Annotated in this window: 56 protein-coding genes (2 of these 56 only partly in view); 20 read left to right on the forward strand and 36 right to left on the reverse strand. The window is 63.8% G+C overall.

Annotated features, from left to right (window positions below):
* Positions 1 to 346 carry the beginning of a sialidase family protein gene (locus tag SPO_RS11205; protein WP_011047932.1) on the reverse strand. It extends 1,805 nt beyond the left edge of the window, so 346 of the gene's 2,151 nt are visible here — the first part of the coding sequence; its start codon is at positions 344 to 346; its stop codon lies off the left edge, out of view.
* Between the two features lie 411 nt (positions 347 to 757).
* On the opposite strand from SPO_RS11205, the gene SPO_RS11210 reads away from it, so the two are divergent.
* The 4 genes from SPO_RS11210 (at position 758) to SPO_RS11225 (ending at position 4,398) form a co-directional block, all read left to right on the forward strand.
* Positions 758 to 1,900, forward strand: coding sequence for an acyl-CoA dehydrogenase family protein (locus tag SPO_RS11210; protein ID WP_011047933.1), 1,143 nt, complete (start codon positions 758 to 760; stop codon positions 1,898 to 1,900).
* Between the two features lie 7 nt (positions 1,901 to 1,907).
* Positions 1,908 to 2,954: an enoyl-CoA hydratase/isomerase family protein gene (locus SPO_RS11215; RefSeq protein WP_011047934.1), complete on the forward strand. Its 1,047-nt coding sequence runs from the start codon at positions 1,908 to 1,910 to the stop codon at positions 2,952 to 2,954.
* Positions 2,951 to 3,823 (forward strand): 3-hydroxyisobutyrate dehydrogenase, encoded by an 873-nt coding sequence (gene mmsB, locus SPO_RS11220; protein WP_011047935.1) that lies wholly within the window; start codon positions 2,951 to 2,953, stop codon positions 3,821 to 3,823. Before SPO_RS11215 ends, mmsB begins: the two co-directional genes overlap by 4 nt.
* A 182-nt stretch (positions 3,824 to 4,005) precedes the next feature.
* A complete protein-coding gene (locus SPO_RS11225) occupies positions 4,006 to 4,398 on the forward strand; it encodes a hypothetical protein (RefSeq protein WP_030003219.1) in 393 nt (130 codons plus the stop codon).
* A 3-nt stretch (positions 4,399 to 4,401) separates the two neighbouring features.
* Here the strand turns inward: SPO_RS11225 and SPO_RS11230 are convergent, their stop codons facing one another.
* The 3 genes from SPO_RS11230 to SPO_RS11240 form a co-directional block, all read right to left on the reverse strand.
* Entirely contained in the window at positions 4,402 to 5,868 is a 1,467-nt protein-coding gene (locus SPO_RS11230; RefSeq protein ID WP_158454169.1) for a sulfatase-like hydrolase/transferase, read from the reverse strand.
* Between the two features lie 92 nt (positions 5,869 to 5,960).
* A complete protein-coding gene (locus SPO_RS11235) occupies positions 5,961 to 6,542 on the reverse strand; it encodes a VOC family protein (protein WP_011047937.1) in 582 nt (193 codons plus the stop codon).
* A 51-nt stretch (positions 6,543 to 6,593) separates the two neighbouring features.
* Positions 6,594 to 7,379 (reverse strand): helix-turn-helix transcriptional regulator, encoded by a 786-nt coding sequence (locus SPO_RS11240; RefSeq protein WP_011047938.1) that lies wholly within the window; start codon positions 7,377 to 7,379, stop codon positions 6,594 to 6,596.
* Between the two features lie 126 nt (positions 7,380 to 7,505).
* Between SPO_RS11240 and SPO_RS11245 the strand changes: the two genes are divergently transcribed.
* Positions 7,506 to 7,940 carry a hypothetical protein gene (locus SPO_RS11245; protein ID WP_030003220.1) on the forward strand — a complete coding sequence of 145 codons (435 nt, stop codon included), beginning with the start codon at positions 7,506 to 7,508 and terminating at the stop codon, positions 7,938 to 7,940.
* A 21-nt stretch (positions 7,941 to 7,961) separates the two neighbouring features.
* Here the strand turns inward: SPO_RS11245 and uvrA are convergent, their stop codons facing one another.
* On the reverse strand, positions 7,962 to 10,877 hold the full coding sequence (gene uvrA, locus SPO_RS11250; RefSeq protein ID WP_011047940.1) for an excinuclease ABC subunit UvrA: 2,916 nt from the start codon (positions 10,875 to 10,877) through the stop codon (positions 7,962 to 7,964).
* A 169-nt stretch (positions 10,878 to 11,046) separates the two neighbouring features.
* Between uvrA and SPO_RS11255 the strand changes: the two genes are divergently transcribed.
* A complete protein-coding gene (locus tag SPO_RS11255; RefSeq protein ID WP_011047941.1) occupies positions 11,047 to 11,406 on the forward strand; it encodes a rhodanese-like domain-containing protein in 360 nt (119 codons plus the stop codon).
* Positions 11,407 to 11,412: 6 nt separating this feature from the next.
* Here SPO_RS11255 and SPO_RS11260 read toward each other — a convergent pair whose 3' ends face one another.
* The gene (locus tag SPO_RS11260; protein ID WP_044028322.1) at positions 11,413 to 11,973 is read right to left on the reverse strand and encodes a methyltransferase domain-containing protein; all 561 of its coding nucleotides are present in this window, start codon (positions 11,971 to 11,973) and stop codon (positions 11,413 to 11,415) included.
* A gap of 189 nt (positions 11,974 to 12,162) precedes the next feature.
* Here SPO_RS11260 and SPO_RS11265 point away from each other — a divergent pair, with 189 nt between their 5' ends.
* A complete protein-coding gene (locus SPO_RS11265; protein WP_011047943.1) occupies positions 12,163 to 13,860 on the forward strand; it encodes a vWA domain-containing protein in 1,698 nt (565 codons plus the stop codon).
* Positions 13,861 to 13,919: 59 nt separating this feature from the next.
* On the opposite strand, the gene lpdA is transcribed toward SPO_RS11265, so the two are convergent.
* Positions 13,920 to 15,314, reverse strand: a complete 1,395-nt coding sequence (gene lpdA / locus SPO_RS11270) for a dihydrolipoyl dehydrogenase (protein ID WP_011047944.1) — start codon at positions 15,312 to 15,314, stop codon at positions 13,920 to 13,922.
* Between the two features lie 175 nt (positions 15,315 to 15,489).
* Here lpdA and SPO_RS11275 point away from each other — a divergent pair, with 175 nt between their 5' ends.
* A complete protein-coding gene (locus SPO_RS11275) occupies positions 15,490 to 15,921 on the forward strand; it encodes a hypothetical protein (RefSeq protein ID WP_011047945.1) in 432 nt (143 codons plus the stop codon).
* 10 nt (positions 15,922 to 15,931) lie between these two features.
* On the opposite strand, the gene SPO_RS11280 is transcribed toward SPO_RS11275, so the two are convergent.
* From SPO_RS11280 to SPO_RS11295, 4 genes are all read right to left on the reverse strand, one after another.
* Positions 15,932 to 16,513, reverse strand: a complete 582-nt coding sequence (locus SPO_RS11280; protein WP_011047946.1) for a DUF924 family protein — start codon at positions 16,511 to 16,513, stop codon at positions 15,932 to 15,934.
* Between the two features lie 115 nt (positions 16,514 to 16,628).
* A complete protein-coding gene (locus SPO_RS11285) occupies positions 16,629 to 17,891 on the reverse strand; it encodes an MFS transporter (protein WP_011047947.1) in 1,263 nt (420 codons plus the stop codon).
* Positions 17,892 to 17,992: 101 nt separating this feature from the next.
* Complete coding sequence (queA, locus tag SPO_RS11290; protein WP_011047948.1) at positions 17,993 to 19,042, reverse strand: tRNA preQ1(34) S-adenosylmethionine ribosyltransferase-isomerase QueA; 1,050 nt, start codon at positions 19,040 to 19,042, stop codon at positions 17,993 to 17,995.
* 69 nt (positions 19,043 to 19,111) lie between these two features.
* Positions 19,112 to 22,534: an AsmA family protein gene (locus SPO_RS11295; protein ID WP_011047949.1), complete on the reverse strand. Its 3,423-nt coding sequence runs from the start codon at positions 22,532 to 22,534 to the stop codon at positions 19,112 to 19,114.
* 61 nt (positions 22,535 to 22,595) lie between these two features.
* Here SPO_RS11295 and SPO_RS11300 point away from each other — a divergent pair, with 61 nt between their 5' ends.
* The 4 genes from SPO_RS11300 to SPO_RS11315 all read left to right on the forward strand — a co-directional run bounded on the left by SPO_RS11300 (position 22,596) and on the right by SPO_RS11315 (position 25,912).
* Positions 22,596 to 23,057 (forward strand): peroxiredoxin, encoded by a 462-nt coding sequence (locus SPO_RS11300; RefSeq protein ID WP_011047950.1) that lies wholly within the window; start codon positions 22,596 to 22,598, stop codon positions 23,055 to 23,057.
* A 17-nt stretch (positions 23,058 to 23,074) separates the two neighbouring features.
* Entirely contained in the window at positions 23,075 to 23,890 is an 816-nt protein-coding gene (locus tag SPO_RS11305; protein ID WP_044029236.1) for a ferritin-like domain-containing protein, read from the forward strand.
* A 188-nt stretch (positions 23,891 to 24,078) separates the two neighbouring features.
* Positions 24,079 to 25,407: a M23 family metallopeptidase gene (locus SPO_RS11310; protein ID WP_044028323.1), complete on the forward strand. Its 1,329-nt coding sequence runs from the start codon at positions 24,079 to 24,081 to the stop codon at positions 25,405 to 25,407.
* Positions 25,397 to 25,912, forward strand: a complete 516-nt coding sequence (locus SPO_RS11315; protein WP_011047953.1) for a bactofilin family protein — start codon at positions 25,397 to 25,399, stop codon at positions 25,910 to 25,912. The genes SPO_RS11310 and SPO_RS11315 overlap by 11 nt, the downstream gene beginning before the upstream one ends.
* 134 nt (positions 25,913 to 26,046) lie before the next feature.
* Here the strand turns inward: SPO_RS11315 and SPO_RS11320 are convergent, their stop codons facing one another.
* The 3 genes from SPO_RS11320 to SPO_RS11330 all read right to left on the reverse strand — a co-directional run bounded on the left by SPO_RS11320 (position 26,047) and on the right by SPO_RS11330 (position 28,178).
* The gene (locus tag SPO_RS11320) at positions 26,047 to 27,012 is read right to left on the reverse strand and encodes a DUF3179 domain-containing protein (RefSeq protein WP_044028325.1); all 966 of its coding nucleotides are present in this window, start codon (positions 27,010 to 27,012) and stop codon (positions 26,047 to 26,049) included.
* Between the two features lie 121 nt (positions 27,013 to 27,133).
* Complete coding sequence (locus SPO_RS11325; protein ID WP_011047955.1) at positions 27,134 to 27,679, reverse strand: peptidylprolyl isomerase; 546 nt, start codon at positions 27,677 to 27,679, stop codon at positions 27,134 to 27,136.
* On the reverse strand, positions 27,672 to 28,178 hold the full coding sequence (locus SPO_RS11330; protein WP_011047956.1) for a peptidylprolyl isomerase: 507 nt from the start codon (positions 28,176 to 28,178) through the stop codon (positions 27,672 to 27,674). Before SPO_RS11330 ends, SPO_RS11325 begins: the two co-directional genes overlap by 8 nt.
* Before the next feature lie 132 nt (positions 28,179 to 28,310).
* Between SPO_RS11330 and SPO_RS11335 the strand changes: the two genes are divergently transcribed.
* Complete coding sequence (locus tag SPO_RS11335) at positions 28,311 to 29,507, forward strand: phosphoglycerate kinase (protein ID WP_011047957.1); 1,197 nt, start codon at positions 28,311 to 28,313, stop codon at positions 29,505 to 29,507.
* Between the two features lie 12 nt (positions 29,508 to 29,519).
* On the opposite strand, the gene SPO_RS23095 is transcribed toward SPO_RS11335, so the two are convergent.
* On the reverse strand, positions 29,520 to 29,684 hold the full coding sequence (locus tag SPO_RS23095; RefSeq protein ID WP_158454170.1) for a hypothetical protein: 165 nt from the start codon (positions 29,682 to 29,684) through the stop codon (positions 29,520 to 29,522).
* On the reverse strand, positions 29,684 to 29,944 hold the full coding sequence (locus SPO_RS11340) for a YdcH family protein (protein ID WP_011047959.1): 261 nt from the start codon (positions 29,942 to 29,944) through the stop codon (positions 29,684 to 29,686). Before SPO_RS11340 ends, SPO_RS23095 begins: the two co-directional genes overlap by 1 nt.
* Positions 29,945 to 30,076: 132 nt before the next feature.
* Here SPO_RS11340 and SPO_RS11345 point away from each other — a divergent pair, with 132 nt between their 5' ends.
* From SPO_RS11345 to SPO_RS11365, 5 genes are all read left to right on the forward strand, one after another.
* Positions 30,077 to 31,009 (forward strand): hydrogen peroxide-inducible genes activator, encoded by a 933-nt coding sequence (locus SPO_RS11345; RefSeq protein WP_011047960.1) that lies wholly within the window; start codon positions 30,077 to 30,079, stop codon positions 31,007 to 31,009.
* Between the two features lie 124 nt (positions 31,010 to 31,133).
* Positions 31,134 to 31,433 (forward strand): FtsB family cell division protein, encoded by a 300-nt coding sequence (locus SPO_RS11350; RefSeq protein WP_011047961.1) that lies wholly within the window; start codon positions 31,134 to 31,136, stop codon positions 31,431 to 31,433.
* Positions 31,434 to 31,608: 175 nt separating this feature from the next.
* Positions 31,609 to 32,601, forward strand: a complete 993-nt coding sequence (gene pdhA / locus SPO_RS11355; RefSeq protein WP_011047962.1) for a pyruvate dehydrogenase (acetyl-transferring) E1 component subunit alpha — start codon at positions 31,609 to 31,611, stop codon at positions 32,599 to 32,601.
* A gap of 14 nt (positions 32,602 to 32,615) precedes the next feature.
* On the forward strand, positions 32,616 to 33,995 hold the full coding sequence (locus tag SPO_RS11360) for a pyruvate dehydrogenase complex E1 component subunit beta (protein WP_011047963.1): 1,380 nt from the start codon (positions 32,616 to 32,618) through the stop codon (positions 33,993 to 33,995).
* 12 nt (positions 33,996 to 34,007) lie between these two features.
* Positions 34,008 to 35,321 carry a pyruvate dehydrogenase complex dihydrolipoamide acetyltransferase gene (locus tag SPO_RS11365; RefSeq protein WP_011047964.1) on the forward strand — a complete coding sequence of 438 codons (1,314 nt, stop codon included), beginning with the start codon at positions 34,008 to 34,010 and terminating at the stop codon, positions 35,319 to 35,321.
* A gap of 146 nt (positions 35,322 to 35,467) precedes the next feature.
* On the opposite strand, the gene SPO_RS11370 is transcribed toward SPO_RS11365, so the two are convergent.
* Both SPO_RS11370 and SPO_RS22530 read right to left on the reverse strand, forming a co-directional pair.
* Positions 35,468 to 36,943, reverse strand: a complete 1,476-nt coding sequence (locus SPO_RS11370) for a hypothetical protein (protein WP_144083994.1) — start codon at positions 36,941 to 36,943, stop codon at positions 35,468 to 35,470.
* Between the two features lie 61 nt (positions 36,944 to 37,004).
* Entirely contained in the window at positions 37,005 to 39,062 is a 2,058-nt protein-coding gene (locus SPO_RS22530; RefSeq protein ID WP_011047966.1) for a hypothetical protein, read from the reverse strand.
* Between the two features lie 738 nt (positions 39,063 to 39,800).
* Between SPO_RS22530 and SPO_RS11390 the strand changes: the two genes are divergently transcribed.
* Positions 39,801 to 40,802, forward strand: coding sequence for a methyltransferase domain-containing protein (locus SPO_RS11390; RefSeq protein ID WP_202807071.1), 1,002 nt, complete (start codon positions 39,801 to 39,803; stop codon positions 40,800 to 40,802).
* Positions 40,803 to 41,060: 258 nt separating this feature from the next.
* On the opposite strand, the gene SPO_RS11395 is transcribed toward SPO_RS11390, so the two are convergent.
* Together SPO_RS11395 and cysE are read right to left on the reverse strand one after the other, a co-directional pair.
* Entirely contained in the window at positions 41,061 to 42,125 is a 1,065-nt protein-coding gene (locus tag SPO_RS11395) for a PLP-dependent cysteine synthase family protein (protein WP_011047968.1), read from the reverse strand.
* Between the two features lie 279 nt (positions 42,126 to 42,404).
* Positions 42,405 to 43,217 carry a serine O-acetyltransferase gene (gene cysE / locus SPO_RS11400; protein ID WP_011047969.1) on the reverse strand — a complete coding sequence of 271 codons (813 nt, stop codon included), beginning with the start codon at positions 43,215 to 43,217 and terminating at the stop codon, positions 42,405 to 42,407.
* A 66-nt stretch (positions 43,218 to 43,283) separates the two neighbouring features.
* Here cysE and SPO_RS11405 point away from each other — a divergent pair, with 66 nt between their 5' ends.
* Positions 43,284 to 43,640, forward strand: coding sequence for a TraR/DksA family transcriptional regulator (locus tag SPO_RS11405; protein ID WP_044028332.1), 357 nt, complete (start codon positions 43,284 to 43,286; stop codon positions 43,638 to 43,640).
* Here SPO_RS11405 and SPO_RS11410 read toward each other — a convergent pair.
* The 16 genes from SPO_RS11410 to SPO_RS11485 form a co-directional block, all read right to left on the reverse strand.
* Positions 43,621 to 43,917 (reverse strand): hypothetical protein, encoded by a 297-nt coding sequence (locus SPO_RS11410; RefSeq protein WP_011047971.1) that lies wholly within the window; start codon positions 43,915 to 43,917, stop codon positions 43,621 to 43,623. The two genes, SPO_RS11405 and SPO_RS11410, sit on opposite strands and share 20 nt — an antisense overlap.
* 3 nt (positions 43,918 to 43,920) lie before the next feature.
* Positions 43,921 to 47,847, reverse strand: coding sequence for a baseplate multidomain protein megatron (locus tag SPO_RS11415; protein WP_011047972.1), 3,927 nt, complete (start codon positions 47,845 to 47,847; stop codon positions 43,921 to 43,923).
* A complete protein-coding gene (locus SPO_RS11420; protein WP_011047973.1) occupies positions 47,847 to 48,293 on the reverse strand; it encodes a peptidase in 447 nt (148 codons plus the stop codon). Before SPO_RS11420 ends, SPO_RS11415 begins: the two co-directional genes overlap by 1 nt.
* Positions 48,290 to 49,177, reverse strand: coding sequence for a DUF2163 domain-containing protein (locus SPO_RS11425; protein ID WP_011047974.1), 888 nt, complete (start codon positions 49,175 to 49,177; stop codon positions 48,290 to 48,292). Before SPO_RS11425 ends, SPO_RS11420 begins: the two co-directional genes overlap by 4 nt.
* Entirely contained in the window at positions 49,177 to 49,809 is a 633-nt protein-coding gene (locus SPO_RS11430) for a DUF2460 domain-containing protein (protein WP_011047975.1), read from the reverse strand. Before SPO_RS11430 ends, SPO_RS11425 begins: the two co-directional genes overlap by 1 nt.
* 15 nt (positions 49,810 to 49,824) lie before the next feature.
* Positions 49,825 to 50,487: a phage tail tape measure protein gene (locus SPO_RS11435; protein ID WP_044028333.1), complete on the reverse strand. Its 663-nt coding sequence runs from the start codon at positions 50,485 to 50,487 to the stop codon at positions 49,825 to 49,827.
* Positions 50,474 to 50,683: a rcc01693 family protein gene (locus SPO_RS11440; RefSeq protein ID WP_011047976.1), complete on the reverse strand. Its 210-nt coding sequence runs from the start codon at positions 50,681 to 50,683 to the stop codon at positions 50,474 to 50,476. The genes SPO_RS11435 and SPO_RS11440 overlap by 14 nt, the downstream gene beginning before the upstream one ends.
* Positions 50,680 to 51,000 (reverse strand): gene transfer agent family protein, encoded by a 321-nt coding sequence (locus SPO_RS11445; RefSeq protein WP_011047977.1) that lies wholly within the window; start codon positions 50,998 to 51,000, stop codon positions 50,680 to 50,682. The genes SPO_RS11440 and SPO_RS11445 overlap by 4 nt, the downstream gene beginning before the upstream one ends.
* Before the next feature lie 2 nt (positions 51,001 to 51,002).
* Positions 51,003 to 51,416 (reverse strand): phage major tail protein, TP901-1 family, encoded by a 414-nt coding sequence (locus SPO_RS11450; RefSeq protein ID WP_011047978.1) that lies wholly within the window; start codon positions 51,414 to 51,416, stop codon positions 51,003 to 51,005.
* A gap of 24 nt (positions 51,417 to 51,440) precedes the next feature.
* Complete coding sequence (locus tag SPO_RS11455) at positions 51,441 to 51,854, reverse strand: DUF3168 domain-containing protein (protein WP_011047979.1); 414 nt, start codon at positions 51,852 to 51,854, stop codon at positions 51,441 to 51,443.
* Entirely contained in the window at positions 51,851 to 52,189 is a 339-nt protein-coding gene (locus SPO_RS11460) for a phage head closure protein (RefSeq protein ID WP_011047980.1), read from the reverse strand. Before SPO_RS11460 ends, SPO_RS11455 begins: the two co-directional genes overlap by 4 nt.
* Positions 52,186 to 52,785, reverse strand: coding sequence for a head-tail connector protein (locus tag SPO_RS11465; RefSeq protein ID WP_044028335.1), 600 nt, complete (start codon positions 52,783 to 52,785; stop codon positions 52,186 to 52,188). Before SPO_RS11465 ends, SPO_RS11460 begins: the two co-directional genes overlap by 4 nt.
* Before the next feature lie 164 nt (positions 52,786 to 52,949).
* Positions 52,950 to 54,128, reverse strand: coding sequence for a phage major capsid protein (locus tag SPO_RS11470; RefSeq protein WP_011047982.1), 1,179 nt, complete (start codon positions 54,126 to 54,128; stop codon positions 52,950 to 52,952).
* A 33-nt stretch (positions 54,129 to 54,161) separates the two neighbouring features.
* Positions 54,162 to 54,719, reverse strand: a complete 558-nt coding sequence (locus tag SPO_RS11475; protein WP_011047983.1) for an HK97 family phage prohead protease — start codon at positions 54,717 to 54,719, stop codon at positions 54,162 to 54,164.
* Positions 54,720 to 54,747: 28 nt separating this feature from the next.
* Complete coding sequence (locus SPO_RS11480; RefSeq protein ID WP_044029238.1) at positions 54,748 to 54,972, reverse strand: GTA head formation protein, RCAP_rcc01685 family; 225 nt, start codon at positions 54,970 to 54,972, stop codon at positions 54,748 to 54,750.
* Positions 54,965 to 55,865 carry the 3' portion of a phage portal protein gene (locus SPO_RS11485; protein ID WP_011047985.1) on the reverse strand. It continues 272 nt past the right edge of the window, so only the last 901 of its 1,173 coding nucleotides appear in the window; the start codon falls outside the window, past its right edge; it ends in the stop codon at positions 54,965 to 54,967. Before SPO_RS11485 ends, SPO_RS11480 begins: the two co-directional genes overlap by 8 nt.

The following is a 55,865-nucleotide window of genomic DNA, read 5'->3' on the forward strand; positions in this document are numbered from 1 at the left end:
GGCTGCGTTGGTTCGACGCGTTCTCGGTGTTCACGATCACCATCAGGCGGCCGTTCAGGTAGATGCCGCTGGTGGCCAGAATCTTGAGGTTCTGATCGCCCGGAAAAATCGTTCGCCGACCTTGCCAGCTGCAACCGCTATCGTCGGAGAACTCTGCCGTCACACTCATCCCGAAACTCGGTTGATGCGATCGCGCCTCCGAAAAAACGCGCCATAGCCGCTCTTCGCTGGGATCATAGAGCAAGGGCCCCGGATGAACATCAATCGTTACCGGATCATATGATTTGACAATCGATCCTTGCAGCGGGTGGAAACGGGGTTCGGTATCAGCATGTAGAACAGACATGAATGACCTCTGAAAGCATAATATTTAGGTTGACTTGGACAAGTATTTTTATCGCTTAGGTTGATAGGATAAGCAACGAAATATTCAAGCTAAGCGAGCAGCCGGACACCAGCCGAGGTCATCAATCGCAGCCGGGCCGCAAACCGGCCCAACAATCTATCTTTGTCACGCACATTGTGACGATCCAAACCCAGCCCCCTGGCTTTGCGATAGGGCAAAGTGCAATCCAGCTTGCGTCGTTGAGGTTGACGATTTTCATCAACGGTCCACTGCTCTGCCGGCCGCAAGCACAGGTCGTGCTTTGCATTTCTGCAAGGGGTGTTTGCGGCATTGGCGCTTGATCGGACAGGGGCGCGGCGGTAAGAAATAAACAACTGTTCATTTCTGCTGTCCGCCGATGGAGGAGACGTCATGGATTTTGCACTGACCGAGGAACAGACCGCGATTTTCGACATGGCCCACGCATTCGGCCAGGACAATATCGCGCCTTATGCCCGGCAATGGGAGGCCGAGGGCACCATTCCCAAGGACCTGTGGCCGCAGGTGGGCGAGCTGGGTTTTGGCGGGCTTTACGTGTCCGAGGAGGCCGGCGGCGCGGGCCTGAGCCGGCTGGATGCCACCCTGGTATTCGAGGCGCTGAGCATGGCCTGCCCTTCGGTCGCGGCCTTCCTGTCGATCCACAACATGTGCGCCAAGATGCTGGACAATTTCGCCAGCGACGAGCTGAAGACGCGGGTGATGCCCGATGTGCTGTCGCTCAATACGGTGCTGAGCTATTGCCTGACCGAACCCGGCTCGGGCTCGGACGCGGCGGCACTGAAGACGCGGGCAGAGAAGAGCAACGAGGGCTATGTGCTCAACGGCACCAAGGCGTTCATCTCGGGCGGTGGCTATTCCGATGCCTATGTCTGCATGGTGCGCACCGGCGAGGACGGGCCCAAGGGCATCTCGACCGTCTATGTCGAGGACGGCACGCCGGGCCTGAGCTTTGGCGCGCTGGAGGACAAGATGGGCTGGAAGAGCCAGCCCACCGCGCAGGTGCAATTCGACGATTGCAAGGTGCCCGCGGGCAACCTGGTCGGTGTCGAGGGCGACGGGTTCAAATACGCGATGATGGGGCTGGACGGCGGGCGGCTCAACATCGCCTCGTGCAGCCTGGGCGCGGCGCAGACGGCGCTGAACATGACGTTGCAATACATGGGCGAGCGCAAGGCGTTCGGCAAATCCATCGACCAGTTCCAGGCGCTGCAATTCCGGCTGGCGGATATGGAGATCGAATTGCAGGCGGCGCGCACCTTCCTGCGCCAGGCGGCGTGGAAGCTGGACAACAAGACGCCCGATGCCACCAAGTTCTGCGCCATGGCCAAGAAATTCGTGACCGAGACCGGTTCCAAAGTGGTGGATCAGTGTCTGCAACTGCATGGCGGCTACGGCTATCTTGCCGATTACGGCATCGAAAAGCTGGTCCGCGATCTGCGGGTGCACCAGATCCTGGAAGGCACCAACGAGATCATGCGGGTGATTGTCGCCCGTCACATGCTGGCCAACCGCTGAGGATCAGATGGCAGATATCGACATCCGGGTCACGGGGCGCGCCGGGCGGATCACCCTGACCCGCCCGCAGGCGCTGAACGCGATGAGCTATGACATGTGCATGGCGATCGACGCGGCGCTGAGGAACTGGCGCGAGGACGACGACGTTGCGCTGGTGATCATCGACGCGGAGGGCGACAAGGCGTTCTGTGCCGGCGGCGATATCGCCGAGCTGTATGACACCGGCACCAAGGGCAATTACGACTACGGGCGCACCTTTTGGCGCGACGAATATCGCATGAATGCGATGATCTTCGAGTATCCCAAGCCGGTGGTCAGCTTCATGCAGGGGTTCACCATGGGCGGCGGTGTCGGCATCGGCTGTCACGGCTCGCACCGGGTGGTGGGCGAAAGCAGCAAGATTGCGATGCCCGAATGCGGCATCGGGCTGGTTCCGGATGTGGGCGGCACGCTGATGCTGGCGCTGGCGCCGGGGCGGCTGGGCGAATACCTGGGCACCACCGCCGGGCGGATGGGGCCGGATGACGCCATTTTTGCCGGTTTTGCGGATATCTATATCCCGCAAGGTGACTGGGCCGGGCTGATCGAGATGTTGGAGGCCTCGGGCGATCCGGCGCTGCTGGCGCCGCATGCACAGACCCCGCCGCCGGGCGAGTTGCGTGCCATGCAGGCTGAGATCGACCGCCATTTCGGCGGCGAGACGCTGGGGGATATCCTGACATCGCTCAAGGGCGATGGCGGAGAATTTTCGTCGAAAATTCTCGCGAGCCTCAGGCGGAATTCGCCACTTTCGATGGCCTGCACGGTGGAGATGCTGCATCGGCTGCGCGGTGCGACGCTCAGCATCCGCAAGGCGCTGGAGCTGGAATACCGCTTCACCTATCGTGCGATGGACAAGGGCGATTTCCTGGAAGGGATCCGCGCCCAGATCATCGACAAGGACCGCAATCCGCGCTGGCAATATGCCGATCTGACGGTGCCCGCAGTGGCGGTATCGGCCATGTTGCAGCCGCTGGGCGCCGAGGCGCTGACATTCGAGGAGGAAGAGGCATGAAAATCGGGTTCATCGGTCTGGGCAATATGGGGGCGCCGATGGCGTCCAACCTGGCCAAGGCCGGTCACGAGGTGACCGGCTTTGACATGGCACCGGTCGAGGTGGCGGGCGTGACCCGCGCGGCCAGCGCGGCAGAGGCCGCGCGTGGCGCCGATGTGGTGGTGACCATGTTGCCCAACGGCCAGATCCTGCGCGCCGTTGCGGCCGAGGTGATCCCGGCGATGACGGCTGGCGCGGCGCTGGTCGATTGTTCGACCGTCGATGTGGACAGCGCCCGCGCGGTGGCGGCGGATGCCGAGGCGGCCGGGCTGCTGGCGGTCGACGCGCCGGTCTCGGGCGGGATCGGTGGCGCGGCAGCCGGCACGCTGACCTTCATGGCGGGCGGCTCGGACGCGGCGTTCGAGAAGGCCAAGCCGCTTTTCGACATCATGGGCCAGAAGGCCGTGCATTGCGGCGCTGCGGGCGCCGGACAGGCGGCAAAGATCTGCAACAACATGATCCTGGGCGTCACCATGATCGCCACTTGTGAGGCCTTTGCGCTGGCCGACAAGCTGGGGCTGGACCGGCAGAAGATGTTCGACGTGGTCTCGACCTCGTCGGGCTATAGCTGGACGATGAACGCCTATTGCCCGGCGCCGGGTGTGGGGCCGCAATCGCCCGCCGACAACGGATACAAGCCCGGGTTCGCCGCCGAACTGATGCTGAAGGATCTGCGGCTGAGCCAGCAGGCCGCCGGCAGCGCCGATGCGGATACGCCGATGGGCCAGCTGGCCGAGGCGCTTTATGCCCAATTCGTCGAAAACGAGGGGGGCAAGGGCATGGATTTCAGCGCCATGCTGCCCCGGTTCGAGAAACGCACACGGGGATAAGGGGCGCCGCCCCTCTTGGCCTGCGGCCAATTCACCCCGGGAGTATTTCTCACCAGAAAGAAGCCGGACCCGTCGGCACCCCTGCCGGCGGGTTTTCGCGTATCGATTTGCACAAAACCTGTTTTGACCTCATCTATTTCCCAGATCCGGCCAGTCGCCGGACGCAATCGGAAGGTAAGCGCATGAAACGGATACTCCCGGGATTGCTTGTCCTGAGCCTGGCCCTGTCAGCCGCACCGGTGCTGGCCGGGAATGGCAATGGGAACGGCAAGGGCGCCCAGAAGGGCGAGAACAAGGTCAAGGTGACCCGCTCGGCCAACCCGGCCAACGCGGTGCACTGTCCGCCGGGCCTGGCCAAGAAGGCGGTGCCCTGTGTGCCGCCCGGACAGGTGAAGGCGCGCTATGGCATCGGCGACCGTATCGAACGCGACTATTTCTGGATCGACGATCCCTATCGCTATGGGTTGAAGCAGACCGGCTATTACGTGCGGGCGGGCGATTATGTCTATCAGGTCGACCGCGACACCCATAAGGTGCTGAACCTGATCGGCGCGGTGGCCGACATCCTGAACTGAGTTTCACGAGCGTATATAGGCCCGACCCGAATCCGGGTCGGGACGATAATCCCAGGCGGTGCCATTGCGCTGCATGGCGGCGTTGACCACCTGTTTGAGGGGCAGACGCTCCCAGACCTCGCGCGCGATCCGCTCCAGATCGAAACTGCCGCCGGTGATCACCCGGTCAAGCCGCGCCTCGGTTTCGGCAAGGTCCGGCTCTCCGGCCCGGTTGTGCCATTCCCCCGGATCCCGGGCCAGATTGTAGAGCTGCGGCGCCGAACCGTGGCAGTAGTGATATTTCCAGTCCCCCAGCCGCACCATGAAACTGGGCCGCATGATGCCCTCGCCATGGTATTCCGAGACGATGGGCACGGTGTCCAGCTCCTGCCCCCGCACCGCGCCCAGCAAGGACCGCCCCTCTAGCGGTGCCACCGGTGTCTGACCGGACAATTCGATCAGTGTGGCGGGCAGGTCCAGCAGCGACACCGGCGTGTCGACCCGGCCGGGCGCGGCGCCCGGCAGGTCGATGATCAGCGGGATGCGCGCCGACCATTCATAGAGGCTGCGTTTCTGGATCAGCCCCTTTTCGCCCAGCATCTCGCCATGATCCGAGGTTACGATGATCACCGTCTCGTCGCGCTGGCCGGTCTCGTCGAGAACCTCGAGCAGCGCACCGATCTTGTCATCGACATAATGGGCCAGCGCCGCAAAGCCGCGTCGCATGGCGATCAGGTTCCGGGGGTCGCGGACCTCGTGGCCGCGCTGATGCAGGCCATGCCAGCGCCGCAGCGCGTGATCGAACTCGGAATAGCGCGCGTCCATGTCAGCGGGATAGTCCGGCAGCGGGATATCGGCGTCCTTGTACATCTCCCAATAAGGGCGCGGCACCACGTAGGGTGGATGCGGGTTGGTAAAGGACACGGTCAGCATCCAGGGCGTGTCCGGGGCGTGGCGCAGGTATTCCAGCGCCCGAAACTGGGTTTCCTCGTCGTATTGCAGCTCTTTCGACCAGCCGGGGCCGATATTCTCGGCCAGGTATTGCGGCGTGAAGTCAAAGGCCTGGAACGAGGCGTCCCCGTCAGGCGGCAGCGGATAGGACCACAGGAACCCCGAGGGGTAGATATCGGGATTGAGACGCCGCTGAAAACCGTGCAACTGGTCGGCGCCGATGAAATGCATCTTGCCCGACAGCACCGTTTCATAGCCCGCATTGGTCAGGTAATGGGCAAAGGTGGGAAGGAAACTGTGATAGGGATCGCCGTTGTCGTAGCAACCGGTGGTCGAAGTATACAGCCCGGTCATGAAACAGGATCGGGCCGGCACACAGATCGGGCTGGGCGTATAGGCGTTGGTGAACTGCACCGCGCGCCCGGCCAGCCGGGTCAGATGGCGGGTGCGGGCACCGGTGCCACCGCAGGCCTCGAGCATGAAGGGCGTCATCTGATCGGCCATGATCAGCAGGATGTTGGGACGTGTCCGTACTGCCATCGGGCGCCCTTTCACATCGGGAATGCGCATAACCGGAATGGTGCACCACGGGGGGCGGCGTCAGCAAGGAGATTTGCAGACCGCTCCGCTGCTTACCAGGGGTTCTTGGGCCCGCGATCCTCGGACAGGCTGTCCTGGTGGGCGGTGACAAGATCCTCGATCGCGTCGGCCAGGTGGATGCGGTCGATATTGTAATCACCCCGCGCCACCCGGATGCGATGGGCGCGCAACAGCACATCGGCATGGGTGCAGCCCACCGGCGGCTCGAACCGATAGCTCGCCAGTTCGATCAACAGGCCCAGCGGATCCTTGAAATAGATCGAATCCATGAAGCCCCGGTCGCGCGGGCCGGAATGGTCGATGCCGCGCTCGTCCAGCCGCTCGACCGCCTGCCAGAAGGTCGCCTGTGACACGTTGAAGGCGATGTGATGCACGCAGCCCGGATCGGTGGGCGTGCGGTCAGGCGTGCCCTTGCGGGTTTCGTTGGTGAACACGGTGATCAAGCGCCCGTCGCCCGGGTCGAAATAGACATGCCCCTCGTCCGGGTTGTCGAGATTGGGCTGGTCAAAGACAAAGGGCATGCCCAGCACCCCCTCCCAGAAGTCGATGGTGCTCTGCCGGTCGGCGCCGGTCAGGGTGATGTGATGCACGCCCTGGGTCTGCAACTTGCGCATGTCTCTCCTCCTCTGATCCCCGATCACAGCATAGCGCGATGGCGGCCTGTCTCAATTGCCGGGCGTTGCGTTTCCCCAAAGTGCCTCGACCATCTGCCGGGTGGCGTCGTCGGCGGGAAAGAACATCTCGATCCTGAGTTCGGACATGGCGATATCGCCGGTGGCGCCGAACTGGGTGATGGTGGTGAAGAAGGACAGCACCGCCTCGCCCAGCCGGTAGCGGGCCGGGATTACGGCGGGCATCGGGGCATCGGCGGCGCCCGGCTGCCGCGCGACCCGTTCCGCCAACCGGGCCACCGCCTGTTCCAGCACCGGGTCGCGGCCGAAATGGGCCAGTTCGGTGCGCAGGCGCGTCAGGCTCAGCCGCTCGACCTCGTCCCGGTTTTCCAGCGCCGCCGCCAGTGCCGGATTGTCCAGCAGTGCGTCGATCAGGCCGTCCCCCGCCCCCAGCCCGGTGGCGGCGAACATCGCCCGGGCGGGGCGGTTCATCGTCTTGAGGCGCCAGTGCCGGTCGACCGCCATTGCCGGATAGGGCGCGTGCCGGGAGAGCATCCAGTCGACTGCCTGTGTCAGCGGCGCCATTTCGGGCGCATCCCCGTTCCGGCTGTGATAGGCAGGCGCCAGCCCCGCCGAGGTGAGCCAGCGGTTGCGGGCGCCGCCGGGCACCTCCAACTCGTCACAGAGCCGCAGCACCATGCCCCGGCTGGGCAGAGCACGGCCGCTTTCCAGAAATGAGATATGGCGGGGCGAGACCCCTGCGGAGAGGCCCAGATCCATCTGGCTCATCCGGCGCAGCTGGCGCCATTCCCGCAGCACATCCCCGAACCTATCCACCATCCCTGCCCTCCGCTTGCCAGGTACAGCATAGGGGAAAGAGCGTGAATTTCACTTACCCCTCAGGTAATTGTTTTGCCGCACCGTGCAGTGGCAGGCTGGCCCCAGCATCAGAAATGGAGAGTTCAGATGACCCATGATCGCGCCACCCGCCTGCTATCGCTTGCCGCTGTTGTCAGCGCGCTGTTCGGGCTGGCCATGTTCGCCACCATCGCGCTGGATCAGCGCGCGCCCTTGGAATTCTTCCTGGACCTTGCGATCCTGCCGCTGGACGGGGCGGACCGATTGGACAGCGCCGCCGTTCGGCTGATGACCGCGATCAGCGGCGGTTTGCTGGTCGGGCTGGGCGTGATGATCTGGCAGGTGGTGCGCGACGTCTATGCCCGCGACCCCGAGACCGGCGCGCGGATCATCCTGCGCGGGGTGCTGGCCTGGTTCGTGATCGACAGCGCCGGATCGGTTCTGGCCGGGGCCGCGTTCAACGTGGTGATGAACAGCGGGTTTCTGGCGCTGTTCCTGCTGCCGCTGCTTTTGGCGCGGCAGGCGCGGGCGCATCCTGCCTGAGTGCACCCGGGGTAGCGGCGGTCACTCCGCCGCCACCCGTTCGGGGTTCAGCATCGGTTTCAGGTAGCGCCCGGTATGGCTGCGCTCGCTTGCGGCCACATCCTCGGGCGTGCCCTCGGCCACGATCATGCCGCCACCATCGCCGCCTTCGGGGCCGATGTCGATGATCCAGTCGGCGGTTTTCACCACGTCCAGATTGTGTTCGATCACCACCACCGTGTTGCCCTGTTCGACCAGCTCATGCAGCACTTCGAGCAGTTTGCGCACATCCTCGAAATGCAGGCCTGTGGTGGGTTCATCGAGAATATAGAGCGTGCGGCCCGTCGAGCGGCGGCTGAGTTCCTTGCTGAGCTTCACCCGCTGCGCCTCGCCGCCCGAAAGCGTCGTGGCCTGCTGGCCGACCTTGATATAGCCGAGACCGACGCGCGACAGCGCATCCATCTTTTCACGGATCGACGGCACCGCCTTGAAGAACTCCTGCGCGTCTTCCACAGTCATATCAAGCACATCGGCGATGCTCTTCCCTTTGAACTTCACCTCCAGCGTCTCGCGGTTATAGCGCGCGCCCTTGCAGGTTTCGCAGGTGACATAGACGTCGGGCAGAAAATGCATCTCGATCTTGATGACACCGTCGCCCTGGCAGGCCTCGCAACGGCCACCCTTGACGTTGAAGCTGAACCGTCCCGGCTTGTAGCCGCGCGTCTTGGCCTCGGGCAAGCCCGCAAACCAGTCGCGGATCGGGGTGAACGCGCCGGTATAGGTGGCGGGGTTTGACCGCGGGGTGCGCCCGATCGGGCGCTGGTCGATATCGATCACCTTGTCGAGGAATTCCAGCCCCTTGATCGTCTCGCAGGGTGCGGGCGTCTGGCGGGCGCCGTTGAGGCGCATGCTGGCGGTCTTGAACAGGGTTTCGATGGTCAGCGTCGACTTGCCGCCGCCCGACACACCGGTGACGCAGACGAATTTGCCCAGCGGGAAATCGGCGGTGACCTCGCGCAGGTTGTTGCCGGTGGCCTTGACCACCGTCAGCTTTTTGCCATTGCCGTGGCGGCGTTCGGCAGGGACTGAAATCTCGCGACTGCCTGACAGGTATTGCCCGGTGACCGAGGCCGCATCGGCGGCGATCTGGGCGGGCGTGCCGTGGCTGACCACCTGCCCGCCATGGACACCCGCACCGGGGCCGATATCAAAGACGTAATCCGCCTCGCGGATCGCTTCCTCGTCATGTTCGACCACGATCACCGTGTTGCCCTGATCGCGCAGGTTCTTGAGCGTGGTCAGCAGGCGGTCGTTGTCGCGCTGGTGCAAGCCGATCGAGGGTTCGTCGAGCACATAGAGCACGCCGGTCAGGCCCGAGCCGATCTGACTGGCCAGGCGGATGCGCTGGCTTTCGCCGCCCGACAGCGTTCCACTTGAACGTGAGAGCGTAAGATATTCCAATCCCACGTTATTCAGGAAACCCAACCGCTCGCGGATTTCCTTGAAGATGGCCTGGGCGATCTCGGTTTTCTGTTTGCTCAGCGAAGCTGGTGCGGCCTCGGCCCAGGCCAGCGCCTCGCGGATCGACATCTGTACCACCTGACCCACATGCAGGCCCGCGATCTTGACCGCCAGCGCCTCGGGCTTCAGCCGGAACCCGCCACAGGCCCCGCAGGGGCGGTTGTTCTGATACTGCTCGAACTCCTCGCGGATCCAGTTGCTGTCGGTCTCGCGATAGCGGCGTTCCATGTTGGGGATGACGCCTTCGAAACTGCGGGTGACCTGATAGACGCGGCCACCCTCGTCATAGCGGAACGGGATTTCCTCGTCGCCCGAACCGCGCAGGAACACCTGTTGCACCTTCTCGGGCAGATCCTTCCACGGGGTGTTCTTGTCGAACTGGTAATGGCGGGCGATCGCCTCAATGGTTTGCAGGAAATAGGGCGACTTGCCCTTGCGCCAGGGTGCAAGGGCACCGTCATAGACCTTGAGGCTCTGATCGGGGACCACGAGGCGTTCGTCAAAAAACAGCTCGACCCCCAGGCCGTCGCATTTCGGGCAGGCGCCATAGGGGGCGTTGAACGAGAAGAGGCGCGGTTCGATCTCGGGGATGGTGAAGCCCGAGACCGGACAGGCAAAGTTTTCCGAAAATGTGATGCGCAACGGCTCTTCGGTCTCTTGCGAGCCCTCCTCGCCGGGCGAAGAGGCCCCGCCCGGGGCCGAGGAGCCGTCCCGTGGCGCGGTCTCCAGGATCGCGATGCCCGAGGCCAGATCCAAAGCGGTGCGCAGGCTGTCGGCCAACCGGGTTTCAAGCCCCTCGCGCACCACGATGCGGTCCACCACCACGTCGATGTCATGGCGAAACTTCTTGTCGAGCGTCGGCGGCTCGTCCAGTTCATAGAACTGGCCATCCACCTTGACCCGCTGAAAGCCCTGCTTGCGCAGCTCCAGGAATTCCTTGCGGTATTCGCCCTTGCGGTCGCGCACGATGGGGGCCAGCAGATAGCCGCGCGTGCCCTCCTCCATCGCCATGATCCGGTCGACCATGTCCTGCACCTGCTGCGCCTCGATGGGCTGGCCGGTGGCCGGGCTATAGGGCGTGCCCGCGCGCGCGAACAACAGCCGCATATAGTCATAGATCTCGGTCACCGTACCAACGGTCGAGCGCGGGTTCTTGCTGGTGGTCTTCTGCTCGATGGAAATCGCTGGGGAAAGACCGCTGATATGGTCCACATCCGGCTTTTCCATCATGTCCAGGAACTGGCGGGCATAGGCGCTGAGGCTTTCAACATAGCGCCGCTGCCCTTCGGCATAGATCGTGTCAAAGGCCAGGCTCGACTTGCCCGAGCCGGAAAGGCCGGTGATCACCACCAGCTGATCGCGCGGAATATCCACGTCGATCCCCTTGAGATTATGCTCGCGCGCGCCGCGTACCTCGATGAACTTCTGCTCAGCCATGAACTGCCCTCGGACCCAATGCCACAGAGATAGGCGAACCGCCGTGAGTCTCCAACCCGATTAATAGAACGTAAAGAGAACAAATGCAGGATGCAAAGGTTTTGGCATTGCATTCAATTCATTGAATGTTAAATTGGCGAAAACCCGCAGACACTCCGACAGGTCCGATATGTTCTTTTTCCGCAAACCCTCCCTGCCCGGCCTGAGCATCACCGAGGCGGTTGACGCCGCCGCACGCGGCGACCTGCTGGTGATCGACGTGCGCGAGGCGGGGGAACTGGCGGCCACCGGCAAGGCCGCCGGTGCCCTGCATGTCCCGCTGATGCAGCTGAGCGCGCGCGCTGACCGAAACCATCCCGAATTCGAGCCGCTGCTGGAGGGCGCCAGTCGGATCGCGGTCTATTGCGCCTCGGGCGGGCGCTCGGCCCGGGCGCGCAAGCTGCTGCTGGGCCTGGGTTACCCCGAGGTTCACAACCTGGGCGGCCTGGGCCACTGGGCCCGTGCTGGCGGCCGGATCGAACGCGCCTGACCCGCCTCAGGTCTTGCGCGCGATGGCCCAGGCGCAGATCGGAAAATCGGGATCGTTGTCCAGAGGATCGGTCTCGGGGTCATAGACCGGCGGCCAGGGCCGTTCGAGATTGCGCAGGGCCGCGTGCCGGTTGCCCCATTGCTCGGCCCGGATCTCCTCCTCGGCAAAGCCGCATTCGATCAGGAAATTCCGCAGACCCCGCGCCGACCAGCGCGAATTGTCCATCGGGGCCGCGTGAAACGGCACAAAGAACGGCACCGCCAGCCAGAAATGTCCGCCGGTCCGCAGCATTTCGAGCACGTTCAGCGTCGCCTCATAAGGCCGGTCCAGATGTTCCCAGACCTGATTGGCCAGTATCAGGTCGAATTGCTCGATCTCTCCGGCCGCGTCGCAATAGGGTCCGGCGCAGATATCGTATTCGGGATAGATAAATCGGCGATAGCTGCGGAACGGGAATTGTTGCCCCCATTTGCCCGAGATCTCGGCCACCTCCAGCCCCTCGGGGCCCAGGTCCTTGATCATCCGGCGGCTTGATCGTGCCATTGCGATCCGGTTCAGACTGGCCACGCGTCTCTCCTTGTGTCCGGGACAGGTAATCAGCCCTTGGCCACCCCGTCCAGACGCGATCGGTGGGGCCATTTGCAAAACCACCCGCAAACGACGAAATTTCCCCTTTCGGTATACGCTCCAGATCGTAATCTGCGGCCACGCGACAAGATTTTGCGTGTTATTTTCGCTTTGTAGACGAGGTTTTGAATGAAACGAATTGGACTGGCCGCATTGGCGCTATGCCTGCCCGCAACACTGGCTGCGCAGGATCAGCCCTCGGCCATATTGGTGCTGGATGGCTCTGGCTCGATGTGGGGTCAGATCGAGGGCAAGGCCAAGATCGAGATCGCCCGCGAGGTGGTGACCGGCCTGCTGGCCGACCTGCCACAGGATCAGCCGCTGGGCCTGACGGTCTATGGCCACCGGCGCAAGGGCGATTGCACCGATATCGAAACGCTGGTGGCGCCCGCGCCCGGTAACCGCGCGGCCATCGCCAGCGCGGTGGCCGGGCTGAAACCCAAGGGCAAGACACCGATGCTGGAGGCCGTGCGCCAGGCCGCCGAGGCGCTGCGCTATACCGAGGAGAAGGCCACCGTGATCCTGGTCTCGGACGGGGTCGAGACCTGTGACGCCGATCCATGCGCCACTGCTGCCGCGCTCGAGGCGGCGGGGGTCGATTTCACCGCCCATGTGGTGGGATTCGATATCGACGACCCGCAGGCACTGGCGCAGATGCAATGCCTTGCCGACCAGACCGGCGGCACATTCCGCAGCGCCGCCAACGCTGACGAGCTGGGCGCGGCGCTGGCCGCCGCCGCCACGGTAAAGCCCGACCCGGCCCCCGGCCCCGCCCGGCTGCTCTTTGCCGCGACCGAGGCCTTTGGCAGCACCTTCCGCGAGGTCGAGGTGGTCTGGGAGGTGTTCACCGAGGATGGCGCGCAGGCGATGGATGCGACCCAGGTGATGAGCGGCGAGACCCAGCTGCCCCCCGGCACCTTTCTGGTGCGCGCCCTGCGCCTGTCCGATGAGACGGTGGAAGAGCGCCGGGTCACCCTGCAACCGGGCGGGCGTGAGGTGGTCGAGATCGCCTTTGATGAACCCCTGCCCGCCGCCACCCTGTCGGCGCCCGCCAGCGGCACCGCGGGCGGAATGGTCGAGGTCAGCTGGACCGGCCCGGATGGCGAGGGCGATTATCTGGCTGCCGGTCCCGTGGGCGCCAATGACGCCAGCTATCTGACCTTTGAATATACCGCCAAGGGCAACCCGCTGCCGCTGCGCCTGCCGGTCGAGCCGGGCGCGTATGAGATCCGTTATGTGCTGGCGGATGGAATTCAGACCCTTGCCCGCCTGCCGATCACGGTGAGCGAGCGCAGTTTCGCGCTGGACGCGCCGGGTAGCGCACCGGTGGGCAGTCTGGTGCAGGTGGAATGGTCGGGCGGCGGCTTTGACGAGGATTTCCTGACCGTGGCCAAGCTGGACGCCAGCAGCGACGGCAACGATTACCTGACCTATGCCTATGTGCGCGACGGCAACCCCGTGGGGCTGCGGATGCCATTGGCGCCGGGCCAGTACCAGCTGCGCTATGTGGTGGGTCAGGACAGTTCGGTTGCGATCAGCCAGCCCATCACGGTGAGCGACCTGAGCGTGACGCTGGAAGCGCCCGATCGGGTGGCAGCAGGCAGCATGGTCGCGGTGAGCCATACCGGCCCCGCCTATGACGGCGACTATGTCACCTTTGTCACCCCGGATGCGGGCGTGCTGGACTATCTTGGCTATGCCTATACCAGCGATGGCGCGACCGTGCAGGTACAGGCGCCCGACATGCCCGGAAGCTATGAATTGCGCTATGTTTCGACCATCTCGGGCGAGCGAATATTTGCCCGCCGCGCGGTGGTGGTGGAGTAAGAAAAACCCTCGCCCGGGGCGCCGGGCGAGGGTCAGCTTTACGTCAGAAGCAGTTGTTCTTACATGTGAATGACGCGCCCGTATGCGTCCAGAACGCTTTCGTGCATCATCTCGCTCAGCGTCGGATGCGGGAAGACCGTGTGCATCAGGTCCTCTTCGGTGGTCTCAAGCTGGCGGCCCACCACATAGCCCTGGATCATCTCGGTCACCTCGGCGCCGACCATATGGGCGCCCAGCAGCTCGCCCGTCTTGGCGTCGAAGATGGTCTTGATCATGCCCTCCACCTCGCCCAGTGCAATCGCCTTGCCGTTGCCGATGAAGGGGAAGCGGCCGACCTTGATGTCGTACCCCAGTTCCTTGGCCTTGGCCTCGGTATAGCCGACCGACGCCACCTGCGGATGACAATAGGTGCAGCCTGCGATGCTTTCGGGTTTGACCGGGTGGGCATGCTTGCCCGCGATCAGCTCGGCCACCATGACTCCCTCGTGGGAGGCCTTGTGCGCCAGCCAGGGCGCGCCGGCGATATCGCCGATGGCATACAGCCCCTCAACCCCGGTCCGGCAATAGGCATCGGTCACCACATGCGTGCGGTCGATCTTGACCCCCAGCGCCTCGAGCCCGAGGTTTTCCACGTTGCCGACGATACCGACAGCAGAGATTACGGTGTCGAATTCCAGTTTCTCGACCTTGCCGCCGGTCTCGATATGGGCAGTGACCTTTCCCTTGGCGCGGTCCAGTTGCTTGACCATGGATTTCTCCATGATCTTCATGCCTTGCTTGACAAAGCTCTTCTTGGCGAAGGCGCTGATCTCGGCATCTTCGACCGGCAGAACGCGGTCCATCACCTCGACCACGGTCGTGTCGGCGCCCAGCGTGTTGTAGAAGCTGGCGAATTCGATGCCGATGGCGCCCGAGCCGATGACCAGCAGTTTCTTGGGCATCCGCACCGGTTGCAGCGCATGCTTGTAGGTCCAGACCAGATCGCCGTCAGCCTCGAGCCCCGGCAATTCGCGCGCGCGCGCACCGGTGGCGAGGATGATGTTCTTGGCGGTCAGTTCCTGGGTGCCCTTGTCGGTCTTGACCGAAACCTTGCCCTTGGCCGGGATCGTCGCCTCGCCCATCACCACGTCGATCTTGTTCTTCTTCATCAGATGGCCGATGCCGCCCGACAGCTGCTTGGCCACCCCGCGCGAGCGTTTCACCACCGCGTCGAGGTCATAGCCGATATTGTCGGCCTTCAGCCCGAATTCCTTGGCGCGCTCCATCAGGTGGAACACTTCGGACGAGCGCAGCAGCGCCTTGGTCGGGATGCAGCCCCAGTTCAGGCAGATGCCGCCCAGATGTTCGCGCTCGACCACACAGGCCTTGAGCCCCAGCTGAGCCGCGCGGATGGCGGCCACATAGCCCCCCGGCCCGGCGCCGATTACGATCACGTCATAGGATTGTGCAGCCATGTTCTTCCCTCGGCCAGACCCGTTCTAAAAACTAGTTTACCATTAAACTAATTTCTCACGCACATCAACAGCCCTGCGCCGCGACAAAAGTGACGCGCCGGCAGCGGCGTTACGTCCGCCATGCCAGCCTATACCGGCAACGGTCTTTGCGCTAGAACCGAGGGCAGCAGCGGCGATGTGGAGAACCGACGTGATGAAAACGCTCAAGGACCTGTTTCTGGCACTGCTCAATGCCACGCTGATCCTGGTGGCGCTGTGCCTGTTTCTGGGCTGGCGGATGATGGCGACGGTGGACACGGTCAGCGACCGCGTGACCGCCAGCATCGCCGAGCTGACCCCTCTGCGCGACGAGATTGCCGGGGTGCGCGCCGAACTGTCCGGCCTGCGGGCCGATCTGGCCGCCGCGCCGGGCACGGCTGCCAGCGCCCGGTTGCAGAACCGCCTTGATGGGTTGGAAGCGCGACTGGACGGGATGCAGGCCCGGATGGCCAGCCTGGCCACCCTGCCCGATCAGCTGCTCGACCGCGCCTTTGAAACCGCCGCAGACCGGATGGCGCGCGGCGTCGCCGAGCTTCGCGGCTGTCAGCCGGCACCGGGCGGAACCTAGAGCCTAGAGCCTAGCCCGCCTTGCGCTGCAACTGCTGCACCGTCGCGCCATAGCCGCCATCCGAGACATACTCTGCCTCGCTCTGGGTGCTGGCCCGGTCAAGGGCCTGATTGCGATAGGGGAACCGTCCGAATTTGCGGATCACCTCGCGATGGGCCCGCGCATGCAGCAGGTTCGATGCGCCTGATTCGGGCATCCGCTGGCACATCAGCCGCACACAGCGTTCCTGATCGCAGAGATTTTCGGAATGCATCATCGGCAGGTAAAAGAACTGCCGCGCCGGTTCGTCGATCTTCAGGTCCCAGCCCTTGTCCACCGCGCATTTCGCGGCCATCAGCGCCGCCCTGTCGGTGGCAAAGGCCTTGCCCGAGCCGCGGAACATGTTGCGGGGGAACTGATCGGTGAGAATGATATAGGCCAGAGCACCGCTGGGATAGGTGAGCCAGAGCGAGAACCTGCCCTCTGCCGCTGCCTCCCATGTGGACTGGAACTTGTCCCTGATCCGGGCGTCCAACGCCTCGTCCTGGGCATACCATCCGGCGGGACCCACTTCGTCCAGCCAGAACTTCAATACGTCTTCGGGGCCGACCATCGGTCTGTCTCCACTCTCCTTTTGTCCCCAGGTTACTGGGGATTAAACGCCTTTTTACAATTCTGTAACAGTAACGATTTGCAACAATGCGTCATGAAGCAAGGGGAAAAATCGCCTACTTCTGCTCTTCTGCCTCCTGATCGGCCTCGAATGCCACTTCTTGCGCCATCTCGATCGCCACTGGCGAGGCGGTCGGGTACATGTAGGCCATGGAACTGGTCTCCTCGACCGGGGTCGAGGGACGCTGAGTCGCGCGATACGCGGCATAGGCGGCGGTCGCGAACATCAGCGATGCGATGAAGAAGAAGAAGCCCGGCGGGCCGAACACCCCGTCCGACATCAGCCAGCCGGTGGTGACCGGCCCGGCAATCGCCCCCAGCCCGTTGATGAACACCAGCCCGCCCGAGGCCGCCGGCATGTCGTCATAGTCGAGATAGTCGTTGGTATAGGCGATCAGCAGAGAATAAAGCGGGTTGGACAGCCCGCCGATGATCAGCGCCGCCAGCAGCAGGAATTCGAACTGGCCGCCCAGCATCGCGCCCAGCATCGCACCGCCGCCGCCGACCAACGCGACAAACAGGATCAGCACCCGCCGGTCCATCCGGTCCGACAGCCAGCCCAGCGGATATTGCACCACCAGCGCGCCCACATAGAAGGTGGCGACAAAGATCGACAGTTGCGACAGCGTCAGCCCCACATTGGCCGCATAGACCGCGCTCATCCCGAATTGGGCCGAGAACACGCCCCCCAGCAGGAACATGCCGACACAGCCCAGCGGAGAGGTCTGCATCAGCGCCTTCAGGCTCATCGGTTTGGTGCTGTCAAAGGCCGGGGTCGGCGAGATCGACAGCAGGATCGGACCAAACGAGATCGAAACCACGATCGAGGCGATGATGAACGCCTCATACCCGCCCGGATCACCGACCTGGATCAGCCCCTGGGCCACGATGATACCGGTCATCTGCACAATCATGTACAGCGACAGCGCCTTGCCCCGGTTCGAATTGTCGGCGGCATTGTTCAGCCAGCTTTCGGCGGTGACGTAAACGCCCGAGAAACAGAACCCGATGATCACCCGCCCCAGCATCCAGACATAGATATTGGCAAAAGCAGGATAGAGGATCATCACCGCCGAGATGAACGAGGCCAGTGCCGCGAACACCCGCACGTGGCCGACCCGGCGGATCATCTCGGGCGCCATGCGCGAGCCGCCCAGGAACCCGACGAAATAGGCCGACATCACCAGCGACATCTCGAAGGTGGAAAACCCCTCGATCTCGCCCCGCACACCCAGCAGCGTGCCCTGCAGGCCGTTACCCACCATCAGCAGGCCAATGCCCAAAAGCAGCGCCCATGCGCTGGATAGAACCTGAAGCATCGCGATTGCCTTTGTGCGGTTGCGGACTCTGCGGTCCAAAGAAGAAAGGTCGAGCCTCTGCTTGTCCACGACAAAGCGGCCCGGGTCTGATCCGTTATCGCCTAGCCCGGCAGCAAAAGCGACGCATCCCCATAAGAGAAGAACCGATAGCGGTTTTCCACCGCATGGGCATAGATTTTGCGGATGCTCTCTTGCCCCATCAGAGCCGAGACCAGCATCAGCAGTGTCGATTTGGGCAAGTGGAAATTGGTCATCAGCCCGTCGGCAACGCGGAAGTCGAAGCCGGGATAGATGAAAATGTCGGTGTCACCCTCCCAGGGCGCGATCTGCCCGCCGCGCGCGGCGCTTTCGATCAGGCGCAGGGCGGTGGTTCCGACCGGGATCACCCGGCCGCCTGCCGCCTTGGTGGCGGCGATCTCGGCGGCGGCCTCGGCGCTGACCCGGCCCCACTCGGCATGCATCTTGTGGGTCGTCACATCCTCGACCTTGACCGGCAGAAAGGTGCCCGCGCCCACATGCAGGGTAACATGGGTAAAGGTAACCCCATGTGCGGCCAGTGCTGCCAGCAGCGTATCGTCGAAATGCAACGAGGCGGTGGGGGCGGCGACAGCGCCGGAATGACGCGCCCAGACGGTCTGGTAATCGGTCTTGTCCTGCTCATCGGCGGCGCGTTTGGCGGCGATATAGGGCGGCAGCGGCATCGCGCCCGCCTGGGCCAGCGCGGCGTCGAAATCGGGGCCGGTCAGGTTGAACCGCAATAGGGCCTGCCCGTCTTCAATCGCCTCAACATCAGCCGACAGGTCGTTGGAAAAGATAATGGTTTCACCTTCACGCAACTTGCGCAGCGGTTTGGCCAGCGCGCTCCAGCTGCCATCGGCGCGCGGTTCCAGCAGGGTGATCTCGATCCGGGCGGTGACCGGGCCTTGGGCGCTCTGGCGCTGGCGGGTACCACTCAGCCGCGCGGGGATCACCCTTGTGTCGTTCAGCACCAGCCGGTCGCCCGGGCGCAACCAGTCGGGCAGATCGCGCACCACCGCATCGCTGATCGCATCTCCCCGGGCCACCAGCAGGCGCGCCGAAGAACGGGGCTGGGCGGGCCGCGTGGCAATCAGGTCATCGGGCAGGTCGAAATCGAAATCGCTGAGCTTCATGGCCCGCGCCTATAGAGCGCGCCGCACGCTTTGACCACAGCCAATTCGCCTGACAGGGCGGCAGACCGCTCAGCGGTCACCGCCGCCACTGTGCGGGCGCGCGGGCTGGGGCGCAGGGGCGGGCCGTGGCGCCGGTTCGGGCGTTGCCGCCGGTGCGGCCGGTGCGGGCGCGCTGTTCTCCTCGGGCACCGCCGGCAGGCTGGGCGCGGGTGCGCGGATGATGTCGCGCAGAAAGCCCGGCGCCAGCCCGGACAGCGGATTGACGAAGACCTGCGGCCGCTGCATCGGGCCGGTCAGGGTATAGTTGAACCCGATCAACCCTTCGCCCTTGCGGGTCAGCACACTGCCGATCGCATTGAGCAGATAGATGGGCGAGACCACGCCGCGCAGGTCCAGAACCCGGTTTTCCGTATCCACGGTGCCATTGATCGACACCCCGATCGACGGGCCGACCGCACTGCCTTCGAGCACGGTGAGGGTTGTGGGCGTCAGCCGCATCTTGCTGTCGATCTCGCCGAACAGGATACCCTGACCCGACATCTCGTCGATCAGCCCGACCAGCGACACCGCGTTGAGCAGCGCCGCCATCGCAGGCGCATCGCGCACCCTGGTGTTGCGCACCCTGAGTTGCGCGTCGTAATTGCCCGGCGCGCCTACCGGCTCCATCACCAGCTGGAAGCTGCCGCCATGGGCCTGATCTAGGATCCCTGCGGCGCGGAACACCGCGCCCGCATCCTCGGCCTGCAGAAATACCGCACTGCGCGCGCCCCGCCCGATCAACTGGCCAGAGATCGGCGCCTGCCCATTCAGCGACCCGGTGAAGCGGCCATTCAGCCCTCCGCCGGTGCTGAAACTGCCACGCATGCCGCTCAGCGTCATGCTGTCAGAGACCTGCAACCGGTCGAGCGCGAGGCTGACCGCCGGGGCCGCACCACCGCCGCCGCTGCCACCCGAGGCACCACTGCCGAAACTGGCCCGGCGCAGATCCAGAACGCCCCCCTGCACCACGATATCGGGCACCGCCCCGGCGCCGCGCCCGACCAGTTCGACCGGAACCGCCAGCCAATCCCCCAGTTCGAACGAAGAGAACCGCGCGCGCGCGAAACTGCGGTCGGGATTGAACTCGATACTGCCACGGGTGCGCAGCCCGGCGGCCTCGACCTCGATCGTCTCGACCCGCCCACCCGCGCCCAGAGTTGCCTCGAGCGCCAGCCGACCGGTGCTGGCGGGCGGTTTGCTCCACCCAAGTTCCGGCAGCGACAGGCGCACCCCGGACAGGTTCGACTGTGCCGCAAGGCGCAGCGGCTCGCCGCCCCCGATCCCAAGGGTGAAATCGGCCTCACCCGCGCCTGTCAGCATGCCATCGGGCAGGCCCAGCCGCTGCTCGCGGATCAAATCGGGGGTCAGCGCGATACGCCCGCTCAGGTTGCTGCGCTGGCCCTGCCCCAGCGGCTGTTGCCAGCGCATGCTGGCCGGGACGCTGCCGAACAGCCCGGCCCCCTGCAAGGCGATCCGGGTCTGGTCTCCGCTCACCTCAAGCCGGGGTGCCGAGACCCGGGTGCCGGGCACCAGCACCTCGCTTGCCACCCCCTCGACCACGCCGGCCAGGTGGAATTCCATATCCGCGATCCTGACCTTGTCCTTGAGCGGCAATGCCAGCGTGCCGGTCAGCCGGGCAGTGCCCTCTGCCAGGTCGACCGGCAGATTGGCCTTGTCCAGGATGCTGAGCGGCGGCTCGTTCAAAAGGGACAGCGCGGCGGTGACCGGCCCGCTGGCCATGATCCGGGCAATACCCGGCGCGGCTTGGCGGATGCCGATATCGGGGATGATGAACGAGGTGCCGGTGGCGTCCATCTCGCCCCCCTGTGCGGCCACAACGACCCCCGCGTCGGCCGTCACCGCGAAACGGCCATCCAGCAGGCTGGCCTGCCCGCGCGCGCGCACCAGCGGCGGCAGTGTTCTGGCATAACGGATCTGCGCCTCGGCAAAGTCGAAATCGGCATAAAGGTCGGGCTTGGCCCCGGGGCGCAGCCGGAGCGCGAGGTCAAGATCGCTCAACTGCGCCTCGACCAGGTTCTCGGCCACCCATTCACGCGGCTTGGGCGCCACGCCCTCGGGCCAATAGGACAGGACCTGCGCCGGGGTGATCGCATCCAGCTGCGCGTCCAGCGCCAGTTGCCAGCCCTCGGGCGCGGCGCTCAGATCGCCGTCCAGCCGCAGGGTGCGGCCATCGTCGATCACATCCATCCGCCCGATCCGCAACTGGAACGGGTTCAGTGTCATCCGGAAATCCACCTCGGCGCGGTCGATGGTCAGCGGCTCGGGATAGACGGCGGCGGGGTTGACGCGCAGCCCGTGCAGGCGGAACTGCCCGACCAGACGGTCAAGCCGCCCGGCCTCGACCCCGTCGAGATAGGCCACGCCCTCTGCCTGGGCCGCACCCCAGGCGCTGTCCACCGCCACCTCGGCAAAGCTCAGCCGCTGCTGGGCCGGGTCATAAGTGAAATAGGTACGGGCCGAGGCAAAGGGGATCGGCCGGGTCTTGGGGTTGGGTTGCAGCGCGCCCTGCCCGATCTGCAGCGTGGCCGAGATCGGGGTCAAGGTGCCCGCCGCGTCGATGCCCCCGCGCAGCGCGCCCGAAATGGGCGCATCCAGCACCTGCAACCAGGCCAGCGCCGGTGCCTGCGCCGCGATATCGGCGGCGGCCAGATCCTCGATCGAGATGCCGAAACTGGCCGCGGGCTGACCCAGGGTGCTGGTGTAATTGGCCTCGAACCGGCTGGCAAAATCGCGCCCGCTGAGCAACGAGAATTCGGTGGCGATGCGAAGGTCGCCACCACCACGGGTGATCAGCACCTGACCGCCATCCAGCGTCCAGCCGCGCCCCTGGCGCAGATCCTCATACTCCAGCGACAGCGAGGTCAGCTCGACCGAACTGAGCGCGCTGAGCTGGGGATGCAGGAACACCGCATCAAGCGATTCGAGCAGCTGTGCCAGTGTCGAGGCCTGCCCGACCGTCCCGCCGCCCTGCCCGCCCAGCGACAGCGAGACCTGCCCCTCGGCGTCGCGTCGCAGGGCGGCCGAGGCGCCGTTCAGCACGATCCGCTTGGGCTGCACCTGGCCGCGCAGCAGGGGCCGCATCGCCAGGCTGGCCTCGGCATCGGCAAGCCGCGCGATCACCCGGCCACCGGCATCGGACAGTTCGACATCGCGCAGGCGCAAACGCGGACGCCAGCCCTTGTTGATCACGAAATAGACGCCGCCAAACCGGATCGCGCCGCCCTCGAGCGCGCGCGCCAGGCGGGACTCGACCCGCGATTGCAGCCAGGGCGGCGCCTGCAGGGTCTGGCCCACCACCATCAACCCGGCAAACCCCGCCAGAAACACCAGCAGCACCGTGCCGCGCATCGCCCACAGCAAGGTCACCCGCCGCCGGCTGCGGCGCGGTTTTCCGGGGTCAGCCCCGTCCGAAGTCTTGTCGATGTCTTCCAACTTCTCCGCCGCGACCTATGATGCGCGCAATCGTATCACGAAACCCAGCCGGAGTGCCCCGATGCCCGATGTCACAGATATTGCCCCCGAATTCACGCTTCCCCGCGATGGCGGCGGCGAGATCAGCCTGTCCGACCTGCGCGGTCGCGCGGTTGTTCTGTTCTTCTATCCCCGCGATGATACTCCGGGCTGCACCAAGGAATCCATCGGCTTTTCCGTGAACCTGCAGGCCTTTGCCGATGCCGGCGCCCAGGTTCTGGGGATCTCGCGCGATACGGTGGCCAAACATGACAAATTCGTCGCCAAACACGGGCTGACCACACCGCTGCTGTCGGATGCCGAAAGCGATGTCTGCGAGCGCTATGGCGTCTGGGTGGAAAAGAACATGTATGGCAAGAAATCCATGGGCATCGAACGCACGACCTTTCTGATCGATGGTGAGGGCCGGATCGCCCAGGTCTGGCGCAAGGTCAAGGTCGATGGCCATGTGGACGCGGTGCTGGACGCGGTGCGCGCCCTGTGAGCCTGAGCCTGACCGAAATGGCCGTCGAGGTGCTGACCACCGCCGATGGCCGCGCCAAGACCGCGCTGTCACGCCGCCATGCCGCCGCCTGGTTTGCCGCCCGCAAGGGCGAAGCCACGCCGATCGCGGTGGGCACCGCCAACCCGCCGCCCCATCCGGCCCGCCCCGAACGCCCCGAACTGCTCAGCCCGCGCGACGTGCCGCGCCGCCGCCCGGGCTCGGAGGCGGGGCGCATCGCGCTGTTGCATGCGGTGGCGCATATCGAGCTGAACGCGGTCGATCTGCACTGGGACATCATCGCGCGGTTCGGCCATGTGCCGATGCCGATCGGGTTCTACGACGACTGGGTGAAATGCGCGGACGAGGAATCCAAACATTTCAACATGATCTGCGACGTTCTTGAGAGTATCGGCAGCCATTATGGCGCGCTGCCGGCCCATGCCGGCATGTGGCGCGCCGCCGAGGATACGGCCGAGGATCTGATGGGCCGGCTGGCGGTGGTGCCCATGGTGCTCGAGGCGCGCGGGCTGGATGTGACGCCGGGAATGATCGACATCTTCCGCAAGGCGACCTTGCCCGCGGCCGTCGCCGCTCTCGAGGTGATCTATGCCGAAGAAGTGGGCCATGTCGCCTATGGCTCCAAATGGTTCCATTTCCTGTGCGGACGCGAGAATGCCGACCCCAAGGAAGTGTTCCACGCGCTGGTGCGGCGCTATTTCCATGGCGCGCTGAAGCCGCCCTTTAACGAGGAGAAACGCGCCGAAGCCGGGCTGCCCCCGGATTTCTACTGGCCCCTCGCCGAAGAGACCGAACAGCGAAATCGCGGTGTCTGACGGGCCACATCGCATGCAAACGCATGGTTTCGGCGGATTTTCGCCGAAACCGGGCTGTCATGGGCAGGGTTTTTGCGCTTCTGGTAAACAAACTTGCCCGATCCGCCCTGCGCCGGTATTCACACGTGCCAAGGCCCCGGCACCACTCAATCCCGGGGTTTTGTGAGGGGACAACAAGGGATGGGCGCGTGCGAACACGTCTGGCGATCAAAATCCACGCGTTTCTGGAGCAGAAATTTCCCGAACGCAGGGTCTTTCTGAAATCCGACACCGATACACGGTTCATCCGGCTTCGGCCCGAGACCCAGCTGATCGCCTTTGGCGGCGCCACGCTGCTGGTCGCATGGACCATCGTTGCCACCGCCATCCTGCTGATGGACAGCATCGGCGCCGGCAATTTCCGCGAACAGGCCAAGCGGGATCAGGCCACCTATCAGGAACGCCTGAACGCGCTCTCGCAGGAACGTGACGCCCGCGCCGAAGAGGCGGTGGCCGCACAGCGCCGGTTCAACGCCGCCCTGACCCAGATCTCGGCCATGCAGACCGAGCTGCTGGCCTCGGAAACCCGCCGGCGCGAGCTGGAAACGGGGGTCGACGTGATCCAGACCACCCTGCGCGCCACCATGAAACAGCGCGAGAACGCTCGCGCCGAGCTGGCCAAGATGCTGGACGAAAAGGGTGACAGCGCCGCCGTGCAGGAAGTGGCCGCCGAGGTCCCCGCGCAGATGGATTTCATGGCCGCGGCGCTGGAGCGCACCGCCCAGCAACGCGACCAGATCCGTGCTGATGCCCAGTCGGCGCTGGATGCGCGCGCCGAGCTGGAGCTGGAAATCAAGCTGATGGAAGAGCGCAACGACCAGATCTTCCGCCAGCTGGAAGAGGCAATGACCATCTCGCTGGAGCCGCTGGACAAGATGTTCCGCAGCGCCGGCATGCCCACCGATCGCATCATCGAAGAGGTGCGGCGCGGCTATAGCGGCCAGGGCGGGCCGCTGACCCCTTTATCCTTCAGCACGCGCGGTGAGGAACCCTCGGCAGACGAGATCCGCGCGAACCTGCTGCTTCAGCAGATGGACCAGCTGAACCTCTACCGGCTGGCCGCCGAACAGGCGCCCTTCGCCTCGCCGGTGCGCGCGGCGGTGCGCTATACCAGCGGTTACGGCTATCGGCGCGACCCCAAGACCGGCGGCAAGCGCATGCATAACGGCTCGGATTTCGCCGGCAAGCATGGCACCGACATTCACGCCACCGCCGATGGCGTTGTCACCCATGCGGGCTGGCAATCGGGTTTTGGCAAGCTGATCAAGATCCGCCACGCCTTTGGCATCGAGACCTATTACGCCCATAACTCGCAACTCCGTGTAAAGGTCGGCCAAAGGGTCTCGCGCGGGGATCATATTGCTGATATGGGTAGCACCGGACGGTCCACCGGGACGCATCTGCACTATGAGGTGCATGTCAACGGCAGACCCGTTAACCCCATGACTTACATCAAGGCTTCACGCAATGTTTTCTAAGAGCAAAATCAACGAGCCCGCCCCCAAGGCCCCCGAGGCGGCCAAACCCGCCGCGCCTGCGGCTCCTGCTGCGCCCGCTCCGAGCGATTACAAGGCAGCTGCGCCCAAGCCCAAGCCGCCGGCCTCGATCCTGTCGTCGGATCTGCACATCACCGGTAACATCAAGACCTCCGGCGATATCCAGGTTGAAGGCTCGGTCGAAGGCGATATCCGCGCGCATCTGCTGACCATCGGCGAGACCGCCACCATCAAGGGTGAGGTGACGGCCGACGACGTGGTGATCAATGGCCGGATCGTCGGCCGTGTGCGGGGCCTCAAGGTGCGCCTGACCTCGACCGCGCGGGTCGAGGGCGACATCATCCACAAGACCATCGCGATCGAGAGCGGTGCCCATTTCGAAGGCTCGGTGCAGCGTCAGGACGACCCGCTGAACCCCGGTCGCGCCGCCAAGCCCGGCGCCAACCCGGCTGCGGCTGCCCCGGCCCCCAAGCCCGAAGGCGCCTGAGCCTCGCTCTCTTTCAGAACATGCAAAGCGCCGTGACCCTCCCGCGGCGCTTTTGATTTGGCACAACGCCTGACCCGGGCGGCGCCAGATTTTTCGTCGAAAAATCTTGGCCCGCCTGGCCGCGCCCAAGCGTGCTATTCTGCCCCCAGCATCCATTCGCCTTGTGGCCAGAAGGCGTGAAAGGCAAAGGCGAACATCACGTCATGGGCGATGTCGCGCCCCTGCCCGTCGCGCACCCGGATCGAGCCGACCTCGCGCCCGTCGCCGATCCGCGCCGTATCAAGCGCCGAGGCCTGTCCTTCACGCCACTCGAACCGCAGCCCCGCCTCTTCAAGCGCCCCCGCCGCGGCCAGCCGCGTCAGTGGCCAGGCCCGCGCACCCACCCGCACCACGCGGGCCAGCGCCGGGATGCCATGGGGCGGCGCCTCGCCGTCATAGAGGAAGGGCCGCCGGGCACTGTCGTAATTCACATAGGGATTGCGGCCATAAGCGCGGCGAAACGCCGGCTCGGCCATCACCAGCCCTTGCGGCGCACGGGCGCGGAACTGGTCCCAGCTCTCCATCCAGCTCGGCAGCGTCTGCAACTCGGTCCCCGTCAGCCTGCCCACGATGGCCAGCCCCTGCGCCTGTTGCCACCAGCTCTGCGTCTGTCGGTCATACATCACCATGTCCGAATTGCGCAGCTTGCCGGTCACCCCGAACTCCAGCTCACCTGCCGGGCTGCGCCGATCAAAGGTCAGGCCAGAGTTACACAGCGGGCAGAAGGTGACGGCCACCGGCACCGTCCCGATCTGGTCGTTGACGATCTCGTGCCACATCAGATAGCGCAGCGGATAGGCACGCGCGACCTCTCCGGGGAGCGCCACTGTGATCACCGGCTCACGCCCTTCCAGGTCCTCAGCGGTTGCCGCGCTCACAAACGCGGGATCGCTCAGCGCAGGGATACCGTCCTTGGGCGGGCCGCCGGACAGGATCTCGCCCCAATGCGCGACGCTGGTCTTGTCGAAATCGGTATCGGGCCACTCATGACGCCAGATCTCGGGCCCGGCCAGGGCAGGCAAAGCCAGCCAGATCGCAAGCAGCAGGGAAAAGATGCGCATGCCGGGACCTCCGAGGTTCACAACCGTGTCCCATGGTCACCGCACGGATGGTATCGCGCCACCCCGCACACGCAAACGTGAGACCGCCGGCACCCCGAAACCGGGCGCCGGCGGCATTGGATCAGTCGGTTACGGTGACCGACTTCATCTGATCGGGCTGGCCGATCACCGAGCCGTTGGGACCGGTGCCGCGCTTGATCGCGTCAACCACATCCATGCCCCCGGTCACCTTGCCCACCACGGTATATTGACCGTCCAGGAACGGGCCCGGCGCGAACATGATGAAGAACTGGCTGTTGGCGCTGTTGGGGTCCTGCGCCCGGGCCATGCCCACCACACCGCGTTCATAGGTGATGTCCGAGAACTCGGCCGGCAGGTCTGGCCGGTCGGACCCGCCCCGCCCGGCCAGGCGCATGTCGCCGCCCATGCGGCCATATTGCACATCGCCGGTCTGGGCCATGAACCCGTCGATCACGCGGTGAAACACCACCCCGTCATAGGCGCCCGAGGCGGCCAGCGCGGTGATCTGCTCCACATGTTTGGGGGCCACATCCTCGAGAAGGTCGATGGTGACGGTGCCATTGGCTTCGCCCGCCACCTCGATCTTGAGGCCGGTCGCACCCGCCGGAACGGCGAACAGCGCCAGAAGGGCCGCAAGCTTATACATCTGCGGCCACCTTGACGCTGATCATGCGATCGGGATTCGCAGGCGGCTCGCCGCGGGTGATCGCATCCACATGTTCCATGCCGGAAATCACCCGGCCATAAACGGTATACTGGCCGTTCAGGAAGTGATTGTCCTTGAAGTTGATGAAGAACTGGCTGTTGGCCGAGTCCGGATTGGCCGAGCGTGCAGCGCCCAGCGTGCCCCGGTCATGGGGCAGCTTCGAGAACTCTGCCGGCACGTTGGGCAGCGACGAACCGCCGGTGCCCGCCATGCGAATGTTGAACCCGTCTTCCATGTCGCCATTGGCCACGTCGCCGGTCTGCGCCATGAACCCGTCGATCACCCGGTGAAAGCAGACATTGTCATACTCGCCAGAGCGCGCCAGCTCCTTCATCCGCTCGGAATGTTTGGGCGCCACATCGGGCAGCAGTTCGATGACGACATTGCCATCCTTCAGCTCGATGATGATCGTGTTTTCGGGATCCTTGATTTCGGCCATCGGGCCCTCCTGTCACTGTGATTGCCGGGAACCTAACCATCGCGCGCGGGATGGACAAGGCACGCCATTGACGGGGGCGCCCATTCGGGTAGAGAAACCCGCAAACGCATTGCAGCAAGGAGATGACGGCTGATGGGCTGGAAAACACTCGACGACATGGACCTGACGGGCAAGCGCGTGCTGGTACGGGTCGATATCAACGTGCCGATCGTGGACGGGGTGGTGACCGACTCGACCCGCATTCGCCGCCTGATGCCCACGATCCGCGATATCCTTGCCGCTGGCGGGCGGCCCATCCTGTTGGCGCATTTCGGCCGCCCCGGCGGCGAGCGGCGCAAGAACCTGTCGCTGGGCCAGCTGGTGCCGACGCTGGAGCGTGCCTTTGAAACCAAGGTGCTGTTTGCCGACGATTGCGTTGGCCCTGCCGCCGAAGAGGCCGCCGAAGCCCTGCAGCCCGGTCAGGTGCTGCTGCTGGAGAACACCCGCTTTCACGCCAGCGAAACCAAGAACGACCCCGATCTGGCCGCCGGCATGGCTCGGCTGGGCGATATCTATTGCAACGACGCCTTTTCCGCCGCGCATCGCGCCCACAGCTCGACCGAGGCGATCGCGCGTCTGTTGCCCTCTTGCGCCGGACGGTTGATGCAGGCCGAGCTGGAGGCGCTGGAAAAGGCATTGGGCAAACCCGAACGCCCGGTGACCGCTGTTGTGGGGGGTGCCAAGGTCTCGACCAAGCTGGAGCTGCTGGGCAACCTGATCGAAAAGGTAGACTATCTTGTGATCGGTGGCGGCATGGCCAATACGTTCCTGGTGGCCAAGGGGCTGCCGGTGGGCAAATCGCTGGCCGAACGGATCATGAAGGACACAGCCGCCGAAATTCTGGCCAAGGCCGAGGCGGCGGGCTGCACCATCGTGCTGCCCAGCGATGTGGTGGTGGCCGAGAAATTCGAAAGCCACGCGCCCCATCAGATCCTGCCCAACGACCGCTGCCCGGACGAAGGCATGATCCTGGACGCGGGGCCCGACAGCCTGGCGGCGATCAAGGCGATCTTCGAGAAAAGCCGGACCCTGATCTGGAACGGCCCGCTGGGCGCGTTCGAGCTGGAACCCTTTGACGCAGCCACCAATGCCGCCGCGCTCAAGGCGGCGGCATTGACCCGGGCGGGCAAGCTCATCTCGGTCGCCGGGGGCGGCGATACGGTGGCCGCGCTCAACGCCAGCGGCGCGGCGGGGGATTTCACCTATATCTCCACCGCGGGCGGCGCGTTTCTGGAGTGGATGGAGGGCAAGACCCTGCCCGGTGTCGCCGCCCTGATACAGGCCGGCTGATCCAGGCCATCACTAGCCCGCGTGCGCCGCTGAGCGGCGCGCGCGGAGCCCTGCGGGGCGGATGCCGCCGCCATCGGGCCCATCGTCATCCTCGGACAGGATGGCTTTGCGCATGTCGCCCAGATCGGTGCTGTGCAGCCAGCGCAGGCCGGTCGTCATGAAGACCATGCGAAACATCACACCCTCCCCAGCTGATTGCCGGATTGCAGTCCGGCCCTGTGGCCCATGGCGTCAAGCGTGCGCAGCAGTCCTTCGTGGCGGGCCAGCTCATCCTTCAGCGTCAGCTTGCGCCGCTTGAGCATGCGCAGCGTCTGGGCGCAGGGTGCCGGGCGTTTCAGCTCTTGCAGGATGCGCTCCTTCAATTCGGCCCTGCGGTCCTTCAACACCGCCATCCTCAGTTTCAGCGAGAAGGCGCGAACTCTGCTTTTTGCGGTCATCTATGGTCTCCTCCGGTTGTGACATTTGCCGCAGCTATTGCGGCCTGGCACCAAGATGGGGGCGCCCGACCTGGAAAGAAGCCAATGCCACCATAGATAAAGATAGGTTTTACCTATCGTAGTGAGGTTAGCATGCCGCCCGACATCACCCTGCGCCAGCTCAGCTATTTCTCGACCCTGGTGGCGGCCGGGCAATACCGCCGCGCCGCACGCAGCCTTGGCATCAGCCAGCCCTCGCTCAGCCTGCAGATCGCGGCGCTGGAAAAGGCGGTCGGGGCTCGGTTGCTGGAGCGGCGGCGCAGCGGCCTGATCCTGACCCCCGAGGGCCGCGACGTGTCCGAGATGGTGGCGCGCATCCTGCGCGAGGTCGAGGCGCTGACCCTCTATGCCAGCCCGATGCGCGACAACATGACCGGCACGCTGCGGCTCGGCTCGACCCCGACCATCGGCCCCTACCTGCTGCCCCGGGTGTTGCGCCAGTTGCATCGCCAGTATCCAAGGTTGAAACTGGCAATCCGCGACGGTGCCCCCCGCGACCTGGTCGAGGATCTGGCCGCCGGGCGCTATGACCTGATCCTGACCCACTTGCCGGTCAGCCGCGACGATATCCGGGTGGCACCGCTGTTTCGCGAACCGCTGGAGCTGGCGGTCGATCCGGCGCATCGGCTGGCTGGAGCGACCCAGGTCCGCCAGGCCGATCTGGCCGGTGAAACCATGCTGAGCCTCAGTTCCGGCTATGCGCTGCATGGACAGGTGCAGGCCTTGTGCGAAAGCGCCGGCGCGCGGCTCAGCACCGAGTTCGAGGGAACCAGCCTGGACGCGCTGCGCCAGATGGTGTCGCTGGGCATGGGGATCACCCTGCTGCCAGCGCTTTATGTCGCCTCCGAGGTGCGCACGCGCGGGGCTGATGTCGTCACCCGCCCGCTGCGCCCGGCGATACACAGGATCGTCGGACTGGCCTGGCGAACTGCCAGCGGCACCCCACCCGCGATCGAGCGGTTCACCGAACTGACCCGGCAGGTGATCCGCGACGAGATGAGCGGGATCCTGCAACCCTCTGCCTGACGAGGGGCGGCCCGGAAACCACTGTAAAAAAGAGGGATTCACAAGGGGATTCGCCTGTGTCATACTAAGGTCACGCGCCCGTCAGAGGCGCGACCAGAGGCAATCAAGACGGCAGGTACCCCGCGTGTCCCGGACAACCAGACCCAGCATCGGCGCGATCGTTTTTTTCGCGGTCTCTTTCGCGCTGGCGATCTATTTCACCTTCGCCGCCGTGCAGGGGGATTTCGGCCTGTTCCGCCGGGTGGAGATTGCCGCCGAGCGCGAGGTGCTGTCGCGCGATCTGGCCAAGGTCGAAGAGCAGATCGTCCGGATGGAGAACCTGACCCGGCGCCTGTCGGACGATTACCTGGATCTCGACCTGCTGGATGAACAGGCCCGCTCGGTGCTGGGCCTGCTGCGCGCCGACGAGATCGTGATCCGCTGAGGCGGAGCGCCTGGATTTTTCGTAGAAAAATCTTTCAACTTCGAAAATCTCCTGCGAAGATTTTCACGGCCCACCCGGCCTTGCCGCCGCGTCATATTATCACTCGTCAGGCGGCAAAAAATGCTTTATTAGATAGTTTAATGCTAAACTATTTCATCGACAGAGGAATGGCGCCGTGACCGCGACGAGAAAGACCTCAAGAAAATCAAACACTTCCGCAGAAGAACTGAAACACTATTACCGCGAGATGCTGCTGATCCGCCGATTCGAGGAAAAGGCCGGCCAGCTTTATGGCATGGGTCTGATTGGTGGGTTCTGCCATCTCTATATCGGTCAGGAAGCGGTTGTCGTGGGACTTGAGGCCGCCGCCGAGGAAGGCGACAAGCGCATCACTTCTTACCGCGATCACGGCCATATGCTGGCCTGCGGCATGGATCCGGGCGGCGTCATGGCGGAACTGACCGGGCGCGAGGGCGGCCTCTCCAAAGGCAAGGGCGGCTCGATGCACATGTTCTCGAAAGAGAAGCATTTCTATGGCGGCCATGGCATCGTCGGCGCCCAGGTTCCGCTGGGCGCGGGTCTGGCCTTTGCCGACAAGTACCAGGACAACGGGCGCGTCACCTTCACCTATTTCGGCGATGGTGCGGCCAACCAGGGCCAGGTCTATGAGACCTTCAACATGGCCGCCCTGTGGAAGCTGCCGGTGATCTTCGTCATCGAGAACAACCAGTATGCCATGGGCACCGCCCAGAAGCGCTCGACCTCCTCGCCGGATATCTACACCCGTGGCGAGGCCTTCGGCATTCCCGGCGAGACGGTTGACGGCATGAACGTGCTCTCGGTCAAGGAAGCCGGTGAAAAGGCCGTGGCCCACTGCCGCGCCGGCAAGGGCCCCTATATCCTCGAGGTCAAGACCTATCGCTATCGCGGCCACTCGATGTCGGACCCGGCCAAGTACCGCACCCGCGAAGAGGTGCAGAAGGTGCGCGAACAGAGCGACCCGATCGAGATGGTGCGCGAGATGCTGCTGAGCGGCAAGCACGCTACCGAGGATGACCTGAAAGCGATCGACAAGGAGATCAAGGAGATCGTCAACCAGGCCGCCGAATTCTCGAAAGAAAGCCCCGAGCCGTCGGTCGACGAGCTTTGGACAGACATCTACGCCTGAGAGGACATCACGACATGGCAACCGAAATTCTGATGCCCGCCCTGTCTCCCACCATGGAGGAAGGCACCCTGGCGAAATGGCTGGTCAAGGAGGGCGACACCGTCTCCTCTGGCGATATCCTGGCCGAGATCGAAACCGACAAGGCAACGATGGAGTTCGAGGCAGTTGATGAAGGGATCGTCGGCAAGATTCTGATCGCCGAGGGCACCGAGGGGGTCAAGGTCAACACCCCTATCGCGGTGTTGCTGGAAGACGGCGAAAGCGCCGATGACATCGCCAGCGCCTCTTCGGGCGCGGCCGCGCCCTCCTCGGCTCCGGTCGCCGCCCCTGCCGAGAAGGCCCCGCAAGGGGCCGCCGAGGCCCCCGCCGCACCTCCGGTGGACCTTTCGCCCGACTGGCCGGCGGATGCGCCGATGAAATCGCAGACCGTGCGCGAGGCGCTGCGCGATGCGATGGCCGAAGAGATGCGCGCCGACGAGGCGGTCTATCTGATGGGCGAGGAAGTCGCCGAGTATCAGGGCGCCTACAAGATCTCTCAGGGCATGCTGGACGAGTTCGGCTCCAAGCGCGTGATCGACACGCCGATCACCGAGCATGGCTTTGCCGGGATTGCCGTCGGCTCCGCCTTTGGCGGACTTAAGCCGATTGTCGAGTTCATGACCTTCAACTTCGCCATGCAGGCGATCGACCAGATCATCAACTCCGCCGCCAAGACGCTCTACATGTCCGGCGGCCAGATGGGCTGTCCGATCGTGTTCCGCGGCCCCAACGGCGCCGCGGCCCGCGTCGGCGCCCAGCACAGCCAGGACTATGCCGCCTGGTACATGCAGATCCCCGGCCTGAAAGTGGCGATGCCCTACTCGGCCGCCGATTACAAAGGCCTGATGAAGACCGCGATCCGCGATCCCAACCCGGTGATCTTCCTGGAAAACGAGATCCTCTATGGCCGCAGTTTCGATGTGCCGCAGATCGACGACCTGGCCATTCCCTTCGGCAAGGCGCGGATCTGGCGCGAGGGCACCGATGTGACCATCGTCAGCTTCGGCATCGGCATGCAATACGCGCTCGAGGCCGCCGAGCGGCTGGCCACTGACGGCATCAGCGCCGAGGTGATCGACCTGCGCACCTTGCGCCCGATGGATCTGCCGACCGTGATCAATTCGGTGATGAAGACCAACCGTCTCGTCACCGTCGAGGAAGGCTGGCCGCAAGGCTCCGTCGGCAGCTATATCGCGTCCGAGGTGATGCAGCAGGCGTTCGACTATCTCGACGCGCCGATCATCACCTGTACGGGCAAGGACGTGCCGATGCCCTATGCCGCGAACCTGGAAAAGCTGGCGCTGGTCACCACCGACGAAGTGGTCGCAGCCGTCAAACAAGTGACCTATCGGTAAGGAGCGACAGACATGCCCACCGAAATCCTGATGCCCGCGCTCTCTCCGACCATGGAAGAAGGCACCCTGGCGAAATGGCTGGTCAAGGAAGGCGACAGCGTCTCCTCAGGCGACCTGCTGGCCGAGATCGAGACCGACAAGGCGACGATGGAGTTCGAAGCCGTCGACGAAGGCATCGTCGGCAAGATCCTGGTGCCCGAGGGCACCGAGGGGGTGAAGGTGAACACCCCCATCGCGGTCCTGCTGGACGAGGGCGAAAGCGCAGGCGATATCGCCAGCGCCTCTTCGGGCGCGACCGCGCCCTCCTCGGCTCCAGCCGCCGCCTCTGCCGAGAAGGCCCCGCAAGGGGCCGCCGAGGCACCCGCCGCTGCCCCTGCCGCCCCCAAGGCAGCCGATGGCGCCCGCGTCTTTGCCTCGCCGCTGGCGCGCCGGATCGCCGCCGACAAGGGGCTCGATCTGTCGCAGATCGCAGGCTCCGGCCCGCATGGCCGTATCGTCAAGGCGGATGTGATCGGGGCCACCGCCCCGGCTGCGGCGCCCGCCTCTGCTGCCCCTGCCCCGGCAGCCGCCGCCGCTCCGGCCGCCGCTCCCAGTGGACCCGGCGCCGACATGGTCGCCCGCATGTACGAGGGCCGCGAGTACGAAGAGGTCAAGCTCGACGGTATGCGCAAGACCATCGCTGCGCGCCTGTCCGAGGCCAAGCAGACGATCCCGCATTTCTACCTGCGCCGCGATATCAAGCTGGATGCGTTGATGAAATTCCGCGCCCAGCTGAACAAGCAGCTCGAAGGGCGCGGCGTCAAGCTGAGCGTCAACGACTTCATCATCAAGGCGGTCGCCAATGCGCTGCAACAGGTGCCCGACTGCAACGCGGTCTGGGCCGGGGACCGGGTGCTGAAGCTGAAACCCTCGGACGTGGCCGTTGCCGTTGCCATCGAGGGCGGGCTGTTCACGCCGGTGCTGAAAGATGCCGACATGAAGTCGCTCTCGGCGCTGTCGACCGAAATGAAGGATCTCGCCACCCGCGCCCGCGACCGCAAGCTGGCGCCGCATGAATACCAGGGCGGCAGCTTTGCCATCTCGAACCTCGGAATGTTCGGCATCGACAATTTCGACGCCATCGTGAACCCGCCGCATGCGGGTATCCTGGCGGTCGGTTCCGGGGTCAAGAAACCGGTGGTCGGCGCCGATGGCGAGCTGACCGTGGCCACCGTGATGTCGGTGACCATGTCGGTCGATCACCGGGTGATCGACGGCGCGCTTGGCGCCCAGCTGTTGCAAGCCATCGTCGACAACCTGGAAAACCCGATGGTCATGCTGGCCTGAGAGGTAGCGAATGTGAAATAGACAAAGCCCCGGCCTCATCTGGCGCATCCCGGATTTTGGGACACGCAGGGCTCCACAAAAAAAGTTGGAGCCCTACCTGCCGGCAAACTACGAACCAGACCGGGCAATGCCCGGTCAATTCAAATCTACTCGCAGTATTGTATCAAAAAGACCTGATGCTTGGAGTTTGCCAGCACAGCAGCTTCGCCAGGCATTTCACCAATGACGCCAATGATCGTTGTCCCGTCTCCCTGAACTTCGTGAAACGACACCAGATCAGTCGAAGTGAAGACGGTTTCCCACCCTGCTGAATGAAGGATGAAAGTCTTGAGCTTCGGGCTGAATAACAATTCAACTCGTTGTTCAACAGGTTGAGGTAGCGGAATTGGGCGAAGATCGAGATCATCGGTGATTTCGGCCAGCCAGTCCCATGAGCGCATAAAGTAGCGCCCCGCCACCTTGCGCAAAAATGGCTTTCGATCACCTTCGGGCGTGAGTTCGGCAAGATCCCGCAAGGATTCTCCGTCGAACGCTGCAAAGCCGCCGGCGTGGCTAACTATTGTTGTTTGAGTTGGGTCGTGAAAGAGGGTGCTTAGAAGTGGCACAGTGTTGGAAAGGCGGGGTTGAGCCTGAAAGCCAGGAACACGCGTAGGCGCTACTGCAGACATCTCCCAGAGGCCCGGACTGCCGGAAATCGGCCTTGGTGAATCGTTCCCCTGATCTGTCAGCGCCTCGCCTGCCCAAACCAGTATCTTTCCAGACGGCGGGTGAAGAATGACACCGCCGGCGAATTGGTAGTCCAACTCAGGGGCTATACTGTCCTGTTCGAGCCTACCGACCAGCACCCGGTCTTCAAGCATAACCCATATACTACCTGTTTCCTGTTCATAGCGAACCTGGAAGATGGAAAATGGGGATTGTGAATGAAGGCTGAGGAGATCTTTGATACTGGCAATCATATGCCATTCTTGGGCGTCGCTGCGACGAAACCAGATTTGTCCTTTGACATGTGCAAATACGCCGACACCTGGAAAATCAATTGGGACACTATCACTTGCGGTCCAAGTCGGAGGCACTGTTGCTTCCTCCAACTCGCCAGCGACAATCTTGAACAACTTGTCGCCAACATAGGCATATATCGGTCCGTCGCCCTGGTTTCGTCGGTCGATTGTTCGGTCTTCGTGCTCTCGGCGCCAGTCCGGATGGGAAAAACCGCGTAGGCCTGGCGTGTCAGATATCGGATGCCGGACGAAGGTGCTGGTTTCAGGATCCAGCAGGAACAATGCAGGACGGACATTCGTGTAGGCCCAAGTCGTGTCGTCATTCTGAGAAATGATGGTCGGGAACAGCCGGTTCCAACTGGACATTGGGGCCTCGGTGAAGTCTCGGAGCTTACCATCAGCGACGGTCAAGATGGTCTTCGAACCCATCCCAAAGTCCAGAAACGGTTGATCGAAGTCAGGAACACTCAACAACTTGCTCACAGATGGCAAACCGAATTCAGAAACTTCCACGGACCTGTCTGCTGGCAGCGGCTTCAGGCACAGTTGCCGTGCCATAGCGGGGCTCATGGCGAAAACCGCCAAGCTAATGGCGAAAATTTTCTGCACAAATAATTTCAAATGAAGTCTCCAATCTACTTCGAAAGTTTTATGCCCATAGAAATTTCCAGTTCGTTCCTTCTCAACGCGTCTCGAACTTTTTCCAGAGCGGTGTTCCATGATTCAGCCATGGCCTATACAGGATACGCCGTGGATCAGGGGTCGCGCGAGTCGTTGATGTCATCCTGCGTGCATCTGCCCCCAACCGTATCGCGGGTGTGCTTTGGATCGGTGCCAGCTTTCTTTGCTTGGGTGCTTTGACTTTCACCTTTGACCCAGGGCGACGAATTGACTGCGTCCCGCTTGATACCGCGACCTGATTGGAATTCCTTGCAGAGGCACTCGAATAGGGGCGTTCTTCGAACCGGTTGTAGTTGATGCGATAGATGTTCAGGAATGCCACCAAAACCGCTGGATTGAATGTGGCGCCGTTGATGTAGCTTGGACCATTTCGAGCGGATCTTCCTCTAGCCCGTTTGGTGGGGCTCACCCGCTCGCGGAGGGAGTTCATGAAGCTGGAAACCGGATGGATGGTCGCCTTGATATATCGGCGAGCAAGCGCATCGCAGAGATCTGGATCCGTGGGCATTACATGGAATGCACTGCCCTTCAACTTCTGCCGGTATTTTTTGCGAAGGACAGGGAAGCCAACAACCTCCCGCGTCTCCCCATGGATTTCCACGCCAGACCTGACCCATAGCTGAGGAAACTGCACAGACCGGAAATTGATGATCGGGAATGGTGTCATATGGCCACTGGGATCCCGATTGAAAGCCGGAGCCATTGCGCCGGCGCAAAACTGAGACAGGAGCGCGTGGTCGGATGTTTGTGTCTGCCCGGACGCATGCGCGCGCGCCTTGTAGATATCGAAAGCCGTTTTGAATGCCGTTGCTCTGCGGGAGTTTTCGGGCTCGGAGGCATTTTTGTCGAAATGCATGACATGCCATTCGAAACGGTCTTCTTGGATCCAATCGCGGAAAACATGTGGCACGACCCGAACCATGGATGCTTCCTGTTCACCGACAATCGTCAGGCGCTTTGCAGGCAGTAAATCACGAAGACACGCAAGGTGGGCGGCCTTGGTGTATGTTGGCTTCACAACAGATCCATTGAAGCTCCCGCGGGAATCTCGGTCTGTTTCTTGAAAGCCGAAATATCCATTGCGCAGAGTGTTGAAGATTTTCCGATGCTCGTTTGCATTGGCGATCTCATCCAAGTCATCCTGTGGAAGTTGGGCCAGCCCTTGGGCTGCATATTCCTTATCGAGCCTTAGACTGAAGACACGCCAATGGCTTTCAGCACTGGCAAACAGTGCGGCTTCTTCGAAGCGCCCCGTTGGTCTTTGGAAGTGCATTGATGGAACGGTGAAATTGTTCCCGGACTTCTGTGCATAGGCCTGGCGCACATTGGTGGGCATCAGTTGGTCATCCAGGTAGTTTTCCTGAACTACCTGAACTGGATCGACCGTTGTGTCGAAGTTCGCATCTATGCGAAACACATAGCCTGTGTCGATATCGGCACTGACGGAGCACTGCAAAGGTGTCAGGCGTCGATCGGAGCGGCTTTCCCAATTGACGCCGATCACAACATCATCATGGGCAATTCGCATATGAGGATGGCCACCCTGTGCTTCGGTCTTATCTCTCCATTCTTTCAGTTTAGCCCGTTCAAACGCCAGTAGGTTTTTTTCCAGCCAGAATATCCTGTTGTAGACTCGCTCAACCCCGCATTTTTTGCCTGTGTCTGGATCCACCAGCAACTTCCGCAATGCGGTGATTCTGGCACCATTGACCAAGGCCCGCAGTAGCCTGACATTGTCATGCATTTTCTCTTGCTGTTGGTGATCGAGGGACACCGTGAAACGTGCGCCAGCCTTGCCCTTGCAAGGTTTGTGGATAACTCTAAAGCCAGCTGGCTTTGCTTTGCGCCCGTTCTTGCCGGCAGGGATCTTTCCATGACTGCCATTGAAGATAAAGTTGCCGGGTTGATCGAGGTATCTTGCACCACAGTGGCCGCAAACTGGCCCTTCCAGAAGCCCGTTTTGAGTGATCAGCCGGTCAAACTCAGACTCGAAGTGCTTGTTTGAAAGAACATTGAAAGACACATCGCAGTCGTGATTGCCCTGCTGGTGATGGCACACCAGAGACTTCCCGTCCTCCCATCGATGGGGATCCTTCGAATATTCGAGGGCAGTCGAGACAACCTTAGCATCTTGGTCGCCCGTGATTGTGTATTTCCCCCTTCCTCTACCCAGGGAAGGATTTGCAGCAAACGCTTTTTGTCTTCTTGCCTAAGCGTTTCTACCTACGAAGGATTGGTGGATGAAATCAGGTGCAACGCCATAGTTCCCGCAGTCGGGATCGCCACAGCAGTTGAGGTTGATGGTATCCCCGATTTCGGGGTAAATTTGAGGGAGAGACAGCTTGGGCACGGACTTCACAGCGACACAGCCTTTCGTTCTGTTTCGTTTGTTCAAGTCGCCCTCCGCCAGGCAGTGCCCATATTGGCCAAAACCTCCAAAACCGAAGACTTCAGCCCATTTTTTTGAATAGTGTGGCTTCGGGACTTTTCTCCCAGGCTATGAAAAATCTGCTATCAGAAAAAGTCATTTAATATCAAACGGCTGCCGAGCGAAAGCTCGGCAGGCGTTGCTTTTGTGTCCCAAAGTTCGGAATGCGCCAGGCCTCATCGCCGGGGCTTTGATTTTTGTGCAAGCGCTGTTTTCTTATGCACGCAAAGAGCCCAAAGCGTTGGAGGCTGCGCGATGCGTGGATGTCCGCTTCTCCTCTGGCGACCAGAAACGTGTCAAAACCCAGCGCCGTTCTGCCGGGGGTTTGCGGCACAAGGTTTCACAGCAGTTTCGGTCGTGTCACGTGCCGTGACAAAAACGACCTTTTTTGACGAAAACCTTATAGAACGAGTTCTTTGGCAATTCACAATGAAGGAGCAGCGAGCGAACGCGATACCCGCGACTTGTCGCTATGCCCGTTACAGTGCCAATCCAACTCCGACACCACGGCCCGTCAAAATCAATGAAAGCGATAGAACCATGAATTTTGAGGAGAAGATCGCAACCCACTATGGTCATGGTAATCTCACAGCTGCAATTCGCAGTGGCCTGCAAGCTCAGGGTATCACACCGGAACAAGCAAGTGTCGAAGACCTCGGTCCCGTCGATGAGTTTCACATTGGCGGGCGCGCGGCAACCGTTCACTTCTTCGACCAAATTGATCTGTCTGAAACAAGCAAAGCGCTCGACATTGGCTGCGGTTTGGGTGGCGCGGCCCGCTATGCCGCACACTCCTTTGGTTCACAGATTGAAGGTATAGATCTGACGCCCGAGTATGTCGAAACCGGTGGCGCCTTGTGCCAATGGGTAGGTCTTTCGGACAAGGTAAACCTCTCGGTCGCAAGCGCTCTCTCCATGCCTTTTGAGAGCGGCGATTTTGATATTGCCTATATGATGCATGTCGGCATGAACATCGAAGACAAACGTGCTCTCTTCAAGGAGGTCGCCCGGGTGCTAAAGCCTGGCGGGACGTTTGCGATCTACGACATTATGCGGTCGAATGATGAAGACCTTGTCTACCCCGTACCATGGGCGTCGTCTGCTGAGACATGCTGTTTGGCAGGCCCGGCGACCTATCGTGCTGCGCTTGAAGAAGGCGGGTTCGTGGTGCGACAGGAAAACGACCGACGGGACTTTGCGATTGATTTCTTTGAAAAGATGAAGAAGGCGAACGCAGGTCAGAAATCACCGCCACCGCTGGGATTGCATGTCCTCATGCAGCAAACGACTGCAGAGAAAATTCCCAACATGATTGCCAACCTGCAAGCGGGGCGCATCAAACCTGTCGAGATTTACGCCGTCAAGCAGTAGGTTCTTTCAATATTCATACGTTTCTGTCACAGGCAAAAACGGCCGATCTTGAGCAACTCACGCATCCCTAAGTCGATATTGGCGCAGCCGCAGCGAACCGGTGTTTTGTCCCGCAAAATCTACACTGAGGCAAGCCAGCCACAGCACAACCGAGAGCGCCATTGAAACTCCAAACGGGAGTGCTTGCCTTTCTTCCTTCTCGAGATATTCACCTGCATCACGGCCGCCGCCAGCACCAAACCGGCGGCGGCGCGCTGATCAGTACTGATATCCGGGAGTCGAGGCCGACAGCGCCTGTTCGGCCTCGTCCATCTCGGCCGCAATGTCCTCGAACAGCGGCGTCGAGAGGTAACGCTCGCCGGTATCGGGCAGCATCACCAGAAGAACCGAGCCCTCGGGCGCGGTCTCGGCCACTTTCATCGCCGCCGCCAGGCTGGCGCCGCCCGATATGCCGGTCAGGATGCCTTCCTCGGCTGCCAGGCGTTTGGACCAGGCGATGCTTTCCGGGCCGCTCACCGGCTCCAGCGCGTCGAAATAGCCCTGATCCAGCGCCTCTTGCAGCACCAGCGGGATGAAATCCGGGGTCCAGCCCTGGATCGGATGCGGGTTGAAGGCGGGATGGGTCGCGGCGGGTTCACCCTCGGCATTGCGCTGTTGCGCCTCGCCCGACTGTACCAGCGCTGCATTGGCGGGCTCGCTCAGGGTGATCTTCAGTCCAGGCCGCGCGGCTTTGAGCACCCGGCCCAACCCGGCGACGGTGCCGCCGGTGCCATAACCCAGCACTACGTGATCCAGCCGTTCACCGTCGAAATCGCCGAGGATCTCTTGCGCTGTGGTGGCCTCGTGGATATCGGCGTTGTCCTTGGTTTCGAACTGATGCGCCAGGAACCAGCCGTTCGCCTCGGCCAGTTCCTTGGCTTTCACCACCATGCCGACCGCCTTGTCCTCCTTGCGGGTCAGCACCACCTTGGCGCCCAGCATCCGCATCAGGCGGCGGCGCTCGACCGAAAACCCGTCATGCATGGTGATGACCAGCGGATAGCCCTTGGCGGCGCAGACCATGGCAAGGCCAATACCGGTATTGCCGCTGGTCGCCTCGACCACGGTCTGCCCCGGTTGCAACCGGCCCTCGCGTTCTGCGGCCTCGATGATGTTCAGCGCCAGCCGGTCCTTGACCGAGCCCGCCGGATTGAACGCCTCGAACTTCACATACATGGTGACATGTCCGGGGGCGATGGTGTTCAAACGGATCACGGGCGTATTGCCCACCGTTTCCAGGATCGAGCCATAAAGCCGCCCGCGGCCCGTGGTGGTGAAGATCATTGCATGCCCCCTTGTCAATCTGTGGAGTGTCGCGTTGCGTCTTGAAACAATGCGCCCCACAGGACGGGGCTTCAAGGCCACCCGTGTGGAATAGGATCAATCTCCGCCTATTACAGAGAAAACGCGGAAACCTCGATCGCCACAGGACGGCAACCTGGATTAACTGTCGCCGCCAAATTGCTCTGGCAGAAGGTTTTCCTCTGAAAGGTCAGAGGCAGAAAAGGGGCGCTATCCGCCCCTTTCCCATAGAACTAACAACTAGTCTCGAGGACTTGCGCCCTAGTCCGAGCCGTTCGGGAACCTCTGGTCCATACTGACCGAGGGCTGATCGCAGCCCGCCTCGCCCACGATCTTGGCCGGGATACCTGCCACGGTCTTGCAGGGGGGCACTTCGCTCAGCACCACCGAACCGGCGGCGATACGGCTGCAATGACCGACCTTGATATTGCCCAGCACCTTGGCGCCTGCTCCGATCAGCACACCATCGCCGATCTTGGGGTGGCGATCCTCTTCCTCCTTGCCGGTGCCGCCCAGCGTCACCGAATGCAGCATCGAGACATTGTCGCCGACCACTGCCGTTTCGCCGATCACGATGGAATGGGCATGGTCGATCATGATCCCCTTGCCGATCCGGGCCGCCGGGTGGATATCGACGCCGAAAATCTCGGAAACCCGCATCTGGAAGAAATAGGCCAGATCATAGCGCTTGCGCGTCCACAGCCAATGCGCCACGCGATAGGCCTGCATCGCCTGGTACCCCTTGAAATAGAGGATCGGCTGCAACAGCCGGTGGCAGGCCGGATCACGCTCGTAAACGGCCATCAGATCGGCACGCGCAGCCTCGATCAGCTCGGGCGCACTGTCATAGGCGTCATCGACGATCTCGCGCAGCACCATCATCGACATTTCGTTCGAGCACAGCTTGGCGGAAATGCGATAGGACAGCGCCCGGTCGAGATTCTTGTGGTGCAGGATACAGGCATGCACCAGCCCACCCATCAGGGGCTCTCTGTCCACAGCGTCCTGTGCTTCGGCGGTAATCCGGTCCCAGACCGGGTCCACGGGGGCAAGTTTCTTGCGCGTTTCCATCATGGCCTGTCATCCTTCTTTGCGACTAATCTAGTCAGTTAGGATGGATTTGACCAACCTCAATACGTGATGGGTATGGTGACGGAATTGAATGAGATCGCGCTTGCCCGGTTTCGGGCGCAGATCATGGCACAATTGCAGGAGTTGCGCGAAACCGGCGCAGCAGGCCAAGCCGCGCGCGCCGTGGTCGAACTGGATCAGCAATCGGTGGGACGGCTCAGCCGGATGGATGCGCTCCAGAATCAGGCCATGGCCAAGGCCCAACAGGCCCGGCGCGAGGTCGAGGCGCTCCGCCTGACACGCGCGCTTGCCCGGATCGAGGCGGGTGAATACGGCTATTGCGACAGCTGCGGCGACGATCTGCCCGAAGGCCGTCTGAGCCTCGATCCGGCCGCCACGCGCTGCGTCAGCTGTGCGCGCGGCTGACCTGGCGGTCGATCAGCGCGCTCAGCACGATTTCGAAACACCGGCAATAGCCCGGGTCGTCGAACCCAGGCTCATCCGCCAGCACCCGTTTGCGCGCCGCCGACATCAGCGAACCGTTGCCAAACAGCGGATGCAGCCGCCCGGTCGCGCGGACATGGGCATCGGCCATCTCGGCCTCGGACAGCAGCCGCCTGCACAGCGACCGGCGCGCGCCGGCGGGGGCGTTCAGCAGTGCCCGCGCCGCCGCACTGACATCGCCATGCAGAACCGGCCGCATGGTTCAGGCCTCGACCGTCAAGCTGCGGAACAGCCCCGGCCCGAAGCGGGCAGAGACCTGCGCCACCGACAGATCGAAGGGCCGCGCCACCGCATCCGCGACCTGCGCCGCCACCTCATAAGTCCAGGACGGCGCCGCCACTATCTCTTCCCTGAGCACGCTGCCATCCTTGATCACCCGGACCAGATAGCTTTCGCTTTCCTCGCCCAGCGGCACCTCTGGCAGATCCCAGTCGTCGCCGTCGATCCGGGTACGCCGCACCCAAGACAGCTGCACTTCGCTCCCGATCTCGACCGCCCGCAGATGCGCTGGGGCATAGGGGCGCAAACCGATACCATCAAACGCCTCGACCCTGTGTACATAGGACGGGTCGTCATAGCCCCGCCGGGCAGGACCAATACGGTAATGCCGCGCGATCCGCCGTTCCGAACTGGCCAGGTCAATCTGCACCACGCGCGGATCAATCAGCACGAATTGCGAGCCCGCGGGCCAGACATCGGGCATCAAGGCATCACTGCCCAACTGCCCCCTCAGCCGGTTGCGCAGCAGATAGGTATCGGGCGCGATCAACTCGGCATCGCGGAACTGGAACAGTTCCCAATTGCCGGTCGAGCCGTCCCCGATCGCCGCCAGATTCTCTCCACTCAGAATGGCCTCGCGTGGGCGCGATTCCAACTCTCCGGCGACAAGTTTTACCTGGACCGCGTCGCCTCGATCCCACAGCCCCGGGCGGGCACGCGCCAGCGGCGTTTCGGTTACCCCGATCACCGCGCGCGCCGCGACGATCTTGTCCAGCCTATAGGCCTCGTCACTTGCCGAGGAATAGATCGCCACGGTGCCCGGCCAGGGCTGCGCAGTGATCGCCACATGCGGCGCATGCGGCACCTCGTCCCCGGTCATCAACGGCAGGTCCATCAGCATGGGCAGAACCGGAACCGGGGGAACGAATTCCTGCACCACCGGGCTATCATCCGCCATATCCGAGGTGAGATAGACATTCGGCTCGATCCGCACCGCTTCGATCAGCTGCATATGCGCCTGCTCGATCCGGTCGATCCGGTAAAGCCCGCCGATCTCGTCCCCGGCCTCAGGCAGACGAATGACATCACCCGCGCCCAGCGCCAGCCGCGAGGGCGGCAACGCAAAACGGATCGTATCGCGACCCAGACGGGCCTCGGCCAGCCAGCGTTCGACCGTCTGTCGCCCCTCGGCACGGGTCAGCGCCAGTGGCATCTCGTTCGAGGACACCGCATGCGTGGCATCATCGGGCAGAACCGCCTCTTCGGCCACCACATCATGGTTGGCATCCGCCTGAACAAAGCGCAGCCTGACTCGCCCGCTCAACTCCAGATCGGAATCGCGGCGATGCTCCAGCGCGCCATCGATCTCTTCGTGAACGGCCAGCAGCGCGCGGTCCAGTTCGATCGGCCGTCCCCCGTCGCGCAGACGAAAGACCAGCTTACCGTCCCGCTCGACCGCATCGAAACCATAGCACAGCATCAGCGGTTGCAGGGCGGATCGGGCATCGCTGACCTGATCGACCGAATAGCCGCGCACGATGCCCCACAGCGCGCCGAGATCCACCGCGCTCACCTTGGCACGGGCACAGATCTCACGCACGACCGAGGCCAGCGTCCGGTTGCCCGACCGCCCGTTCAGCCAGTGACCACGTGCATAATTCGCGCCGTCGGCCCACAATTCACGATTGTTGGGAAAGGCGGGATAGGGCCGCACATCCCAGGCCCAGACATAGGCATTGGCCATGTCGATCATCGGCGCTTCATATTCGATTGAAACCGGGTTGTTTTCGGGATCGTCCCAATATCCCAATACCGCATTCAGATAGGCCAGTTGCATCAGGTCATCGCGCGCGCCGTTCGAGTACTTCGGCAGGCTCGATTCCGAGGATTTCGGATCGAGGAACTTGTTGGGCTGGTTGGTGCCCTTGTCGACAGCAGCGCAGCCAAGTTCGGTAAACCAGATCGGTTTCGATTGCGGCACCCATGCGGTGGGCAGCGCCTGACGATTGCCCCCGATCCGCTCGTGATGGGTGTTGGCCCACCAGTTGCGGATATCCTTGTAGCGCCAAACCCAGGGTTCCCCATGGGCCGCGTCGGTGATCGGCGTGCGGATCTGTGCTGCCTCCGCTTCGGGCGAATGGTAATACCAGTCATAGCCCTCGCCGCCCTCGACATTGGCCCGCAGATAGGCCTGCTCATAGATGTGGCGGGTCCCGGCCTGGGCATCGGCATGCTCTTCGCCGTCGCGCCAATCCGACAGCGGCATGTAATTGTCGATACCGACAAAGTCGATCTCGGGATCGGCCCACAGAGGATCGAGATGGAAAAAGCGATCCCCGCTGCCATCCTGCGGCTGATAGCCGAAATACTCGCTCCAGTCGGCGGCATAGCCCAGCTTGGTTTCCGGCCCCAGAATGGCCCGCACCTCCGCCGTCAAGGCGCGCAAGGCCTGAACGGCGGGAAAGCCGGCAGCCCCCCGGATCTGGGTCAGGCCGCGCATCTCGGAACCAATGCAGAAGGCCGACACCCCGCCCGCCGCCTTGCACAGCGCGGCATAGTGCAGGATGAAGCGACGCAGCCCCCAATCCTCGCCCCCGGTATAGGTCACCACCCCGTCGCCGATCACGAAATCCGCGGCCGAGGCCGTGCCAAAGAACGCCGCCACCTCGGCATCCGCCGCGGCGGAGCCGTCGGGCGTGCCCGGCTGGGTCGGCGCCAGGCTCAGCGTGATACGCCCGCGCCAGGGCAGATGCGGCTGCCCCTCCTCGCCCGTCCAGGGGTTGGTCAGCGTATTGCCCGCCAGCTGATCCATCAGGATGAACGGATAAAACATCACCCGCTGCCCGGCCTCGTTCATGTGCCGGATCGCCTCGACCACCGCCGCGTCGGCCGGAGTCCCACCATAGATCGGGCGGTCTTCGATCCGGGCGATCTCGTCCACCGTGGCCCGGGTCAGGCCCGAGACCCGCCAGGGCATGTTGCTGCCGTCGATATTCTTGCGCTCGACCTTCGGCTTGATCTCACACTCGCCACAGCGCAGATCGCCCCCGAACCACGACACCACCAGCGAGGCGGCGCCGACGCCGGGCAACTCGTCCCCCATCGCCTCCAGCGAGGTGACCAGATCGGTCTGCCCGGACGGAGAGTTGCTGTTGGCCGCCCAATAGCTGCCCGGCCCGTTGGAATAGTTCACCTGAGTGGTGGCCAGCCCGTACTCACCGGTCCCCGGAATCAGCGCCACGCCCTTGACCAGACCCGCCAGCCCCAGCTCGCCAGGATCGGCATCGGGTTGATCGACCCGCACCACCTCGAACGAGAACTGCGGCACCCGGTTGCCGAACCGGTCCAGGTCGAGATCCTCGAACACCACATAAGCGGTCCCGCGATAAGCTGGCACCAGCCCGGCCCCCTCGACCGCTTCCATCACCGGGTCGGGCAGTTGATCGGCGCTGCCGCGATAGACCCGCATGTTCAGCTCTTCGGGCGAGATCTCGTCACCATCGGCCCAGATCCTGCGTATACCGGCGATCTCGCCCTCGCACAGGGCAACCGCCAGCGACAGAGAATAGCTGTATTGAGTGGTCTTGGGCTGCGAGCGCCCGCCCTTGCCGCCGCCACTGGTGGTGCTCGTCTCGACAAAATCCGAGGCCCAGATCACCTGACCACCCACGCGCATCCGGCCAAAGACCTGCGCGATGGCGTGACCCTCGCCGGAATTGGTCAGCCGGAAGCGGTCGACCTTGCCGGTTTCCACCGCTTCGGCGCCCGAGCCCAGCAACCGCTGATCCAGCACCCGGCCAACGGTCGCACCCACGGCACGCCCCAGCACCGCCGAGGACAGGCCCGCAACGGTGCCGCCGATGGACCCGCCGATCGCCGCACCCGCGGCGGAAAGAAGTATCGTCGCCATCAACTCACCTCCTGAGGAAATTCGAACCGGGACACCACGCGCCGCAGCCACGGCGCGCTCAGGGGGCTCTCGACCACGCCATGCCCGGAATAGGCGTGGATGAAGCGGGGGCTCACCCCGACCTCGGATACAATGCCCAGATGTTTGGCGACGCTGCTCCCGCGCATGCGGAACAGCAGCACCTCGCCCAGCGCCAGCGGCCCCTGCGCGGATTCGATCAGATGCCGGCGCGCCGCCTGCCACAGACGCTCCTCGCCCTGCGGCTCGGACCAGTCCATCGAATAGGCGGGCACCGCCTCTGGCTCCTGCCCGTAAAGTCCGCGCCAGACACCCCGGATCAGGCCCAGGCAATCGCTGCCGGCCCCCAGGGTAGACGCCTGATGCCGATAGGGCGTGCCCAGCCAGCCGCGCGCAATCGCGACCACCTCGCCGCCACGCCCGGTCATCTCAGGCTCCCGCCGCTATTGGCGCCGGTGCGCTTTGGCGTGGCCATCACCCAGTCTTCACGTGGCAAGTCGGGGAAGCCCTGAAAATTCAACAAATTGTTGAATTTCAGACGGCAAGTTTCCATCCGCTTGTCGCAGCCTGCCGTCAGCCGCAGCCCATCCCCAGGGCGCAGCGCGGCGCGGATCGGCTCCCACAGCTCGATCTCACGACCCGCCGCGCTCACCTTGTCCGACTTGATCAGCGCCCACAGTCCCGCCGCCGCGCCGCCGGTCACATCGAGCCGCCCGCGTTGGAACCAGCCCGGCTCGAACCCGGACAGATCGGTCCAGCGAAACACGCGCCCATCCTCGACCTGCTCCACCGCGATCTCTGCGCGATATCCGGGTTGATCGAGATCGAACCGGCAGCCGCCATCGCCCAGAACCGCCGTACAGGGTTTCTGAAACACCCGGCCCAAAGGCTGGTTCAGCGCATCGGTCAACCCGCGCAGCTCGGCCTGAAAGGCACCGCCACCGCGCCGGAGTTCACCGATCGAGCCGCGAAACTGCAACCAGCGCTGCTCCGGTTCAGCCCAGTTGACCAGCCAGGACAGCACCTCGGCGCCGTCGAAACGACCCGCCTCGATATCCTCCTCGCGCACCGCCGCATCGCTGAGCGCGCCCAGCGCCTCGGAGTTGTCTACCGACAGGCCGGTGCTCTGCTCCAGCGCCGCCGCCGTCAGACCGCTATCGGCCTTGAAGGTGAACCCGTCGAACTCCAGCATGCAGTCGTGATCGGTGAACCCGAACCGCACCCCATCCTTGCGCAGGATCGCCCAGCACCGGCACAGCGTGGTCACCCCGCTGGCCAGATGCGCCTGCATCGCCTCGCTTGGACCGCCCATCAGACCCGCACCTCGACTACCGGCACATTGGGCACGTCGCCCGCGCGAAAACTCGCCACGCTGGTCTGGATCCGGTCGGTATCGAACCGTACCGGCACGTCGAACTCGAACCCTGCCGTGATCTCGACGCCGACCGGCGGCGGTGCCTCGAAGCGGATCAGGCCCGTGGTCAAATCCACGTGGTAATCCACCGCCTCTTTCATCTCGTCCTGATCAAGACCGATCCGGACCGTGCCCAGAACCGGCTTCTTGATCGGGCGCGCATAGCTGTTGGTGCCGGACCGATAGGCCTTGACCAGCTGAAACTCTGTCTCGGCCCCGTCTCCGACCGCGATCACCTGATCGTCATAACGCGGCTCGGCCGAGGCCAGGCTGGATTTGAAGTCGGACCAGTCCTTCCACCGGAACCCGTAAACCTGCCCCTGGCGCGCCTCGAAAAACGCGATCAGCGTCTCGATATCGTCCAGCGAGCGCATGCCCACCCCAGCATCATAGCGCCGGCGCGCATGGGCCCAGGGAGAGTTGCGCTCTTCGAACCCGTTGACCAGCGTCACGATGTCGGTGCGCCGCTCGGGCCCCCCGATCGAACCAAAGCTCAGATTGGCGGGAAATCTCACCTCGTGGAAATTCATGATCCGCTCCCCTTGTTACCGATTGCGATTGCCGCGGCCCAGCGCACGGCCCATCTGGGCGGCGATCTGACCCTGGCTGCGGCGGAACCCCTGCACATCGGGGGTGGTGATGTTCATCACCACGTTCACTGCGCGACCGCCGCCACTGTTACGCACGCCCAGCTTGCCATCGGCGCCGCGTGCAAGCGGCATGATCGCCTCCGGCCCCGCCTCGCCCATCAACCCCATGCCACCGCGCATGGGAAAGGCCACCGGCCCGCTGACCACGCCACCGCTGGCAAAGGGCATCACCCGGCCCTGGCTGAACGAGCCGCCTTTGGCAAAGGGCAACAGCCCCTCGAACAACGAGCCGACGCCCTGCGCGATCAGCCCGCCGAAATGATCGGTCACCGGCTTGATCGCGGCCGAATAGGTGGTCTGAATCATCGACCGGGCCACCGTTTCCAGCGCGTCGGACAGTTTCATGCCATCCAGCACGACGCCATCGAAGGCGCGGCGCAGCCCCTTGGACAGGCCCCGCTCCAACGTCTGCACATCCTGTCCGGTGGCCGCCAGCGCGCTGCGCACCCGGCGCAGCTCGGCGTCAAAGCCCGCGGCCATGACGGCGGCATCGCCCAGCGTATCGCCCAGGCTCTCGCCCGTGGCTTCCAATTCCGAAAACCCGTCAGTCTCCGCCATGATCCTCTCCTTGTGTCTGGTCCGGCCAGGCGGCCAGCAGCGCATCCAGTCCGGCGCGGCCCATCGGCGCGTTCCCCGCGCCCTGCCCCAGCATCAGCCGCAACTCGGCCGGGGTCAGGCGCCAGAACGCCTCGGGCGTCAGCCGCAATCCCAACATCCCGGCCCGCATCAGCGCGGGCCAGTCGAACCCGTTCATGTTTCCCCCGGCACCATGAAGGCGCGCGCCAGAAGTTCCGCCGCCGCCCGCGCCGCCGCCAGCGGCCCACCGGCAATCTCGGCCCTCAGAAGCTGGGCGCGGGTCACATCCGCGCCCCCGCCCCTGAGCCCGGCAACCACCAGCGCCAGCACGTCACGGCTGGAAAACGCGCCCCCCTCGAACCGCTGCACCAGTTCCACCAGCGAGCCGCTCTCCAGCTCGGCCTCAAGCTCGGCCAACGCGCCCAGCGTCAGCTTCAGCACCCGTTGCTGCCCATCGATGACCAGGGCCACCTCTCCCGTCCACGGATTGGTCATGATCAGATCGCGGTAAAGCTGAGGGCGCCGGCGCTGGCCAGGCTCACCTCATAGGTCGCCTCTCCATTGTGGCTGCCCGCATAGTCGATGCCGGTCACCTGGAACGGCCCCTCGACAATGCCGAAATCGGGGATGATCACTTGGAAATCGGGCGTCTCGCCGTCAAAGAACAGCTGCCGCGCCCGCTCGTCCGTGCCCGCATCCTTGAAAACGCCCGAGCCCGAGATCGAGGCCGATTTGACCCCCGCGCCCGACAACAGCTCGCGCCAGCCCCCCTGGCTCTCCAGGCTGGTGACATCCACGCTCTCGGCGTTAAAGCTCACGCGGGTGGCACGCAGCCCCGCGATGGTTTCGAACAGGCCCGTGCCGTTCATGTCCACTTTGACCAGCAGGTCCTTGCCGTTCTGGGCACCCATGATGTTACTCCACGTTCAGGTTGATCAATTGTCTTCGACGCGGGCGCGGAACCGCAGATCGATCTGCCGCACCGCACCACCCGTTCCGGTCCGCCGGGCCGAGGCCCGGTCGAACCACAGCCCCACCAGACGCCCGCGCGCCAGGCTCAGCGCCGCATCGTCCAGCGCATCGCTCACCGCGCCCGCCAGCGTCTTGGCCCCGGCGAACCCTGCTGCCTCCGAGATCACCGAGACGGTGAACCGGTGCTCGGCCCCCTCGCCGCTCTGATCCGAGGCGTCGCGCACCTCTTCCGGACCCAGCAGCACATAGGTCTGCGGCAGCGTGCCCGAAGGCAGCGCATCGTAAATGTCCGTCCCCACCAGGGCCGCCACTCCGGCATCCGCCAGCAGGTGCTGATAGACCGCCGTCTGCAACGCCGCCGCCACGCCATAGCTCATGCCGCTACCTCCTCATCCGCAAAACAGGTCAGAAACCGCCCGGCCGGGTCATGCTCGGCCACCGCCCGGATCACGAAAACACGGGCGCCATCGGTGAACCGCTGTTCGGGCGCGGGTCGCATCGAAGACCCTTCGGGCGCCGCGCGTACCGTGATCCGGTAGCTCACCCGCGAGCGCGAAGCGCCCGCTTCGAACCGCTCGGCACCGCTGCGCGCGCTGACATCGGCCCAGACCGTGCCAAGGGCCGTCCAGCTCTCGGCATAGCCCCCCGCGCCGTCAGCCACCCGCGCGGGCGTCTCCAGCAGCAGGCGCCGGTTCAGATGCGGCGCCTTCATTGCACCACCCCCGAACCGAACCGCACGGTGCGATAGCGCTGGATCAGGCTGGTGACGCCAAAGGGCATGCAACCATCGCCCAGCGCGGTCTCGTGCCGGTATTCATAGTAATGCGCCGCCAACAGCAGCACCGCCTGGCCCAGATCGGCCGGCAGCCCGCCCCAATCGGCGGCCATCCCGGCCACCAGCGCGACAATCGCCGCGCCACCGGTGGCCACGGTCGGCAACAGCGCGCCCGCAGGGCGCAACCGCGGCCGCTGGCTGTCACGCTCCAACCGATAGGCGGCCGGGTCCAGCACCGTGTCCTGCCCGCCCCCATCGCGCAGCGTCACCGAGGTGACCATCTGCACCGGCACCACCGGCAACACTTCACCCGTGGCATCGCGCCAGTTGTAGACGGTCCAGGAAAACTGACGCGAGATCAGGATCTTGCCCGTTCGCGCCTCGATTGCGGCGATGGCGGCGCGCAGGAAACTGCGCAACACCTCGTCCTGCACGTCATCCTCTGCAAACCCGGTGCCCAGCCGCAAATGCGCCTTGAACTGTGCCACCGGCAGCGCGGCGTCCGCAACGGCGGTCTCTTCGATCAACATCATCAATTCACTCCGCAAGCTCGGGCCCCTCCGGGCCGTTCGTCTCAGGTCATGCGGGCCCGCGCCGCCTCACGTTGCTCGGACGGAGGGGAGCAGCTAGACAACGCCAGGAAAACCGGCGCGCGCCCGCACCCGAGGCCGGTTCCCCGGCCCCGGACCCGGCCCCGTTAGACGGTGCCGAATTTCAGCAGCTTGATCGCGGCAAAGTCGCTCACGTCGCCGCCCACGCGCTTGGTGGCATAGAACAGCACGTGCGGCTTGGCGCTGAACGGGTCGCGCAGCACGCGCAGATCCGGGCGCTCGGCCACGGTATAGCCCGCGTTGAAGTCGCCGAACGCGATGGAGTAGCTGTCGGTCGCCGGGTCGGGCATGTCCTCGGCGATCACCACCGGATAGCCCATCAGCCGCGCGGGCTCGCCCGCCGCCAGACCGTCCGACCACAGGAAGCGGCCATCGGCATCCTTCAGCTTGCGGATGGTGCCCGCGGTCTTCGAGTTCATCACAAAGGCGCCGTTGGCCCGGTACTGCGCACCCAGCGCATAGACCAGATCGACGATATCGTCGGCGTCCACGCCACCGGCCACACCCGAGGCGACATAGCCGATATTGCCCCATGTCCAGCTGTCATTGTCGACAGCGGCATGGTTCAGGAAACCGCGCGGCTTGTTGACGCCGTCCCCATTGATAAAGCTCTGCGCCTCGGCGCGGGCGAACTTGTTGGCAATACGGTCGGCCAGCCAGCCCTCGATATCGAACGCGCTGTCATCCAGCAGGCGCTGGCTTGCCTTGGGCAGGGCGCTCAGCTCGTGCAGCGGGATCGAGATACGGTCGATCGACGGCGTCCCGGTCTCGCTGGCCGCCGCGGTCTCGTCCGCCCAGCCGGCACCGATATCGGTGTGGTCGATCAGAACGTCGAACGAGTTCGCCTCCACATGCACCACCGAGGCAATCGCGCGGATCGAGGCCGTCGCATGCAGCACCGACTTGATGCGTTCGGCGGTCTGCGGATCGACCAGATAGCCGCCATCGCTGTTGATCGCGGTCGACATCGCCTTGCCTTCCAGGGTCAGCCCACGCAGCGCGTCGTCATCGCCCGAGCGCAGATAAGCGTCAAACGCCTTCTGATGCGGGGCGCCGTCCTCGACGGCGGCGGCCAGATGCGGACGCGCCGCGGTGAGTGATTTACGATCCAGCATGGTCATACGCTCTTCTGTCTGTTTCAGTTTGGTTTCAACTTCGGTGCGAAACCCCTTGAATTCATTCACGAAGCCAGTCATCGCCTGCTTCACCTCCTGAACCAGGGGCACACCCTCTCCGGCCAAGGCCGGGATCTCGGTCTTGCTCATCGGCACGTCCTTTTCGGGTGGGTTGCGGCGCGCTTACCTTCGCGCCAGTTCCTGCCGGGCGCTGTCGAACAGCTCGGCAATGCTGCGCCAGGTCTGCTCGACCTCGGGGGATGTCCCCTTGGCCGCGACCCGGGCACTGGGCAGCATGGGAAAGGTCACCAGCGACACTTCCCACAGCTCCAGTTCGGTCAAGAGCCGCTGGCCCTTGTCATTCTTGCTGGCCCGTCGGGTGCGATAGCCGATCGACAGCCCGTCGATGGCGCCCGCACGGATCAGCGCCGCCGCCTCGCGCCCCTTCTGGGTGCTTTCCAGCAGCCGGCCCTTGACCCACAGGCCCCGCCCATCCTCGCGCACCTCGTCCCAGACCCCGATCGGCTGGGCGGGATCGTGCTGCCACAGCATCTTGACCCGCTGCCCGGCGGCCTGCAGCGTCTTCAGCGAGGCCGCGTAGGCCCCCGCCTGCACATTGTCGCCGCCCTGATCGGTCTGGCCGAACAGGCTGGCATAACCCTCGATCACCGCATCCTCGCTGACGGTCAGACCATCGCCGAAGCGGGCGAATTTATGTTCAAGTCCGGTGTCCATATCCATGAAACACTCCTTGTAAACCATTGTCATCTCAGGGCGAAATCACCAGGAACGATTGAAAGACCTGGGCCAGGATCGCACCCGCGACACCGTAAACCGTCAGCCACAGCCGCCGTTCCATCCGCTCGATCGCCTCGTCCAGCTGATCCAGCCGGCGGCACAGATGCTCATGCTGCAACGCGGCCACCCGCTCATGCGCTTCCAGCCGCAGCCCCGGCGCGCAGTCAAAGGGCGCATAGCCCGGACCCTCAGCCATCGGCATCCTCCGCCAGCGCCGGCAGCCCAAGCAGCATCCGCTTTTCCGCCCCGGTCAGGAAATCGGCGCGGCTGACCCGGGCCCATTGCGCATCGCGCTCGGCGGCCAGCGCCGGCACCTGGTCCAGGTCGGGCTTCAACAGTACCTCCTCGCCTGACAGGCCCGACAGCCAGTCCGACAGGTTGGCCGCCACCCGCGTCACCAGGGGCAGAACCGTCAGGCGATAAAACGCCCGATTGGCCTCCTGATAGTTCGAATAGGTCGCGTCGCCCTGGATGCCCAGCAGCATCGGCGGCACGCCAAAGGCCAGCGCGATCTCGCGGGCGGCGGCTTCCTTGGTCTTCTGAAACTCCATGTCCGAAGGCGAAAAACCCATCGGCTTCCAGTCCAGCCCGCCTTCCAGCACCATCGGCCGGCCGGCATTGCGCGCGCCCTGGAAGTTCGCCTCAATCTCGTCCGACAGTCGCCGGAACTGATCTTCGGCCATCACGCCCTGCCCGTCGCTGCCGGTCCAGACCAGCGCGCCCGAGGGCCGCGCCGCATTGTCCAGCAGCGATTTCGACCAGCGCGAGGCCGCGTTATGCACATCCACCGCCATCGCGGCCGCCTGCATCGGCGAAAAGCCGTAGTGATCGTCCTGCGGGTGGAAAGACTTGATATGGCAGATGCTCGCGGCATCGAAACGATGCGATTTGCCACCCACCGTGTATTCATAGGCTACCGGCCAGCCATCGGCGCCGGGCACCACCCGCATCCGGTCCGAGCGTAGCACATGCAGCTCGATCGGCAGGTCATCGGCGCCACGCACCGCCTCGACATAGGCATCCCCCGACAACAGCAGTTGCCCGAACAGCGCCTCCATCAGCTCGGCCCGGCCCTGAGCGCCATTGGGA

The sequence above is a fragment of the Ruegeria pomeroyi DSS-3 genome (assembly GCF_000011965.2).
Taxonomy (GTDB): Bacteria; Pseudomonadota; Alphaproteobacteria; order Rhodobacterales; family Rhodobacteraceae; genus Ruegeria_B; species Ruegeria_B pomeroyi.

Excerpts from the sequence above, each read along its gene's own strand:
- SPO_RS11445 (WP_011047977.1), bottom strand. The coding sequence starts at position 51,000 with ATGACCAATCCGTGGACGGGAGAGGTGGCCCTGGTCATCGATGGGCAG.
- lpdA (WP_011047944.1), bottom strand. The coding sequence starts at position 15,314 with ATGGCTGCACAATCCTATGACGTGATCGTAATCGGCGCCGGGCCGGGG.
- SPO_RS11285 (WP_011047947.1), bottom strand. The coding sequence starts at position 17,891 with ATGCTTCAGGTTCTATCCAGCGCATGGGCGCTGCTTTTGGGCATTGGC.
- SPO_RS11315 (WP_011047953.1), top strand. The coding sequence starts at position 25,397 with ATGTTTTCTAAGAGCAAAATCAACGAGCCCGCCCCCAAGGCCCCCGAG.
- SPO_RS11480 (WP_044029238.1), bottom strand. The coding sequence starts at position 54,972 with ATGGCTGAGGGTCCGGGCTATGCGCCCTTTGACTGCGCGCCGGGGCTG.
- SPO_RS11275 (WP_011047945.1), top strand. The coding sequence starts at position 15,490 with ATGTGGAGAACCGACGTGATGAAAACGCTCAAGGACCTGTTTCTGGCA.
- SPO_RS11280 (WP_011047946.1), bottom strand. The coding sequence starts at position 16,513 with ATGGTCGGCCCCGAAGACGTATTGAAGTTCTGGCTGGACGAAGTGGGT.
- SPO_RS11470 (WP_011047982.1), bottom strand. The coding sequence starts at position 54,128 with ATGAGCAAGACCGAGATCCCGGCCTTGGCCGGAGAGGGTGTGCCCCTG.
- SPO_RS11330 (WP_011047956.1), bottom strand. The coding sequence starts at position 28,178 with ATGGCCGAAATCAAGGATCCCGAAAACACGATCATCATCGAGCTGAAG.
- SPO_RS11420 (WP_011047973.1), bottom strand. The coding sequence starts at position 48,293 with ATGACCGGGCGTGGCGGCGAGGTGGTCGCGATTGCGCGCGGCTGGCTG.
- SPO_RS11255 (WP_011047941.1), top strand. The coding sequence starts at position 11,047 with ATGTTCTTTTTCCGCAAACCCTCCCTGCCCGGCCTGAGCATCACCGAG.
- SPO_RS11215 (WP_011047934.1), top strand. The coding sequence starts at position 1,908 with ATGGCAGATATCGACATCCGGGTCACGGGGCGCGCCGGGCGGATCACC.
- SPO_RS11450 (WP_011047978.1), bottom strand. The coding sequence starts at position 51,416 with ATGGGTGCCCAGAACGGCAAGGACCTGCTGGTCAAAGTGGACATGAAC.
- SPO_RS11325 (WP_011047955.1), bottom strand. The coding sequence starts at position 27,679 with ATGTATAAGCTTGCGGCCCTTCTGGCGCTGTTCGCCGTTCCGGCGGGT.
- SPO_RS11225 (WP_030003219.1), top strand. The coding sequence starts at position 4,006 with ATGAAACGGATACTCCCGGGATTGCTTGTCCTGAGCCTGGCCCTGTCA.
- SPO_RS11300 (WP_011047950.1), top strand. The coding sequence starts at position 22,596 with ATGCCCGATGTCACAGATATTGCCCCCGAATTCACGCTTCCCCGCGAT.
- SPO_RS11475 (WP_011047983.1), bottom strand. The coding sequence starts at position 54,719 with ATGGATATGGACACCGGACTTGAACATAAATTCGCCCGCTTCGGCGAT.
- SPO_RS11210 (WP_011047933.1), top strand. The coding sequence starts at position 758 with ATGGATTTTGCACTGACCGAGGAACAGACCGCGATTTTCGACATGGCC.
- SPO_RS11340 (WP_011047959.1), bottom strand. The coding sequence starts at position 29,944 with ATGACCGCAAAAAGCAGAGTTCGCGCCTTCTCGCTGAAACTGAGGATG.
- SPO_RS11435 (WP_044028333.1), bottom strand. The coding sequence starts at position 50,487 with ATGGCGGAGACTGACGGGTTTTCGGAATTGGAAGCCACGGGCGAGAGC.
- SPO_RS11415 (WP_011047972.1), bottom strand. The coding sequence starts at position 47,847 with ATGGCGACGATACTTCTTTCCGCCGCGGGTGCGGCGATCGGCGGGTCC.
- SPO_RS11265 (WP_011047943.1), top strand. The coding sequence starts at position 12,163 with ATGAAACGAATTGGACTGGCCGCATTGGCGCTATGCCTGCCCGCAACA.
- SPO_RS11430 (WP_011047975.1), bottom strand. The coding sequence starts at position 49,809 with ATGAATTTCCACGAGGTGAGATTTCCCGCCAATCTGAGCTTTGGTTCG.
- SPO_RS11345 (WP_011047960.1), top strand. The coding sequence starts at position 30,077 with ATGCCGCCCGACATCACCCTGCGCCAGCTCAGCTATTTCTCGACCCTG.
- SPO_RS11425 (WP_011047974.1), bottom strand. The coding sequence starts at position 49,177 with ATGGGCGGTCCAAGCGAGGCGATGCAGGCGCATCTGGCCAGCGGGGTG.
- SPO_RS11240 (WP_011047938.1), bottom strand. The coding sequence starts at position 7,379 with ATGGTGGATAGGTTCGGGGATGTGCTGCGGGAATGGCGCCAGCTGCGC.
- SPO_RS23095 (WP_158454170.1), bottom strand. The coding sequence starts at position 29,684 with ATGTTTCGCATGGTCTTCATGACGACCGGCCTGCGCTGGCTGCACAGC.
- mmsB (WP_011047935.1), top strand. The coding sequence starts at position 2,951 with ATGAAAATCGGGTTCATCGGTCTGGGCAATATGGGGGCGCCGATGGCG.
- SPO_RS11395 (WP_011047968.1), bottom strand. The coding sequence starts at position 42,125 with ATGATCTTCACCACCACGGGCCGCGGGCGGCTTTATGGCTCGATCCTG.
- SPO_RS11230 (WP_158454169.1), bottom strand. The coding sequence starts at position 5,868 with ATGGCAGTACGGACACGTCCCAACATCCTGCTGATCATGGCCGATCAG.
- SPO_RS11320 (WP_044028325.1), bottom strand. The coding sequence starts at position 27,012 with ATGCGCATCTTTTCCCTGCTGCTTGCGATCTGGCTGGCTTTGCCTGCC.
- SPO_RS11405 (WP_044028332.1), top strand. The coding sequence starts at position 43,284 with ATGGGTATGGTGACGGAATTGAATGAGATCGCGCTTGCCCGGTTTCGG.
- uvrA (WP_011047940.1), bottom strand. The coding sequence starts at position 10,877 with ATGGCTGAGCAGAAGTTCATCGAGGTACGCGGCGCGCGCGAGCATAAT.
- SPO_RS11440 (WP_011047976.1), bottom strand. The coding sequence starts at position 50,683 with ATGAACGGGTTCGACTGGCCCGCGCTGATGCGGGCCGGGATGTTGGGA.
- SPO_RS11245 (WP_030003220.1), top strand. The coding sequence starts at position 7,506 with ATGACCCATGATCGCGCCACCCGCCTGCTATCGCTTGCCGCTGTTGTC.
- SPO_RS11305 (WP_044029236.1), top strand. The coding sequence starts at position 23,075 with ATGGCCGTCGAGGTGCTGACCACCGCCGATGGCCGCGCCAAGACCGCG.
- SPO_RS11455 (WP_011047979.1), bottom strand. The coding sequence starts at position 51,854 with ATGAGCTATGGCGTGGCGGCGGCGTTGCAGACGGCGGTCTATCAGCAC.
- queA (WP_011047948.1), bottom strand. The coding sequence starts at position 19,042 with ATGAAGCTCAGCGATTTCGATTTCGACCTGCCCGATGACCTGATTGCC.
- SPO_RS11365 (WP_011047964.1), top strand. The coding sequence starts at position 34,008 with ATGCCCACCGAAATCCTGATGCCCGCGCTCTCTCCGACCATGGAAGAA.
- SPO_RS11410 (WP_011047971.1), bottom strand. The coding sequence starts at position 43,917 with ATGCGGCCGGTTCTGCATGGCGATGTCAGTGCGGCGGCGCGGGCACTG.
- SPO_RS11360 (WP_011047963.1), top strand. The coding sequence starts at position 32,616 with ATGGCAACCGAAATTCTGATGCCCGCCCTGTCTCCCACCATGGAGGAA.
- SPO_RS11335 (WP_011047957.1), top strand. The coding sequence starts at position 28,311 with ATGGGCTGGAAAACACTCGACGACATGGACCTGACGGGCAAGCGCGTG.
- cysE (WP_011047969.1), bottom strand. The coding sequence starts at position 43,217 with ATGATGGAAACGCGCAAGAAACTTGCCCCCGTGGACCCGGTCTGGGAC.
- SPO_RS11235 (WP_011047937.1), bottom strand. The coding sequence starts at position 6,542 with ATGCGCAAGTTGCAGACCCAGGGCGTGCATCACATCACCCTGACCGGC.
- SPO_RS11460 (WP_011047980.1), bottom strand. The coding sequence starts at position 52,189 with ATGAAGGCGCCGCATCTGAACCGGCGCCTGCTGCTGGAGACGCCCGCG.
- SPO_RS11465 (WP_044028335.1), bottom strand. The coding sequence starts at position 52,785 with ATGATGTTGATCGAAGAGACCGCCGTTGCGGACGCCGCGCTGCCGGTG.